This is a genomic window from Sinanaerobacter chloroacetimidivorans (assembly GCF_018128545.1).
GTDB classification, from domain to species: Bacteria; Bacillota; Clostridia; order Peptostreptococcales; family Anaerovoracaceae; genus Sinanaerobacter; species Sinanaerobacter chloroacetimidivorans.
This window is the reverse complement of record NZ_JAGSND010000021.1, coordinates 1-57671: the sequence shown is the minus strand read 5'-3', so window position 1 is coordinate 57671 and position 57671 is coordinate 1. Positions and strand designations below refer to the sequence as shown.

Annotated in this window: 53 protein-coding genes and 1 riboswitch (1 of these 54 running past the window's edge); of the genes, 42 read left to right on the top strand and 11 right to left on the bottom strand. The window is 42.2% G+C overall.

What is annotated here, in order from left to right; all coding sequences use genetic code 11:
* The 5 genes from KCX82_RS20145 to KCX82_RS20125 form a co-directional block, all read left to right on the top strand.
* Nucleotides 1-71, top strand: the 3' portion of a protein-coding gene (locus tag KCX82_RS20145; protein WP_227020274.1) for an ABC transporter permease. It extends 988 nt beyond the left edge of the window; the window shows 71 of its 1059 coding nt (coding positions 989-1059); the start codon falls outside the window, past its left edge; the stop codon is at nucleotides 69-71.
* Between the two features lie 13 nt (nucleotides 72-84).
* Nucleotides 85-1104, top strand: a complete 1020-nt coding sequence (locus KCX82_RS20140) for an ABC transporter ATP-binding protein (protein ID WP_227020273.1) — start codon at nucleotides 85-87, stop codon at nucleotides 1102-1104.
* Nucleotides 1097-2059: an ABC transporter ATP-binding protein gene (locus KCX82_RS20135; protein WP_227020272.1), complete on the top strand. Its 963-nt coding sequence runs from the start codon at nucleotides 1097-1099 to the stop codon at nucleotides 2057-2059. The genes KCX82_RS20140 and KCX82_RS20135 overlap by 8 nt, the downstream gene beginning before the upstream one ends.
* Nucleotides 2060-2216: 157 nt before the next feature.
* Nucleotides 2217-3869: a peptide ABC transporter substrate-binding protein gene (locus KCX82_RS20130; RefSeq protein ID WP_227020271.1), complete on the top strand. Its 1653-nt coding sequence runs from the start codon at nucleotides 2217-2219 to the stop codon at nucleotides 3867-3869.
* Nucleotides 3870-4072: 203 nt separating this feature from the next.
* On the top strand, nucleotides 4073-5656 hold the full coding sequence (locus tag KCX82_RS20125) for an acyl CoA:acetate/3-ketoacid CoA transferase (protein ID WP_465250692.1): 1584 nt from the start codon (nucleotides 4073-4075) through the stop codon (nucleotides 5654-5656).
* Nucleotides 5657-5894: 238 nt separating this feature from the next.
* On the opposite strand, the gene KCX82_RS20120 is transcribed toward KCX82_RS20125, so the two are convergent.
* Entirely contained in the window at nucleotides 5895-6671 is a 777-nt protein-coding gene (locus tag KCX82_RS20120; protein ID WP_227020270.1) for an enoyl-CoA hydratase-related protein, read from the bottom strand.
* 260 nt (nucleotides 6672-6931) lie between these two features.
* Here KCX82_RS20120 and KCX82_RS20115 point away from each other — a divergent pair, with 260 nt between their 5' ends.
* A complete protein-coding gene (locus KCX82_RS20115; protein ID WP_227020269.1) occupies nucleotides 6932-8089 on the top strand; it encodes an iron-containing alcohol dehydrogenase in 1158 nt (385 codons plus the stop codon).
* Between the two features lie 179 nt (nucleotides 8090-8268).
* Here KCX82_RS20115 and thiT read toward each other — a convergent pair whose 3' ends face one another.
* From thiT to KCX82_RS20100, 3 genes are all read right to left on the bottom strand, one after another.
* Complete coding sequence (thiT, locus tag KCX82_RS20110; RefSeq protein WP_227020268.1) at nucleotides 8269-8913, bottom strand: energy-coupled thiamine transporter ThiT; 645 nt, start codon at nucleotides 8911-8913, stop codon at nucleotides 8269-8271.
* A gap of 111 nt (nucleotides 8914-9024) precedes the next feature.
* Nucleotides 9025-9118: riboswitch (TPP riboswitch) on the bottom strand.
* A 145-nt stretch (nucleotides 9119-9263) separates the two neighbouring features.
* Complete coding sequence (locus tag KCX82_RS20105; RefSeq protein WP_227020267.1) at nucleotides 9264-9902, bottom strand: thiamine diphosphokinase; 639 nt, start codon at nucleotides 9900-9902, stop codon at nucleotides 9264-9266.
* A 16-nt stretch (nucleotides 9903-9918) separates the two neighbouring features.
* Nucleotides 9919-11193, bottom strand: coding sequence for an O-acetylhomoserine aminocarboxypropyltransferase/cysteine synthase family protein (locus tag KCX82_RS20100; protein WP_227020266.1), 1275 nt, complete (start codon nucleotides 11191-11193; stop codon nucleotides 9919-9921).
* 354 nt (nucleotides 11194-11547) lie between these two features.
* On the opposite strand from KCX82_RS20100, the gene KCX82_RS20095 reads away from it, so the two are divergent.
* The 5 genes from KCX82_RS20095 (at nucleotide 11548) to KCX82_RS20075 (ending at nucleotide 16255) form a co-directional block, all read left to right on the top strand.
* Nucleotides 11548-11826 (top strand): NifU family protein, encoded by a 279-nt coding sequence (locus KCX82_RS20095; RefSeq protein WP_227020265.1) that lies wholly within the window; start codon nucleotides 11548-11550, stop codon nucleotides 11824-11826.
* Nucleotides 11827-11965: 139 nt separating this feature from the next.
* Nucleotides 11966-13444, top strand: coding sequence for a 4-hydroxyphenylacetate 3-hydroxylase family protein (locus KCX82_RS20090; RefSeq protein ID WP_227020264.1), 1479 nt, complete (start codon nucleotides 11966-11968; stop codon nucleotides 13442-13444).
* Nucleotides 13445-13525: 81 nt separating this feature from the next.
* Nucleotides 13526-13819 (top strand): hypothetical protein, encoded by a 294-nt coding sequence (locus KCX82_RS20085; RefSeq protein ID WP_227020263.1) that lies wholly within the window; start codon nucleotides 13526-13528, stop codon nucleotides 13817-13819.
* Nucleotides 13797-15113, top strand: a complete 1317-nt coding sequence (locus tag KCX82_RS20080; protein WP_227020262.1) for an acetyl-CoA hydrolase/transferase family protein — start codon at nucleotides 13797-13799, stop codon at nucleotides 15111-15113. Before KCX82_RS20085 ends, KCX82_RS20080 begins: the two co-directional genes overlap by 23 nt.
* Before the next feature lie 23 nt (nucleotides 15114-15136).
* Nucleotides 15137-16255 carry a 4-hydroxybutyrate dehydrogenase gene (locus KCX82_RS20075; RefSeq protein WP_227020261.1) on the top strand — a complete coding sequence of 373 codons (1119 nt, stop codon included), beginning with the start codon at nucleotides 15137-15139 and terminating at the stop codon, nucleotides 16253-16255.
* Between the two features lie 222 nt (nucleotides 16256-16477).
* Here KCX82_RS20075 and aroE read toward each other — a convergent pair whose 3' ends face one another.
* Together aroE and aroB are read right to left on the bottom strand one after the other, a co-directional pair.
* On the bottom strand, nucleotides 16478-17239 hold the full coding sequence (gene aroE, locus KCX82_RS20070; RefSeq protein WP_227020260.1) for a shikimate dehydrogenase: 762 nt from the start codon (nucleotides 17237-17239) through the stop codon (nucleotides 16478-16480).
* A 51-nt stretch (nucleotides 17240-17290) separates the two neighbouring features.
* Nucleotides 17291-18355 carry a 3-dehydroquinate synthase gene (aroB, locus tag KCX82_RS20065; RefSeq protein WP_227020259.1) on the bottom strand — a complete coding sequence of 355 codons (1065 nt, stop codon included), beginning with the start codon at nucleotides 18353-18355 and terminating at the stop codon, nucleotides 17291-17293.
* 195 nt (nucleotides 18356-18550) lie between these two features.
* Here aroB and KCX82_RS20060 point away from each other — a divergent pair, with 195 nt between their 5' ends.
* A complete protein-coding gene (locus KCX82_RS20060) occupies nucleotides 18551-19348 on the top strand; it encodes a DUF975 family protein (protein ID WP_227020258.1) in 798 nt (265 codons plus the stop codon).
* Between the two features lie 150 nt (nucleotides 19349-19498).
* On the opposite strand, the gene KCX82_RS20055 is transcribed toward KCX82_RS20060, so the two are convergent.
* Nucleotides 19499-20290 (bottom strand): hypothetical protein, encoded by a 792-nt coding sequence (locus tag KCX82_RS20055; RefSeq protein ID WP_227020257.1) that lies wholly within the window; start codon nucleotides 20288-20290, stop codon nucleotides 19499-19501.
* Nucleotides 20291-20409: 119 nt separating this feature from the next.
* Nucleotides 20410-20592 (bottom strand): hypothetical protein, encoded by a 183-nt coding sequence (locus KCX82_RS20050; protein WP_227020256.1) that lies wholly within the window; start codon nucleotides 20590-20592, stop codon nucleotides 20410-20412.
* 285 nt (nucleotides 20593-20877) lie between these two features.
* Between KCX82_RS20050 and KCX82_RS20045 the strand changes: the two genes are divergently transcribed.
* From KCX82_RS20045 to KCX82_RS20030, 5 genes are all read left to right on the top strand, one after another.
* The gene (locus KCX82_RS20045; RefSeq protein ID WP_227020255.1) at nucleotides 20878-21198 is read left to right on the top strand and encodes a DUF6385 domain-containing protein; all 321 of its coding nucleotides are present in this window, start codon (nucleotides 20878-20880) and stop codon (nucleotides 21196-21198) included.
* A gap of 86 nt (nucleotides 21199-21284) precedes the next feature.
* Complete coding sequence (locus KCX82_RS20040; RefSeq protein WP_227020254.1) at nucleotides 21285-22136, top strand: DUF6385 domain-containing protein; 852 nt, start codon at nucleotides 21285-21287, stop codon at nucleotides 22134-22136.
* A gap of 86 nt (nucleotides 22137-22222) precedes the next feature.
* Nucleotides 22223-24043 carry a glycosyltransferase gene (locus tag KCX82_RS20035; RefSeq protein WP_227020253.1) on the top strand — a complete coding sequence of 607 codons (1821 nt, stop codon included), beginning with the start codon at nucleotides 22223-22225 and terminating at the stop codon, nucleotides 24041-24043.
* Nucleotides 24044-24100: 57 nt separating this feature from the next.
* Entirely contained in the window at nucleotides 24101-24223 is a 123-nt protein-coding gene (locus KCX82_RS23055; RefSeq protein ID WP_264373341.1) for a hypothetical protein, read from the top strand.
* A 72-nt stretch (nucleotides 24224-24295) separates the two neighbouring features.
* Nucleotides 24296-25867 carry a recombinase family protein gene (locus tag KCX82_RS20030; protein ID WP_227020252.1) on the top strand — a complete coding sequence of 524 codons (1572 nt, stop codon included), beginning with the start codon at nucleotides 24296-24298 and terminating at the stop codon, nucleotides 25865-25867.
* Here the strand turns inward: KCX82_RS20030 and KCX82_RS20025 are convergent.
* Nucleotides 25851-26171 (bottom strand): P-loop domain-containing protein, encoded by a 321-nt coding sequence (locus KCX82_RS20025; protein WP_227020251.1) that lies wholly within the window; start codon nucleotides 26169-26171, stop codon nucleotides 25851-25853. The two genes, KCX82_RS20030 and KCX82_RS20025, sit on opposite strands and share 17 nt — an antisense overlap.
* A gap of 224 nt (nucleotides 26172-26395) precedes the next feature.
* On the opposite strand from KCX82_RS20025, the gene KCX82_RS20020 reads away from it, so the two are divergent.
* The 3 genes from KCX82_RS20020 to KCX82_RS20010 are packed head-to-tail and all read left to right on the top strand — an operon-like array spanning nucleotide 26396 to nucleotide 29885.
* A complete protein-coding gene (locus tag KCX82_RS20020) occupies nucleotides 26396-27607 on the top strand; it encodes a carboxylate--amine ligase (RefSeq protein ID WP_227020250.1) in 1212 nt (403 codons plus the stop codon).
* Nucleotides 27608-27627: 20 nt separating this feature from the next.
* Nucleotides 27628-28356 carry a cysteate racemase gene (gene cuyB / locus KCX82_RS20015; protein ID WP_227020249.1) on the top strand — a complete coding sequence of 243 codons (729 nt, stop codon included), beginning with the start codon at nucleotides 27628-27630 and terminating at the stop codon, nucleotides 28354-28356.
* A 2-nt stretch (nucleotides 28357-28358) separates the two neighbouring features.
* Nucleotides 28359-29885, top strand: a complete 1527-nt coding sequence (locus KCX82_RS20010; RefSeq protein ID WP_227020248.1) for a Mur ligase family protein — start codon at nucleotides 28359-28361, stop codon at nucleotides 29883-29885.
* A gap of 82 nt (nucleotides 29886-29967) precedes the next feature.
* On the opposite strand, the gene KCX82_RS20005 is transcribed toward KCX82_RS20010, so the two are convergent.
* On the bottom strand, nucleotides 29968-30612 hold the full coding sequence (locus tag KCX82_RS20005; RefSeq protein WP_227020247.1) for a hypothetical protein: 645 nt from the start codon (nucleotides 30610-30612) through the stop codon (nucleotides 29968-29970).
* Between the two features lie 13 nt (nucleotides 30613-30625).
* Entirely contained in the window at nucleotides 30626-31444 is an 819-nt protein-coding gene (murI, locus tag KCX82_RS20000) for a glutamate racemase (RefSeq protein WP_227020246.1), read from the bottom strand.
* Between the two features lie 271 nt (nucleotides 31445-31715).
* Here murI and pepF point away from each other — a divergent pair, with 271 nt between their 5' ends.
* From pepF to KCX82_RS19890, 22 genes are all read left to right on the top strand, one after another.
* Entirely contained in the window at nucleotides 31716-33512 is a 1797-nt protein-coding gene (gene pepF, locus KCX82_RS19995; protein ID WP_227020245.1) for an oligoendopeptidase F, read from the top strand.
* Nucleotides 33513-33563: 51 nt separating this feature from the next.
* Nucleotides 33564-34361 (top strand): NAD(+)/NADH kinase, encoded by a 798-nt coding sequence (locus KCX82_RS19990; RefSeq protein WP_227020244.1) that lies wholly within the window; start codon nucleotides 33564-33566, stop codon nucleotides 34359-34361.
* 43 nt (nucleotides 34362-34404) lie between these two features.
* A complete protein-coding gene (locus KCX82_RS19985) occupies nucleotides 34405-35301 on the top strand; it encodes an RluA family pseudouridine synthase (protein WP_227020243.1) in 897 nt (298 codons plus the stop codon).
* 174 nt (nucleotides 35302-35475) lie between these two features.
* On the top strand, nucleotides 35476-35805 hold the full coding sequence (locus KCX82_RS19980) for a hypothetical protein (RefSeq protein WP_227020242.1): 330 nt from the start codon (nucleotides 35476-35478) through the stop codon (nucleotides 35803-35805).
* Between the two features lie 311 nt (nucleotides 35806-36116).
* The gene (ilvC, locus tag KCX82_RS19975; protein WP_227020241.1) at nucleotides 36117-37112 is read left to right on the top strand and encodes a ketol-acid reductoisomerase; all 996 of its coding nucleotides are present in this window, start codon (nucleotides 36117-36119) and stop codon (nucleotides 37110-37112) included.
* A 30-nt stretch (nucleotides 37113-37142) separates the two neighbouring features.
* Entirely contained in the window at nucleotides 37143-38810 is a 1668-nt protein-coding gene (gene ilvB / locus KCX82_RS19970) for a biosynthetic-type acetolactate synthase large subunit (RefSeq protein ID WP_227020240.1), read from the top strand.
* 2 nt (nucleotides 38811-38812) lie between these two features.
* The gene (gene rarD, locus KCX82_RS19965; RefSeq protein WP_227020239.1) at nucleotides 38813-39778 is read left to right on the top strand and encodes an EamA family transporter RarD; all 966 of its coding nucleotides are present in this window, start codon (nucleotides 38813-38815) and stop codon (nucleotides 39776-39778) included.
* On the top strand, nucleotides 39765-40868 hold the full coding sequence (locus KCX82_RS19960) for a YkvI family membrane protein (RefSeq protein WP_227020238.1): 1104 nt from the start codon (nucleotides 39765-39767) through the stop codon (nucleotides 40866-40868). The genes rarD and KCX82_RS19960 overlap by 14 nt, the downstream gene beginning before the upstream one ends.
* Nucleotides 40861-41793: an MBL fold metallo-hydrolase gene (locus KCX82_RS19955; protein ID WP_227020237.1), complete on the top strand. Its 933-nt coding sequence runs from the start codon at nucleotides 40861-40863 to the stop codon at nucleotides 41791-41793. Before KCX82_RS19960 ends, KCX82_RS19955 begins: the two co-directional genes overlap by 8 nt.
* 218 nt (nucleotides 41794-42011) lie before the next feature.
* The gene (locus KCX82_RS19950; protein WP_227020236.1) at nucleotides 42012-43454 is read left to right on the top strand and encodes a sigma-54 interaction domain-containing protein; all 1443 of its coding nucleotides are present in this window, start codon (nucleotides 42012-42014) and stop codon (nucleotides 43452-43454) included.
* A 306-nt stretch (nucleotides 43455-43760) separates the two neighbouring features.
* A complete protein-coding gene (locus KCX82_RS19945) occupies nucleotides 43761-44900 on the top strand; it encodes an acyl-CoA dehydrogenase family protein (protein ID WP_227020235.1) in 1140 nt (379 codons plus the stop codon).
* Between the two features lie 25 nt (nucleotides 44901-44925).
* Entirely contained in the window at nucleotides 44926-46050 is a 1125-nt protein-coding gene (locus KCX82_RS19940; protein WP_227020234.1) for an acyl-CoA dehydrogenase family protein, read from the top strand.
* A 31-nt stretch (nucleotides 46051-46081) separates the two neighbouring features.
* Nucleotides 46082-46966 carry an FAD binding domain-containing protein gene (locus tag KCX82_RS19935; protein WP_227020233.1) on the top strand — a complete coding sequence of 295 codons (885 nt, stop codon included), beginning with the start codon at nucleotides 46082-46084 and terminating at the stop codon, nucleotides 46964-46966.
* A 3-nt stretch (nucleotides 46967-46969) separates the two neighbouring features.
* Entirely contained in the window at nucleotides 46970-47461 is a 492-nt protein-coding gene (locus tag KCX82_RS19930) for a (2Fe-2S)-binding protein (protein ID WP_227020232.1), read from the top strand.
* Nucleotides 47462-49801, top strand: coding sequence for a xanthine dehydrogenase family protein molybdopterin-binding subunit (locus KCX82_RS19925; protein WP_227020231.1), 2340 nt, complete (start codon nucleotides 47462-47464; stop codon nucleotides 49799-49801).
* A gap of 140 nt (nucleotides 49802-49941) precedes the next feature.
* Nucleotides 49942-50346: a YopX family protein gene (locus KCX82_RS19920; protein WP_227020230.1), complete on the top strand. Its 405-nt coding sequence runs from the start codon at nucleotides 49942-49944 to the stop codon at nucleotides 50344-50346.
* 15 nt (nucleotides 50347-50361) lie between these two features.
* The gene (locus KCX82_RS19915; protein ID WP_227020229.1) at nucleotides 50362-50907 is read left to right on the top strand and encodes a hypothetical protein; all 546 of its coding nucleotides are present in this window, start codon (nucleotides 50362-50364) and stop codon (nucleotides 50905-50907) included.
* Entirely contained in the window at nucleotides 50888-51079 is a 192-nt protein-coding gene (locus KCX82_RS19910; RefSeq protein WP_227020228.1) for a hypothetical protein, read from the top strand. Before KCX82_RS19915 ends, KCX82_RS19910 begins: the two co-directional genes overlap by 20 nt.
* An 83-nt stretch (nucleotides 51080-51162) precedes the next feature.
* The gene (locus KCX82_RS19905) at nucleotides 51163-52410 is read left to right on the top strand and encodes an L-lactate MFS transporter (RefSeq protein WP_227020227.1); all 1248 of its coding nucleotides are present in this window, start codon (nucleotides 51163-51165) and stop codon (nucleotides 52408-52410) included.
* A 30-nt stretch (nucleotides 52411-52440) separates the two neighbouring features.
* Nucleotides 52441-54381, top strand: coding sequence for an AMP-binding protein (locus tag KCX82_RS19900; RefSeq protein WP_227020226.1), 1941 nt, complete (start codon nucleotides 52441-52443; stop codon nucleotides 54379-54381).
* A 136-nt stretch (nucleotides 54382-54517) separates the two neighbouring features.
* On the top strand, nucleotides 54518-56101 hold the full coding sequence (locus KCX82_RS19895; protein ID WP_227020225.1) for an acyl CoA:acetate/3-ketoacid CoA transferase: 1584 nt from the start codon (nucleotides 54518-54520) through the stop codon (nucleotides 56099-56101).
* Nucleotides 56102-56254: 153 nt separating this feature from the next.
* Nucleotides 56255-57016, top strand: coding sequence for an electron transfer flavoprotein subunit beta/FixA family protein (locus KCX82_RS19890; RefSeq protein WP_227020224.1), 762 nt, complete (start codon nucleotides 56255-56257; stop codon nucleotides 57014-57016).
* The last annotated feature ends 655 nt before the right edge of the window (nucleotides 57017-57671 follow it).

Below are 57671 nucleotides of genomic sequence, written 5' to 3'. Positions count from 1 at the left end.
TCATGATCCTTTCTTTAAACTTGTTTGGTGATGGGCTTCGGGATGCATTAGACCCGAGACTGAAGAAGTAGGAGGAAAAGAAAGATGGAAAACGTTAAAAACGAAGAAAAAGTATTACTGGAAGTAAATGATTTAAGAGTTTCCTTTTTTACTCCTGCCGGAGAGGTCAAAGCGGTGGGAGGTATCTCATACAATATTAACTATGGAGAAGTCATGGGAATCGTAGGAGAATCAGGCAGCGGCAAAAGCGTTGAAGCCTATTCCATCATGGGTCTCCTCCAGAGTCCGGGAAAGGTTGTGGGAGGAACCATCACTTTTGAAGGAGAGGATGTTCTTTCCTACAACAAAAAGCAGTTGCAGGATTTCAGAGGAAATCGCGTCAGCATGATTTTCCAAAATCCAATGACCTGTTTAAACCCGGTTTATACCATTGGTGATCAGCTGATTGAGGCAGTTCGTGTCCATCATAAAATACCCAAAAATCAAGCTTGGGCGAAAGCAATTGAAATGCTTGAACTGGTTGGAATCAATAACCCTGATAAGCGCATGAAACAATTTCCTCATGAATTTTCAGGGGGTATGCGACAAAGAGTCATGATTGCAATGGGATTGATCTGTGATCCGAAGCTGCTGATTGCGGATGAACCGACCACGGCGTTGGATGTTACGATACAGGCTCAGATTCTGGAACTCATGAAAGAGATTCAAAAAAAGACCGGGATGGCTATCATTTTCATTACGCACAATCTGGGTGTTGTGGCAGAAATCTGTGATAAGGTAGCCGTCATGTATGCCGGGCATATTGTCGAGAAGGGTTTGGTAGACGATATCTTCTACCAGCCGAAGCATCCTTATACCATTGGGCTTTTGGAATCTATGCCAAGAATCGATGCGGATGAATATGAAAGACTGATCCCGATCTCAGGAACACCGGTTGATATGCTGAATCCGCCTGCTGGGTGTCCCTTTGGCCCAAGGTGCAGCCATTGTATGAAATTATGCTTAAGAGAGACACCGCCGCTGTTTGAGGTAGGTGACGGACATTATTCCGCCTGCTGGCTGCTGGCAAAAGAAGAAGCAAAGGAGGGTGCTGTAAATGAATAATAATGTACTCGTCCGAATTGAACATTTAAGGAAGTATTTCCCCATCAAAGAAGGCTTTATGCAAGTCAAGAATGTTCAGGCAGTAGAGGATGTCAGCTTTTCGATTCGGGAAGGAGAAACCCTTGGTCTCGTCGGCGAATCGGGATGCGGAAAAACTACCCTTGGACGTACCATCTTGCGGCTGCATGAACCGACAGCCGGTAAAATATATTATAGAGACAAAGATATTACAAAAGAAAAAATGCTTCCTTACAGAAGAAAGATGCAAATCATCTTTCAAGACCCTTCCGCTTCCTTGGATCCGAGAAAGACGGTCTGTGAAATTGTGGGAGAAGCAATTGATATCCATAAACTTGCATCCGGCAAGACTGAGCGAATTGAAAAAATTCAAGACTTGCTGACCCAAGTAGGATTGAACAGCGAGCATTGCAACCGCTATCCCCATGAATTTTCCGGGGGACAGCAGCAGCGTATCGGCATCGCTCGAGCTTTGGCGGTGCAGCCGGAATTCATCGTATGCGATGAGCCGATTTCCGCACTGGATGTTTCGATCCAGTCCCAGATCGTCAACATGCTGGAGGATATGCAGCAGGAACGGAACCTCACATACCTGTTTATCGCCCACGATTTATCGGTGGTAAGACATATTTCCAACAGGATCGGAGTCATGTATCTTGGAAATCTTGTTGAACTGGCAGAAAGCAATGAATTGAATAGACATCCGCTGCATCCCTATACGAAAACACTTTTATCAGCGGTGCCGATTCCTGACCCTGTGAGGAGCAGGGAAAGAAAAAGAATTATCCTGGAGGGAGATATCCCAAGTCCCATGAATCCGCCTTCCGGCTGTAGATTCCATACCCGCTGCCCATACGCAACAGGAAGATGTAAAGAAGAGGTTCCTGAATTAAGAGAATTGTCCCCAGACCATTTTGCAGCTTGTCATATTTTATAACATAGGAAATATCACTTTCAAAGCTAATAAACGAAAACACAGTAATAGCTGCAATTTTATTTTCTCAAATAGAAAGTTTGGTTGCAGAATATTATAAAATGATCAAGTGCATTAAGTACTTGCCCAAAGGCAGGCAAAAAGGAGGAGAATGAGTTATATGAAAATGAAAAGATTCCTGGTATTAACTCTCGCATTCTGCATGGTATTTACACTGGCAGCATGCGGCGGAGGAGGCGGAAAGGAAGCTGACGCAGGCTTTGAAATGTCAATCTGTATCGCTTCAGAACCGATGACGATCGACCCGCAACTGAACAGCTCGGTAGACGGGGCGAATATGATCCAGCACATGTTTGAAGGCTTGATGAAGTGGAAGGATGACGGAAACGGCAATGCTGTTCTTACCGAAGGTCAGGCGGCAAGCTATGAGATCAGCGATGACGGTTTGGTTTATACCTTCAAGTTAAGAGATGACCTCGCCTGGTCCGACGGTCAGCCGGTTAAAGCCAGCGACTTTGTCTACGGGTGGCAGAGACTTGTGGATCCGGCTACAGCGGCAGACTATAACTACATGATCGATGGTATTGTTGTAAATGCTACTGAAATCATCGCAGGTGAGAAAGAACCGTCTGAACTGGGGGTCAAAGCCCTTGATGATTCCACTGTACAGATAACAATTACCAATGCTCTCCCTTTCTTTATTGAAATTTGCGCATTTCCTGCAACGTACCCCGTACGTCAGGACATGATCGAAAAGGGCGGGGATCAATGGACATTTGATCCTGCAACCTACATCGGAAACGGTCCTTACAAGATGAGTGAGTGGAAACACAACTCCTACATAAAAATGGTTAAAAATGATAAATATTATGACTATGCAAACCTTGGCCCGGATTCCATCAAATTTGCATTGATGGACGATGATAATGCTAAGCTTGCAGCCTTCAAGAGCGGTGAGCTGCTTCACATCTGGAATCCGCCGCTGGACGAAACCCAGGCGCTTCTGGCTTCAGGAGAACTGATCGCTGCCGACTATATCGGTACTTATTATGTATGTTTCAACGTAGAAGCAGATCCTTTTGATGATCCCCGTGTAAGAGAAGCATTCTCTCTGGTTATCGACAGAAATTATATCGTGGAGCAGGTCACCGGTACGGGTGAAGTTCCTGCTACCGGATTTGTACCAAGCGGTGTAAGTGATGCTGCAGGTCCCGGAGCCGATGACTTCAGAACCGTAGGCGGCGACTATTACAGCGTGGATCCTGCCGATTACAAAGCAAACTGCGACAAAGCCCGCGCGCTGCTGGCTGAAGCCGGATATCCCAACGGAGAGGGCTTCCCGATCGTGGATTACCTGTATAATACAATGGATTTGCATCAGTCAATTGCTGAAGCACTGCAAAATATGTGGCAGACAGAGCTGGGTGTTACCGTTACTCTGACCAATCAGGATTGGGGCGTATTTATGGAAACCAGAAAGAACCACGACTTCGTGATTGCCCGTAACGGCTGGATCGCTGACTACAATGACCCGATCCAATTCCTGGATCAGTTTGTTACTGGCGGAGGAAACAATGATTCAAATTATAATAACTCAAAATATGATGCCGAGATCGCTAAGGTTAAGAGTGGAAAAACTCCGGAAGAGAGATTTAAAGCGATGCATGAGGCAGAAGACGTCCTCTTTGCAGACAGAGTTATAGCACCGGTCTTCTTCTATACACAGCCTTATATGCAGTCGGAGAAGGTGAAGGGCATGTACTATACGCCTCTCGGATACTTCTTCTTCATGTACTGCACATTAGAAGAATAATCAGTGAAATAGAGGTTTGATTCAAAGATAACAAACAAATATAACAAACAAATTGAAGGATACTGAGCAATCGGTATCCTTCTTTTATGTTTTCAGTTCAGTTTATTCTCCGATTGTATACATGGTTTCCGATATTGACAAATATATAACGAAATGCTACCATAGAAGCAATGAGTAAATTTTAGTGATATTACTTATAATATATGAAACATATGTTGGAGGAAGGAAGTAGAATGAAGAACATGATGGTAATCACCGCAGAACAGGCAGCCAGTCTGGTAGAAGATGGACAAACAGTAGCATCCAGTGGATTTGTTGGAAGCGCCTGTCCGGAATCCTTAACAAAAGCACTTGAAAAACGATTTTTAGAAACAGGTTCTCCGAAAAATCTAACCTATTTCTATGCGGCAGCCCAGGGAAATCGAGACGGCCGAGGAGCAGATCATTTTGCACATAAAGGTATGACCAAAAGAGTAATAGCAGGTCATTATAATACAGCTCCATCTTTAGGGAAATGTATTTTGAATAATGAAATTGAAGGTTACAATCTCCCTCAGGGAACCTTATCTCAGCTTTGCAGAGATATTGCCGCTCATAAGGTAGGAACCATCACCCATGTAGGACTGAATACTTTTGTGGATCCCAGAAAACAGGGAGGCAAGCTGAATGAAATCACTACGGAAGATATCGTTGAAGTAGTGGATATCCTGGGCGAAGAACGTCTTCTTTACAAATCATTTCCGATTCATATCGTTTTCCTGAGAGGATCCTATGCAGATGAACTCGGCAATGTTACCGTAGAACGCGAAGTCGGTACCCACGAAGTGACAGCTCTTGCACAGGCTGCAAAGAACAGCGGGGGTAAGGTTATCGTTCAGGTAGAGCGTATTGTAAAGGCTGGAACCCTTGACCCGAGATTAGTGAAAATTCCTAGAATCTATGTAGATGCTCTTGTGATTTCAGAGCCATATGATCACCAGCAATGTTTCGACCATGAATTCGATCCTTCCCTGACTGGGGAGATTAAAGTTCCTGTTGACAGCCTGGAGATTCCTCCTCTCAGTGCTAAGAAAGTAATCGGACGCAGAGCTGCTATGGAACTGACTGAAAACACCGTGGTAAATTTGGGCATCGGTATTCCGGAATATATATCATGTGTAGCCAACGAAGAGGGAATCGGCGATTACATGACTCTTACCGTTGAAGCCGGTCCTATTGGCGGAGTTCCTTGCGGAGGTTCTCAATTCGGAGCCTCTGTAAATCCGGAATGCATCCTGTGCCAGCATGAACAATTCGACTTCTATGACGGAGGCGGAGTGGATCTTGCGTTCCTTGGTCTAGCACAGGCCGATAAAGAAGGAAACATCAATGTAAGCAAATTTGGTCCCAGAATTGCCGGCTGCGGCGGATTTATCAATATTACCCAGAACGCCAAGAGGGTATTTTACTGCGGTACCTTTACTGCAGGCGGATTGATTACCGACATTCGGGATGGCAAAATCACGATCATCGAAGAAGGAAGAGAAAAGAAGTTTATTGAAGAAGTAGAACAGATCACCTTCAGCGGTGAATATGCTGCGAAAATTGGGCAGCCTGTTATGTATATTACGGAACGAGCTGTGTTTGAATTGAGAAAGGATGGCGTATATCTGACAGAAATCGCTCCTGGAATCGACCTTCAGACGCAAATTCTTGATCTCATGGACTTTACACCGAAAATGGACGGTGCGCCAAAGCTTATGGATGCTCGAATTTTCTGTGACGAACTAATGGGATTGAAAAAATAACGAGACGAAAAGATGTCACCTGCCTTGTGGCCTTTTTGCCACAGCTTAAAACAGCAAGTCACATGATATATTTATCATAAATATCCTCCGAGAGCCCGCAGTCCAAAAACCGGATCTGCGGGTTTTCATTAATCAAAAATAAAGGAAAGCGGTGCTTGTGCACCGCTTTGTCTTAGTCACTCATTCTATTCGTTTATCAGTTTTTTAGAAACACAACGCTTCCATTTTCTTTTATTTCTTATTTATTGTTGAATTTCGCAGGTCTCTTTTCAAGGAAGGCTTTCATACCTTCAGCTCTGTCTTCGGAGCTGAATGGAGCTACAAGCGCTTCACCCTCAAAGGCAACACCAGTTAGAATATCCAGACCGATTCCGTTATTAATTACTAATTTAGCTGCTTGAATTGCGATTGGAGCTTTTGACATAATGGTTTTCGCAACTTTTTCAGCAGCTCCGATTAACTCTTCTGCAGGAACAACTTTTTCTACCAGTCCGATTCTGTAGGCTTCCTGAGCATCGATCATCTCAGCTGTCATGATCAGGTATTTTCCCATACCTTTTCCGACCAGTCTTGGAAGTCTTTGAGTACCGCCGAATCCGGGAATGATTCCGAGATTTACTTCCGGTTGTCCAAACTTTGCTTTTTCAGATGCGATTCTCATGTCGCAGGCCATGGCTAATTCGCATCCTCCGCCTAGAGCAAAACCGTTGATGGCACCGATAACCGGCTTGTCGATGGTTTCGATAAGGTTCATTACATTCTGGCCCTTGATCATCATGGCTCTGCCTTCCAAAGTTGTAAGGTTTACCATCTCGGAAATATCAGCGCCGGCAACGAAGGCCTTGCCTTCACCGGTCAGAATGGCAATTTGAACCTCCGGATCGTTATTGACAGCGGTAAAGGCTGCATAAAGCTCATCCAAAACTTCATTGCTAAGTGCGTTCATTGCTTTTGGTCTGTTTACAGTTACGTAAGCAATTCCATCTTTTACTTCATAGATTAAGTTCTGATACATGAAATTAGTTCCTTTCTATTTAGTTATAATTATTCATCTTTACATAAGATTGCCATCAATTTGTCTTGCAAATTGGGCAAGCTAATAAATGAATAGAATTTTATATATTAATCTTAGCACTTTAAAAATAATTAATCAATGGGTTAATTAATTGTCAGACAATTTTGTTAAAATATTATCAAAAACTTATTGAAATTAGTATTTTGATATGCTATTATGTGCCTAATAAGATATCCTATACTAATACGGAGGTAAAAAACATGGCAAATTTATTCTTTATTCCACAATACATTATATCCGGCGAAAACGCTATGAAAATGAGTACAGAATACATGAAGTCATTCGGAGAAAAAGCATTGATCGTTACGGATGACGTAATGGTTAAGTTAGGAAATGTTAAAAAATTGACAGATGCGTTGGATGAAATTAGTGTTTCCTATGTCATATATTCCGGTATTAACAGCGAACCTACGCATACAATGATTGATGAAGGTGTGGAAATTTACAAGAAGGAAGGTTGTGACTTCCTGATCGGAATCGGTGGGGGCAGCCCGCTGGATTCTATGAAAGCTATCGGTGCTGTAGTAACAAACGGCGGCAGTATTACTGAGTACATGGGTAAAAAGATTGAGCATAAGCTTCCGCCTACCTGTGCAATTCCTACAACAGCAGGAACGGGTTCAGAAGCTACGAAGGTATCTATCATTACCAATACCAACACAGGTGTTAAAATGCTATTAAATGATCCTAAGCTTATGGCAAACTTAGCAGTTGTTGACCCTACATTTACCGTAACGGTTCCGCCTGGAGTAACGGCTGCAACCGGTGTGGATGCATTAACACATGCCATTGAAGCGTATACTTCATTAAAAGCATTCTCTATGAGTGATATTTATGCATTATCAGCAGTAAAGAGAATCTTTGACAACATTTATGAAGTGTACACCAATGGTTCCAATGTAGAGGCCAGAAGAGAAATGGCAATCGCCGCGTTAGAGGCCGGTATCGCATTCAGTAATGCATCCGTAACTATCGTACACGGAATGAGCCGTCCAATCGGTGCATTGTTCCACGTTCCTCACGGTTTGTCAAATGCAATGCTGCTGGACGTTTGTCTTGACTACCTAAAGCCAGGTGCTGTAGCAAGATTGAATCAATTGGCCAAGACGATCGGCGTATATCGTCCGGGCATGACTCCGGATGAAGGTGCAGATGCATTCGTTGTTGCCACAAAAGCGCTGCTCAGAACTTTAAATATCAAAACTCCTGAAGAGTTTGGAATTGATAAGGAAGAATTTTTTAATCAGATTCCGAAGATGGCAGAAGATGCATTGATCAGCGGAAGCCCTCTGAATACAAGACGTACCCCGAATAAAGACGATATCATGAATCTTTATAAGAAGCTCTGGGATAAATAAGCTGCAGAAAATATGCAGAAAAAACTTAATTACTAACTCCTACAAGATATAATATAAAAAATGCACCTCGTGTATAAATCCTTTCTGTGGTCGGGTTTCATACATAGAGGTGCATTTTACATTCTCGGCTTCGAAGTCATTTGACTCATACCTATCTCAGTCTTGTTATTATATGTTTATTACGTTAGGCTTAATTGTGATTTCAGCCCTTCGATAACCTTTCTGACTGCCGGTATAAATAATACGATCAGCGTGATAGCTGCTTCGACTCCTAAGTAGGTCATATTGTAGTAGATCGACCAGGAGAAGGCATTGAATCCTTCCGGTGCGTATTCGCCAAAGAAGATGACTCCTGATAGCACGGCACAGACGTAACGGGAAAGCACACCGATAATAAAACCCAGGATTAATCCATTTTTTTTATTTTTCATAAGCCCGGCAAAGGCGAGAGCACCAAAGGCCAAAGGATAATCCAGCAGCATCTGGATGGGGTGAATAACATAGGGATTAAAAATAAGATCGATGAGACCCACGCACATTCCGGCCATCATTCCTCTGCGAACTCCAAAAAAATAGGCACAGGTAACAATGGGCAGCATGCTGAAAGCAGTAATGGAACCGCCTTGAGGCATGCGGAAAAGAATGATCTGATTTAATGCGATGGCCAAGGCTACCATGATAGCAGATACAACCATAGCCTTCGTATCAGGCTTGCTGTTGCGTCCTGATATGAGTATACCGAGAAATAACAGGATAATCACGATTAACGTTGAAATCTGGCCTGCTGTGGATTCAAAGAACCCCTGTAATTGTTCTGATGACATAAAAAAACCTCCTTTTATTTCGCAGGTACTTCGCGGATAATTATGCGGGTACTTTGCGATGATTTTGCAGGAGGGGATAATTGATGCATGCATAAATCTGATGCATATGTGCATACAACTTGACTGCTTCCCTACGCCGGTATTATCCGGATCAGGTAATGAGGGTCGAAAAAACTCTCAGCATATAGCTCCCCTAGCAAAAATATTTAATTGATGTAGAACATTGTACACGGCCGGTTATTTTTTGTCAATTTATTTTTGGCTATTTTTCATGTGCAAATTTGAAATTTATTTCTCTGTTGCAGAAATTTTTTTCTCAATTGGTGAAAGCCGAGAGACCTATTTCTGTATCAATCCTGAGATAAAATAATTAATAATTTCCCTTTTTTATTTTCTATTCGGGCATATTCTTCTTCAAATTCATTGCTGACTCCCAAAGGAAAACTATTGTTCAATATTGTTTCGTGCAAGGGGTATTTTACACCATGAATAGACACGCCGGAACAAGTTTCCGTGAAAGAAAAAAGGGAGATCTTTGTGTTCTCCTGCTTGGCTATCTCTATAGCCCCGGATTCGATCATTGTTGCCTTGTTTTTTCCGTCCAGAATCCATAATTTTTTTTTACAGTCAATGGCATAGGAAAGGGTCTGAAGATTGGCGATGGTGTGATCTAAACGGCCACCCAGCCCGCCGATGATCAGGAATTGATCAAAACCTTGATCAATCCCGTATTTCAGGCAAATCATCGTGTCCGTATCATCTTTTTCAACGGCCAGCCGGATAATTTTGCAGTGAGCACCGCATTCTTCGGACAGCTTGTTTTCCGGGTAGGAATCAAAGTCCCCGATCACTATGTGCGGAGATATTCCCCCGGAAATAGCATGAGCATAGCCGCCGTCTGCACAGATAACAAAGTCATCCTCGCAGACATTCTGATAATCCAGTCGGCCTGCGGAATGATAAGATGTTATGATTACACATCTGCTCAATGGTTAGCCATCCTTTCTATATTGCATTTAAAGCTTTGTCAAAGTCTTTGATAATATCTTCTATATCCTCAATTCCAACGGAAACACGGATCATTTCAGGATAGATTCCTGCCTCGATCTGCTGCTGCTCATTGAGCTGCCTGTGCGTTGTGCTGGCAGGATGCAGTATGCTGGTTCTCAGATCTCCGAGATGTACGACAAGATGCACCATATCCAGATGCTTGATCAAATCTTTTCCGGCCTTTGCGCCGCCTTTGATTCCGAAGGAAAGTATGCCGCTGGCACCCTTAGGCATATATTTTTGACCTAAGTCATAATAAGGGTCGCCTTTCAATCCCGGATATTTCACCCATTGCACCTTTGGGTGACCAGATAAAAACTCAGCCAGTTTTCTGGCGTTATCACTGTGCCGCTCCATTCTGAGATGCAATGTTTCCAGCCCGAGATGGAACATAAAGGCGTTAAAAGGGCTGACAGTACAACCGTAATCCCGCAGAAGCTGTACTCTGGCTTTTACAATGTAGGCTGCAGGTCCGAAGGCTTCAACATATTTCAGCCCATGGTAACTTTCGTCCGGTTCCACAAGGCCAGGGAATTTTCCGTTATCCCAGTTAAAAGTTCCTCCGTCGACGACGATTCCGCCTACGCTGGTGGCATGGCCGTCCGTGTATTTTGTGGAGGAATGCACAATAATATTGGCTCCGTGTTCAAAAGGTCGGCATAAATAAGGAGTTGCCAACGTATTATCTACTATAAAAGGGATGTCCAGTTTCTTCGCAGCTGCGGCAAACTTCTCAAAGTCAAGTACATTCATGCTTGGATTTGCTATAGTTTCTCCGAAAATAGCCTTTGTATTCGGTTTCGCGCAGGACAAGATCTCATCCAGATCCGCATCTGGGTCAACAAAGGTAAAGTCAATGCCCAGCTTTCTCAAGGATACATCAAAAAGATTAAAGGTACCGCCATAGATACTGGAGGAAGAAATCACATGATCTCCGGCATTACAGATATTGATAATAGAAAACATGCTGGCACTTTGACCGGAAGAAAGGGCCAAAGCTCCGACGCCGCCCTCAAGGAGATTCATTTTCCCTTCAAATCCGTCGGTAGTAGGGTTTCCGATTCTTGTATAAAAGGAACCCCCAACCTTTAGATCAAACAGGTCCGCTACATAATCAGAATCATCATAGGAAAAGGTGGTACTTTGAACAATCGGAAGTACTCTTGGTTCTCCTGGTTTTGGACGATAGGTTCCCTGAACGCATTTTGTATTAAACTGGTAGTCACTCATAATTTTTTCCTCCTCGGTAAGAAATATTCGTCTTATAAAGATAGCATAAATAAAAAACATTTGCAAAGCTGTCACAGAAACGCACACCAAATTGTGACAAAATCGCACACAATTTTGTCACAGAATCGCACACTATCAATCTCTGTAAATTTTTCAGAATATTTTTAAGTAAATATTATCTGCAAATTTTGAATTTTTCAAAAAAAATTATAACATAATTTTTAGCAAATTACAGCAGAATTTACTAAAATTCTACGGCAAAAACCATTGAATTTACTTGCTATTCAACAATTGTTTCGGTATACTGAGTGTGGGTAATAAATTAGTAAACGAATAAAAAAGGGGGGTAGATTTATGGAAGAAAAAATTAAAAAAGTGCTGGAGGAAAAGGTAAATCCAGTGCTTGCATCACATTTCGGAGGAGCTGTTCTCGTGAGTTTTGAGAATGGTGTCGCATTTGTGAGATTAACCGGTGCCTGCAGTTCCTGCCCATCCGCACAGTACACCATCGAGGACGTAGTTAAGAGCATTGTAACGGAGGAAATACCGGAAGTCAAGGACGTTGTACTTGACACATCCGTCAGTCCTGAGCTGATGGATATGGCAAGAAAAATTTTGAAGAAGCAGATTTAGAAAAACTTGGCCGTTTTTGGCATGAGTCTTGCACCTTTTTTTCTTAGTTATAATTGGCACCGTGACGGGGGGTAAGCAATAGGGCATTCCTTTTCGTCATAGAGCCCAAAAATATTTTCATGTAAGGAGTGGTTGTATTATGGCATTAATGACTGGAGCTCAATATATCGAGAGCTTAAAAAAGTTAAACACGAAAGTGTATTTATTTGGTGAAGAGGTTAAGGATTGGGTGGATCATCCAATGATCAGACCTTCTATTAATTGTCTGGCTATGACATTTGAATTGGCACATGACCCTGAATATGCTGACTTGATGACTGCAAAGTCAAACCTGACAGGAAAAACTGTAAACCGTTTCACACATTTACATCAGAGTTCTGGTGATTTAGTGAAAAAAGTTAAAATGCAGAGATTACTTGGTCAGAAAACTGCTTCCTGCTTCCAAAGATGCGTAGGTATGGATGCTTTCAATGCTGTTTATTCCACTACCTTTGAAATTGATAAAAAGTATGGTACTGAGTATCATGAACGTTTTAAGAAGTATGTTGAATATGTTCAGGAAAATGACCTGGTAGTTGACGGTGCAATGACTGACCCGAAGGGTGACAGAGGAGCTGCTCCAAGCCAGCAGACTGATCCTGATATGTTCCTTCGTATTGTTGAAAAGAGACCTGACGGTATCGTGGTAAGAGGAGCAAAATGTCATCAGACCGGTTCCATCAACTCACACGAACACCTGATCATGCCTACCATCGCTATGACAGAAGCTGACAAAGAGTATGCAGTATCCTTCGCAATTCAGTCTGATGTTCCCGGCATCTTCATGGTATATGGAAGACAGTCCTGTGACACAAGAAAATTAGAAGAGAATGCTGATATCGATCTTGGAAACAAGACTTTCGGCGGACAGGAAGCTTTAGTCGTATTTGATGACGTATTTATCCCAAATGACAGAATTTTTATGTGTGAAGAATATGACTTCGCCGGAATGCTGGTAGAAAGATTTGCCGGATACCATAGACAGTCCTACGGCGGATGTAAGGTTGGCGTAGGCGATGTTATCATCGGTGCTGCTGCTCTTGCTGCTGATTACAATGGCGCACATAAGGCTTCCCATATTAAGGATAAGCTCATTGAAATGACTCATTTAAATGAAACTTTATACTGCTGCGGTATCGCATGTTCTGCAGAAGGTTACCCAACTCAAGCAGGAAACTATCAGATCGATCTTCTTCTTGCCAATGTATGTAAGCAGAATGTAACCAGATTCCCATATGAGATCGTAAGATTAGCAGAAGACATCGCTGGCGGATTGATGGTAACCATGCCTTCACAGAAGGACTTCGAATCCGATCTGAAGGTAGGACAGACAGGAAAGACAATCGGAGAATGGTGCAACAAACTTTATGCAGCTGCTCCTGGCGTATCCACTGAAAATAGAATGAGAATCTTAAGATTCCTTGAAAATATCTGTCTCGGATCTTCTGCAGTTGGTTATAGAACAGAATCACTTCACGGCGCAGGATCACCACAGGCTCAGAGAATCATGATTGCTCGTCAGGGTAACATCAACCAGAAGAAAGAACTTGCAAAAGTTATCGCAGGCATCAAAGAATAATCGAAACGAATGATTGAATATTGAAAAAAGAACCGTCGGAGTATCTTCGGCGGTTCTATGATATCACAAAGGAGAGCGTAGATGATTGGCGGCGTTAAATTTTGCGGTGGCTGCAATCCCAGATATGAAAGAGGAAAGGCACTGGAGACGATCAAAAATCATTTTAAAGGTAGAGTTGAATTCGTCAATGTCCAGGAAGATGCGGAGTATGATTTCGTACTTGTCATTGGAGGCTGCACAAATTGTTGTGCCTCCTATCAGCAATACAAGGCTAAAGAATATATTTTGATGTGGAATTTCGATCACATAGAAGAAACCATTAAAAAAATTGAAGAAATGGGAGGAATGAGACTTGAACTGGAAGGAAATTTATAACAGCAGATTATGTACAGCAGAGGAAGCAGTGAAAAGCATTCAATCAGGCAACAGGGTGGCATTTGCACATGCAGTAGCAGAACCGACAGTGTTGGTAGAGGCTATGATAGCAAATGCAGAAGCATACCATGATGTTGAGGTGTGCCATATGGTTACTCTGGGAAAAGGCCTGTATTCCAAACCGGAATACAAAGATCATTTTAGATTTAATGGTTGGTTTACCAGTCCTTCAACAAGAGACAGCATTGCTCAGGGACATGGCGACTTCACACCTGTATTTTTTCATGAAGTTCCCAACTATATCAGAAAAGGCATATTCGAATTAGATGTATTTATGGTCATGGTATCACCACCGGATGAACATGGTTACTGCTGTGTGGGAGTCTCTTCTGATTACACCATGCAGGGCATTGAATCAGCTAAAATTGTACTGGCTGAGGTCAATGATCAGGTTCCGGTAGTATTCGGCGATACCTTTGTACATGTAAGCAAGATTGATAAATTTGTTGAAACTTCACATCCGCTTCCAGAGCTTGCTCTTCCGAAAATTGGAGAAGTTGAACTGGCTATCGGCAAAAATTGTGCTGAACTTGTTGAGGATGGTGCAACCCTTCAGTTAGGCATTGGTGCAATCCCTGATGCAGTTTTGCAGTCATTAAAGGATAAAAAGGATCTTGGTATCCATTCCGAAATGATTTCCGACGGCGTAGTCGATCTATATGAGGCTGGAGTAATCAATAATTCCAAAAAAGGCTTACATAAAGGGAAGATGATAGTTACTTTCCTGATGGGATCAAAAAGACTCTATGATTTTGCAGCAAAGAATCCTGCAGTAGAGCTTCGTACTGTAGATTATGTAAATAATCCTTGTGTTGTTGCCCAGAATACCAATTTGGTATGCATCAACTCTTGTCTGGCCGTAGATTTTATGGGCCAGGTAGTTTCCGACAGTATTGGAACCAAACAGTTCAGCGGCGTAGGCGGACAGGTTGACTTCGTAAGAGGTGCGGCCATGAGCTTGGATGGGGAAGGAATTGCCATTATCGCTATGCCATCTGTAGCAAATAAGAAAGATGGAACCATGGTTTCAAAGATTACGCCTTACATTGATCATGGTGCTGCCGTTACTACATCAAGACAGGATGTGGATTATATCGTTACGGAATACGGCATTGCTCCTTTAAAGGGCAAAACGTTAAAAGACAGAGCAAGAAATCTGATCAATATTGCTCATCCAGATTTCAGAGAAGAATTAAAAGCAGAATTTGAGAAGAGATTTAACGCCAAATTTTAACTATTATAAGGAGGATTTTAAAAATGCAAGCACTGAGAGTAGTTCCAAAGGTATTCTATTTTGAAACATTTAAGGAGTTCAACGATGAATTCAAAGTTGGAAAAGACGATTTCGTTCTGACAAACGAATGGCTGTATACCCCTTATATGAAACCGCTGGGAATTGAAACCAACGTTATTTTCCAGGAAAAGTACGGAGCCGGAGAACCTTCCGACGAAATGATCGACGCCATTGCCAAAGATATGAAGAAATTTGACTTTAAGAGAATTATCGCATTCGGCGGCGGAACCATCGTTGATATTTGTAAAGTTCTGGCATTGGATTTGCCCGAAAAGTCGGTAGATCTCTTTACAGGAGCCGTTGCTCCGGTTAAGGTAAAGGAATTGATAGTTGTTCCTACTACCTGCGGAACCGGAAGCGAAGTAACCAATGTTGCCATCGCTGAATTAAAATCGCTCCATACCAAGAAAGGTATCGCTGTTGAAGAAACCTATGCGGATGTTGCCGTTCTTGTACCTGAAACCATTAAAGGACTTCCATACAAGTTCTTTGTAACAAGCTCGGTTGATGCTCTGATTCACGCAATTGAGTCTTTCTTGTCACCGAAGGCTTCTCCTTTTACAGAAATGTATTCCCTGAAAGCCATTGAAATGATTATGGCAGGCTATAAAGAAATCGTGGAAAAGGGAGAAGAAGAAAGATTCAAGTATCTGAAAGAATTTGTACTGGCATCCAACTATGCCGGTATTGCTTTCGGAAACGCAGGCTGTGCTGCAGTTCATGCGCTTTCTTACTCCATTGGCGGTGCTTTCCACGTACCTCACGGCGAAGCCAATTACCAGTTCTTTACTGAAGTATTCAAAATGTATACCAGAAAAAATCCGACCGGCAAGATCGTAGAAGCTACCAAGATTTTTGCAGATGCCCTTGGCGTAGATCCAAACGGCGATGTTTATGGAGAACTGGAAACCTTCTTGAATAAGCTTATCGTGAAAAAGCCTTTAAGAGAGTACGGAATGGTGGAAGCTCAGATTGATGAATTCACAAAATCAACAGTTGCAAATCAGCAGAGATTGCTTGCAAACAACTATGTATTCCTGACTGACGAAGAAATCAGAGAGATCTTTGCAAATCTTTATTAATTCAGGCTTACTCGAATAACAGGTTCAACCTTGTTCGGTTCGTTTAGAATCCTGAGATGAAAGGTTTGTTGGATAAAGAAACCAATTGGTCAATTGCAGTTTCCAAACAATGGTCAATTGTATGTTTCCAAACAAAAGTCATTAATATTAAAAAGCCAAAAAACTGCCGGCTCAAAGCCGGCAGTTTTCATTCATTCTCTGATTCATTGATCGTTTTTTCGGTTATGACGAAAGGGAAACGGGCTGCTGATTCCATATCTGCTGGGCTTTTACGGCCTGTTCCTTCAACATAATACTGCCGTTGATTGTCTTACAGCCCATTTCTTCGGCATACTTTAATAATAATGTTTTTTCAGGGTTGTAGATGAGATCAATCACTGTCTCAGCACGAATGTATTCTTTAGGAATGGGTGTTTGATCAACATTCGGATACATGCCTACCGGGGTACAGTTAACCAGTATATCGATTTGATGACTATCCTCTTTAAAAAATTCATAGGATACCGTATAATTTCCATGGAAATTCTGCTTACTTCTGCTTACTATGGTGATATCATAGATTCCGCTGTCTAAAAGGGCTTTGACAACGGCTTTTGAAGCTCCGCCTGAGCCCAGGATTACAGCTTCTTTTCCCTTGGTCTCTACCTGATAGTGTTTCAGCATTGCCATAAATCCTTCATAATCCGTATTAAAGCCTTTTGCCTTTCCATCTTGAAAAAGTACCGTATTGACGGCCCCTATATACTTCGCTTGAGGTGAGATTTCGTCCAACAGGGGAAGTACTGTTTCTTTGTAGGGAATTGTTATATTGACGCCTCTATAATCACTTTGCTTCAAGGCGATGAATTTCTCGGTAAAGGAATCCTTTGAAAACTCCAGAATCTCATAGCTGCCTTCCACACCGTTTTCCTTCATAATTTCATTATGTAACTTCGGAGAAAGGCTATGAGATAGTTTTTCTCCTATCAGACCAAACTTTAACATTTTTATCCTCCACTTTTAGCGTGTGATAACCCCGCAGATATCCACTGCTGCTTAAATAAAATTTTTGATTTCCGTTTTTTCAATTGGATGAATATATCCTATCCCAATCTTCTCAAGCAGAACGAGGTTTATTTTGTTTCCTCTTCTTTTTTTATCCCGTAATGCGCTTTGAATCAAGAGTTCCTTATCAATTCCTTCGGGTAGCGCAGAAGGAAGATTGTATTCCGATAAAATTTCCTTGAGCATGGCAGAAGTATTGATGGCCGTAAGTCCCATGGCTTCACTTTTCTCAGTAATAATCTGCATTCCCATGGCTACGGCCTGCCCGTGCCCATAGGTTCCGTCCGGATACAGATACTCAATGGCATGGCCAAAGGTATGCCCGAAATTGGAAAGCATTCGAATGCCATTATCTTTCTCATCCTGTTCGATGATTTGCTTTTTGATCAGGCAGCATCTGTAAATGATGGATTCGATAAGATCGGTATCGCGATAGCTGCTCATTCGGAAGAGATCGGAAAAGAGCTCGGCATCAGCCACGCATGCGTACTTAATAATTTCAGCCATACCGTCTGCCATATGGAAATCAGACAGCGTTTTCACAAAATCAGGATCGATGAAAACATAATCAGGCTGATAGAAGGTGCCCACCATATTCTTGCCTTCAGGAAGGTTGATTGCATTTTTGCCGCCGATACTGCTGTCCACCTGGCCGATTAATGTGGTTGGAATCTGAACAAAATAGACACCTCGAAGGAAGGTGGCTGCTGCAAAGCCGGAAACATCACCAATAATGCCTCCGCCCAGGGAAATAATCACATCATCTCTTGTGATCTGAAAAGACAACAGCTTTTTATATATTTGCGCCAATGCATCAAAAGATTTACTGGACTCTCCAGGTGGCAGTATTAGAACATCCCACTGACAATGTGATGCATTTAATTGTTTCCCCAAAAAATCCCCGTATGTCTTCCAAATATGTTCATCGGTAATAACGGCAAGCTTTTTTCCCGGGAAATGCTGGCCCAGTAAATTTCCGATGGAACTGAATAGTCCGCTTTCAATAAGGACGGGATATTTTCCGGTTTTCATATTTATTGTCAGATTGTATTTCATAACTAAAACCTCCTGGAAAGAAAAATATGGTAATGATATGTATAAATAAATGATAATAATAATAGTAATAAATAGTATACACTAAAAAAGAAGAACAATCAAAGACTTCGTAAATTTCAACAATATCTTGCATGGATCTTCTTTTTACCATATAATAGTAATGTGTATATAATAATAGGAAAGAAGGAGTTTTAGATGGACAATAATATTATTGTAAACGAAAGCTGTAAAACATTGAGAGCATTAGGAAGAGAATCTCTGCAGAATAGATGGGGGTTTGCCGCATTAGGTACGCTATTATATATGATTTTAATTTTAGTACCTGTTTTGGTTTTGGATCTGCTCTTCGGACCTGAAGACGGATCGGGATCCGGAATTTCAGCTATATACAGTTTATTGGTAACCGGGCCTATGAGCCTGGGCTACGCCATGTTTGGCATTTCTCTTTTCAGAAAGAGAGAAACTTCAGTGGCAGAGGTATTTTACGGATTTGAAAAGTTTGGGAAAGCCCTGGGCCTTTATATCGTGATGTCGATATTTATTTTCTTGTGGACACTGCTATTGATTATACCTGGAATCATTGCTGCTTATCGCTACAGCCTTTGTTTCTTTATTCTTGCCGATAACCCCAATATTGGAATTATGGATGCAATCAGAGAAAGCAAAAGGATGATGCGCGGCAACAAATGGAAAATGTTCTGCTTGATGCTTTCCTTTATTGGATGGGGCATTTTATGTATTTTCACACTAGGGATCGGAACCTTATGGCTGAGTCCATACATGCAGGTTTCAGTCGTTGCATTTTACGACATTGCAAGAGGAAGTCTGAGAGCCCGCAGAATTGATGACGGATTCTATAAAGCTCCGGAGATCCAACCGACGGAAGATCCCATCACTGTCTATAAAGAGGAAGCAGAGGGAGAAAATAAGGAAGATAACAACGAATTTAAAAAAGATGACAACGAATTTAAGGAAGACAATAATGAATCTTAAGGAAGATAATCATGAGTTTCGACAAATAAAATAGATCTTGAAATTAGGGTTGATTGGTGCATCTGGACGACATGTTCCCGCACGTCATTAGAAATGACGGCAGGAACATGCGCTCAGGTGCATTTTTGATTGATTTACAGGAGGAGTATGTTAGCGTTTGCTGATTTTTTCAGTAAGGTCCTGACGGAGGGCTTCAATTTTAATAAAGTCCATATTCGGAATATAATAACTTTCCAGAGAATCATGCTCTTTTTTTGCCTGGCTCAGGCAGCTGATTGCTTTTGCAAGCAATTCCTCCATTTTATTTTGACTATCGGTTAGAATTTCTTCCTGGAACTTGATATCTTCATACCGGATAGCGTCCTGAAGATTGATGGTGATGGTATCGGTATGGTGGATGGGTTCGTGTAACGTATGATATTGATTTGAAGTCACAAAAGCGACATCCAGTTCAGGGATCAGCAGATGTTCTACTTTGACTGCCGGTTTCATGGGGCAGTAATAAGCTTCAACGGAAAAGCCTCTGTATAAGGCGCTTTCCATAAATAGATTCAGTATTTTTTCACTGCTTACACCGACCGGTGCTTTTATTAAGTAAACTCTTTTATACCCATCAATTAAGGTGTCTAAGTAATTTTCAAAGCCCTTCGGCGTTATGGCACTGGCAAAGTATTTCTTGATATCGCCTTGCTGAGGACTGATTTCTTTATGTGCAAGTTCCGTCCCGATAATTCTGGCTGAGACCTTGTAAATTTCTTCGTTCTTAATTGCCGAATCGTATATGCTGCTGAGATTGTCATACATTTTTCCGGCTGCTGCCAAATAGTTATAAGCCCTGCTGAAAATGCTTTTTATTCGTTCGTTGTTTCGGATTAATGCATCTCTGTTTCTTCTGATTCCTTCTTCATCCCAGTAATCTCCCAAATGAATAATGGAATCCACAGCCCCAGGATTTATAGGGTCAACAACATGTGATGCGGTGCCTTAACGTATAAAATTTATTTAACGGAAAGTTGGACAGGTTGCTCCGGGTCAATTTTATCGATATTATTTCTCCGCCCTTATGCCCTGCCGTTATAATAGGCCACAACACTGACATTACCAGGAGCCTGAACTCGAAGTCTGGCATATTTTATGGAAACGGTAACGGCTCCGATATAATTCCCAGAAGGGGATACACTTTGAGGTGTCGTATGGTCTATATAGTAATCAGTTGAATCCAATGGTGCAACCTGTACTGCCACCGTGATGGAAGAACCGCCGTTATTCCTTATACATTAGCGGTTAGCAATGCGGAAACCCTTTTCCTGGCAAACTTCATCAATATATGTTTTTTGACTTTCGTCGTTCCAATTGTTCATCAATTGTCAGAGGCTTTTCACATATTGTAAAAGTTAGAATATATTAAAATAGGATATTCTATTGGAATATCATTTCCGGCCTTTTGTAAGGCTTATTGAGCTGAGGTGTAAACAATGAACGCAACAAGCCGGTATCCATGCAGCCACCAATGCCTTCCAGATACTTTGATGAGAAATCCTTTTAAAGAATATATTTTTAAATATATCATTGATGATAATGTTAGTTATTCCCACACAATTTGTACAGCCTCAGCAACTATGGTAACCGTTTTTCTCAAAATCTATGGTGAAGGCAGTTTAGAAGCAAGCATACAAAACAGCCCCGACGGTATTAATTTTATAAACGATATTCAGAATTTAAAGCTAGAAGATGATGAGATGGGAACCCTGGTTCCCTACCTTTATTCCAAATATATGCGTATTGCAATGAAATGCACAAAGCCTTCCACAAAAGTGAAAATCTGGTTTCAAATACAAAATATTATGTAATTCTACATCTGAAAAATCTGCTTATTCGCCCACGGTAAGATAGATTTCAGATGATATACTATTGTGGGCCAAAAGGATGAAAAAGTATGAATAATTTGATGTTTAATACTGTTGCAGAAGAACTGAAAACCAGTTTATATGCGCAGGCCCCAGATAGCAGTTTTAAAGCTCTGCAGCTGAACGGAGACGATAGCTTAATAATGGCAGGTACAGTGACCGTATCGGAGATCACGGCACCGGTAACCATAGCCAATGACAGCTTAACCGTAGCAGGTTCGGTGACGGTGGCAGGTACAGTGACCGTATCGGAGATCACAGCACCGGTAACCATAGCCAATGACAGCTTAACCGTAGCGGGTTCGGTGACGGTGGCAGGTACAGTGACCGTATCGGAGATCACGGCACCGGTAACCATAGCCAACGACAGCTTAACCGTAGCAGGTTCGGTGACGGTAGCAGGTACGGTAACCGTGTCGGAGATCACGGCGCCGGTGACCATAGCCAACGACAGCTTAACCGTAGCAGGTTCGGTGACGGTAGCAGGTACGGTAACCGTGTCGGAGATCACAGCACCGGTAACCATAGCCAACGATACCTTAACAACTGTTGTCGCAGGATATAGCTTTGTTACAGATACAGTTGATTTACCAGGTGAAACGGGAACCGGTGTGGCCTTTGACAATACGGACATTTCACAGATCAAAACCGGTACCTTCTTTGTCTACAATTCTGGTACTTCTACCCTGACCGTATCACTGCAAATCAGCCCTACCACCGCAACCGCCTTTTATATCGATGATCCTTCCTATACAGATGTTGCTATATCAAACGGTGAAAATAAAATCATCGTTATCGGTAAATTTGCCAATTATGCAAGGCTGAGCTATGATGCAGGGGCCGCAGCAACCTTTTCCGTCTATTACAATGCACAGTCGTAATCATTTTTGGTTACAGACTTAATAAAAGGGGGCCGCAGCATGATGCTGGAGCCCCTGATCTTTTGGGATACAATGGAGATTTCAATATGGAAAAAAAACAAACACTTGGTTTATGCATGATTGTAAAAAATGAGGAAAAAAATTTGAGGCGCTGCCTCTCAAGTGTTGCGCACATAGTAGACGAGATCATAATCGTCGACACAGGCTCAGAAGACCAAACGGTAGAAATAGCCGAGGAATTTGGTGCAGCAGTTTATTCCTATCAGTGGAACAACGATTTTAGCGCAGCAAGAAATTTCTCAATCCGGCAGTGTACCGCAGATTGGGTACTCCTTTTGGACGCGGATGAAGAACTGGGGCAGGAGGCCGGAAACATCCTGATCCCATTTCTGTCCAATCAGGATTTTGACGGAGCACATTTTACGATCCACAATTATATGGGAACAAATTTATCGGATAATATTAACATTCATATTGGTTTGCGCCTGATCAGAAACAATGGCAAGTATCATTTCACAGGAGAAATTCATGAACAGATTTCCTGTATAACCGGTGAAACCTGCATCAATAAATTTACGATATTAGATATGAAACTTCATCACTACGGTTATATGGATGACGAAGTAAATGCAAAACAAAAAAGATGCAGGAATATTCCAATATTGGAAAGTCTGCTGGAGAAAGATCCGGAGAATTCTTTTACCCTGTTTAACATGGGGAATGAGTATCTTGCTATGGAAGATTTTAAAAAAGCATTGGAATATTATGACAAGGCGTATTCGAAAATACATGTGCAAGAAGCTTATGCTCCGCACCTTTTTTTTCGTATGGCAAACTGTCATGATCATCTGAAAGAATACGAAAAAGCATTATCTTACCTAAACGAGGGGCTGGAATATTATCCGAAATGCACAGACTTCGAATATGTAAAAGGCTGTGTTTTGAAAAGACTGAAACGATACAGTTTGGCTATCGAATCACTCAAAAAATGCATGGAAATGGGGGAAGCACCTTTAACTACGCGATTTGTCAATGACTGCGGCACCTATCGGCCTGCTGCCGCTCTCGGTGAACTTTATGAAGATCTATCCGACTATGATAAAGCACTGGAGTATTATCACAAGGCGCTTTTTTATCGTTCTGGAGAATATGTTCTTTTATATCGTATCGGTGCAGTATTGAATAAAATTTATCAGGATAAGAATACAGTCTTGGAGAAATTAATGGAGTATTTTGCTGATCCTGATTATGAGCCGAATTTGATCTTGACCTGGGATATTTTATTGAACGAAAAATTATATGATTTGGCACTTGCCAAGCTGGAAGCCGAAGACCGAAGTTCCATGCAAAATGGGAAATACCGACTGGAGCTTGAATTTCTGAAAGGCAAGGCGTATTTCTATACGAAGAAGTACTCTCAGGCGAGAACATTGTTTCTGAGGCTTTCAATGGAAGACGAAAGAGAAACCATCATCCCAAGAATTCCTGAAGACAGCATAAAATATCTATTTCTGATCAATCTGATAAATAAGACCGATCAAATGCCGGCGGTATTCAAGCGTATGGAAGAATTAAACGGTGAAGGGTGGTATTACACCTGCAAGCTTCTCTATGAGATCCATGCACAGCATGTAGATTCCATCAGCAAACCTTGCAATGGCGAAATGATCGCAGGTGCCATCGTTTTGCTCAACATACTGCTGAAAACAGGTGAGTATGAGGTATTCCAGTCCTTGCTGCCGATTTTCAATAAAGTGAATGATCGCCGTGTGCTGCTGTATCTATCAAAAATATATTATGCCAACGGATTTTCCGATATGGCAGTCAAATCAATCCTGAGATCCATAAAGGAAATGGATGTTATCGACGAAGAAAGTATCAGGATTTTATGGAAAGAAATTCGCTGAAATACAGGTATAAAGAGAACCTTCTTATCGTAAACATTTATCAGAGGAGGTTCCGTTATGAATACAAAGTTTATGGTTGAAGAGACCTATCGAATTCCAAATGAAGGGGAGCGAATTATAAATATTTCCAAGAAACTTGCTGACATTATAAGAAGCGATGAAGGAAAAAGAAATGTATGAGGTCTTTCTTGCAAGACCTCATACTTTATAGTTGGAATCATCCGATTGGGTAATAGAGGGAGGATGGCAGAGATGAAACAAGTGGCGATCTATTGCCGGCTTTCCGAAGAAGATAAGGGAAAAAGCGAAAAAGAGGATTCGGAAAGCATTCAAAATCAAAAGAAAATCCTGACCGGCTATGCTCTGGAAAAAGGCTGGGAGATCTTTAAAGTTTACGCAGATGATGACTGGTCCGGGCTTGATCAGGACCGCCCGGCGTGGAAGGAATTAATCAATGATGCGAAAGGAAGAAAATTTGACATTGTCTTATGCAAAAGTCAGGCAAGGTTTACCCGGGAAATGGAAACCGTGGAAAAGTACCTTCACAAGTTATTTCCTCTATGGAATATTCGATTTGTAGGCCTTGCCGATGCTGCTGACACCGATAATCTCGGTAATAAAAAACAAAGGCAGATCAACGGGCTTGTAAATGAATGGTACTGTGAAGATCTATCTGAAAATATCAAATTGGTTTTTGATAAAAAAAGAAAAGACGGTGTTTTTATCGGAAGTCATGCCTCCTATGGCTATCAAAAAGACCCGAGGAATAAAGGTAAATTAATGATCGACGAAGAAGCTGCAAGGGTGGTAAGATTGATTTTCGACCTGTTTCTGGATGGCATGGGAAGCGGTAAGATTACCAGATATCTCAATGATAAAGAAATCCCAAATCCCTCAAGGTATAAAGAATTACATAACGGCGGCAAACCCAGGAATAATGAAATTGAAGACTGTGAAGGGCTTTGGAACCGAACTACGGTAAAAAGGATTCTAAAAAACGAAATGTATCTGGGAAATATGGTTCAGGGAATCCGGAAAAAGCCTAGCTATAAGTCGAAAGAAGTCGTGAGTGTACCCAAAAATCAGTGGATCATTGTGAATAACACCCATGAACCGATTATTGAGGAAGAGACCTTCAGTCAAGTGCAACGGCTGCTGAAAGAAAAAAAGAGAAGTGATGGCCATGGGAATTGCCACGTTTTATCAGGAAAAGTTAAGTGCATGGTTTGTGGGAGCACCATGTACAGAGTGACGCTGCAGAACCGGAATGGAAATATCCGATATCACTATCTCAGATGCAGCCGGGCAAATAAAAAAACGGGCCTCTGCAATGGCCCTACCATCCGGTTGGATTTGTTGGAATCCCTTGTGCAAAATAAAATGAAACTTTATTTACAGACAGTAAATGAAAAAATAATCGAGGATGAACTTAAAAAATATAAATTGGATAAAATAAGTACAAATCAATCCAGGGAAGTGAAAGTCCTTGATCGGAAGATAAAGGAAAATAACAGGATGATAGAAGCCTTGTATCGGGATAATACGTCAGGAGCTTTTTCGCCGGCCCAATTTGACGAACTTGTGAGCCCCTTGCTGAAAAATAATGAAAGACTGCGAAACAAAAAAGAGAATCTGATGAAGTCGGCTGTAAATGAACCCGATTCTTTGAATGATACGGATTTTACAAAGAAATTCATCCATCAATATAAGGAAATGAAGGGCCTGACCGCCCGTTACGTAAATGAGTTTATAGACAGTATAGAAATAGGAGAAAAGGACAGAGATAATCTTACTCAAAAGATTCGAATCAATTGGAAATACTGATGATGAATAAGGGCACGACAGCATGGGGTGCCGTTCCGTCTATCATGGCTATCTTTTTATCTCTCAGTACAATGCCGTCCAGAGATCCATTATCAGAGGAACAATGCATAAAGTCCACGTCGTGTCCTTCCTTTAGTAATGTTTCGCCTATTTTTCTCATAAATGTTGATTTTCCAACTCCGGGGCCACCTTTGATACAAATAATTTTATCTGCTTCTTTTTGACTTAATATATACTGATAATAAGAGAAGAATCCCTCAGGTGTATTATTACCCGGATACATATGACGTTCGGTTCCTGCCATACACATCATCCTTTCCAGACTATTCTCATTTATGATATGCTGAAAAAAGCTCGCTCGTGATAACGAGATATGGTTTTGCTGTCCCTTTTTTCAGCAGCCGGTTCAACGATACTGAACGGATTTTTTTAAGGACGCAGGTTGTCCTGCAACCCCTAATTATTCATTGATAATAAACCAAAATGGTATTATAATAATGAACAAGAAACAATCTAAGGAGAAACAGAATGAGCCAGAATTTTATACCGTTGCTATTTGCGGGTGATATTAATGTTTACAGCGTAGCCAGAGCTTTTCATGAGCAATACAACATAAAAGCAGAGGTTTTTGGGAAATATAACACAGGTCCTTGTCAGGACAGCAGAATTATGAATTATACAGCCAATCCGAAAGCAGATCAACAAGATACATTCCTGGATATCGTAGTTCAATTCTCAGAAAAAAACAAAGATAAAAAAATTATCCTGTTAGGCTGTGGCGACAGCTATGTGCAGCTTATCAGCCAAAATAAAGACAAGCTCCCTGAAAATATTATTGCGCCCTATATCCATATTGACATGATGAATGATTTAATTCATAAGGAAAAGTTCTATGCCATGTGTGAAAAAAACGGCGTAGACTACCCGGATACCTTTGTTCATCGCAGGGAAATAGGACATGATTTTGAGCTGCCCTTTGCATCCCCATATATTATCAAACCATCCAATGGGATCGAGTATTGGAGACATCCCTTTACATCCCAGAAAAAGGTATATAAAGCCGACACCCGATCGGAGCTTGAAACCATTCTCGATGATATTTATCAATCGGGCTATCATGACAGTATTATCATCCAGAATTTTATCCCTGGAGATGATACCTATATGAGAGTACTGACCAATTATTCGGACCAATACGGAAAAGTCAAATTAATGGCGCTGGGTCATGTGCTCCTTGAGGAGCATACCCCTCATGGGATTGGCAATCATGCTGTTATCATGATGGAGCATAATCAGGAATTGGAAGAGAAATTCAAAAAACTCCTCGAAGATATGAATTATATCGGTTTTTCAAATTTTGATATCAAATATGACCAGAGGGATGGTAAATTTAAGGCATTTGAAATTAACACCAGGCAGGGAAGAAGTAATTTCTATGTTACCGGAGCCGGCGAAAATATTGCCAAATATGTCGTTGAAGATTATATAGAACAAAAACCCCTGGAATTTAAGACCATAACAAATAAATCCCTTTGGCTTGTAGTCCCAAAGGGAGTTGCTTTTCAATATATCAAGCCGGAGGAATACCGAAAGGAAATGAGAGCGCTCTTTCAGTCCGGCAATTATGTGAACCCGCTTTTTTATCAAAAGGATAAGGGCATTATCAGGAGGCTGCGTTTATTAAAATCACAATTTGGCCATTATGTAAAATATAAAAAATACCTGGGTAAAAAACGATAATGGGAAGGAAGTACACAAAGATGGGAAAAGATCATGCAAAGGTTTTAGGGGTGATGGGAGGTATGGGCCCGTTAGCCACACAATTATTCTATAAAATGATAATTGATAAAACAGATGCAAAATGTGATCAAGAACATGTGGATATGATAATTTTAAACCATGCCACCATGCCGGACAGAACAAAAGCCATTAAAGAAAACCGTGTTGAAGAACTGTTCCAGCTCCTGTTGAAGGACGCAAAACTTTTAGAGCAGGAGGGAGCTACCAGTATTGCCATTCCCTGTAATACTTCCCATGTGCTGGCGGACAGGCTGCAGGAAAATTTGAAAGTTCCTTTGATTCATATGGTAAGGGAGACAGCCGGCTATATTTCTAAAAAATTCGATGGAAAAGAACTAAAAATCGGTATCCTTGCCACAGATGGCACCATACAGATGGAACTTTACCAAAAAGAACTTGAAAAGGCCGGAATCACTCCGGTCATTCCTTCCGAAGAAATGCAGAAACTGGTCATGAAAATTATATATGACGGCGTTAAAAATGGAGGAGAAATAGATTTTACGGATTTCTTAAAAATACAGGAGGAAATTGTATCCCAGAATTGTCAGGGAGCAATTTTGGCATGCACAGAGTTATCCTGCTTTAAAGATGTCTATAAACTTCCTTCTTATTACATAGATGCCATGGGATTACTGGCTGAGAAGTCCATTTTATCCTGCGGCAGAAAACTGAAGAAAACAGGAGTATAGATATGGAAAACAGACTTCATTCATTAGAAGAGTATTACAGTTTGCTGGAACAGGACGGACTTGTAGCAGAGGCTCAGATTCCCTTAGAAAATAAGGACAGAAACGTAACTTTCCTGACTTTCAACTCAAAAGAGGTAAGGAAGGAAACTCTTTTTGTCTGCAAAGGAAATCATTTTTCACCAGAATACCTGAAAGATGCGGTAAAGAAGGGTGCAATATGTTATATCAGTCAGGAAAAATATGAACTGGATGAATTCCTTCCGGATGGCAGTGGGCTCTCTTATATTATCGTAAATGATATTCGAAGAGCAATGGCGAAATTAGCGAACTATTACTATAACGAAGCATGGAAGTCTTTGAAGCTCATAGGGATCACAGGTACAAAAGGAAAATCCACTACAGCCTATTTTATGAAGTTTATTTTGGACGAGTATTTGAAGGATCAAAAAAAACCGAAAAGTGCCATCGTCTCCGGAATTGACAATTATGACGGTGTCATCAATGAAGAATCTCATCTGACTACTCCGGAGGCCATTGAACTCCATATGCATTTTCATAATGCTGTAAAAAGCGATATTGAGTACCTGAGTATGGAAGTCTCCAGCCAGGCCTTGAAATATGACAGAACCTTAGGGGTCACATTTGATGTAGGCTGTTTTCTGAACGTAGGGGAAGATCATATCAGCGATATTGAGCACAACAGCTTTGAGGATTATTTCCAGTCGAAGCTTCGTCTCTTCAGTCAGTGCAAAGTAGCCTGCGTCAATATCGATACGGACCATGCAGACCGTGTATTGGAAGCGGCAAAAGCAGCTCCCCAAATCATCACCTTCGGTTTAAATGAAAAAGCCGACGTCTATGGTTATGATATCGTAAAATCAGGGAAAACCATCAGTTTTACCGTCAGGACGGACAGCTTTGTGAAGGAATTTAAATTAACGATGGCAGGACTGTTTAACGTACAGAATGCGCTGGCGGCCATCGCCATTTCCACCAGCCTGTCCATACCCGTGCAATATATTTATGCAGGTCTGAAAAAGGCAAGGGTCAGCGGAAGAATGGAAGTCTACACAGGAAAAGGAAGCAAAGTCTATGTGATTGTAGATTATGCCCATAATAAAATGAGCTTTGAAACCTTGTTCCAATCTACAAAGAAAGAGTATCCAAACAGAAAAATCACCATCGTATTTGGATGCCCGGGAAAGAAGGCTTTCTCCAGACGAAGAGAACTTGGAGAAATTGCGGGAAAATATTCGGATCAAATCTATATAACAGAAGAGGATGCAGGGGAAGAACCGGTTATTAATATCTGCGAGGAAATCGCTCAGCATGTTGAAAAACACACCAAAAAATATGCCATAATTCCGGACAGGGAAGAGGCAATACGGGAAGCCATTACCAATGCCGACGACAATACAGTGGTTCTGATTACCGGAAAGGGAAGAGAGACGAGGCAAAAGAGAGGCACGTTGTATATTGATACGCCTTCGGATGTTGAATACGTCAAAAAATATTTAAAAATTAATTAATGTATAAAAATCAAAAACACACTCGGGTTGAGTGTGTTTTTTTGTAAGTGTTTTAACAGCTTTTCATCCAAAAGAACTTCTATCAATAATCCTCGTAGTCGTCCTCTTCCTCTTCATAGTCTTCTCCGTCTATTACCGGAAAATCTCTGTCAATAAGGCCGTCTTCGTACAGGTCTTCGTCTTCTTCCAGGATATCATCATATTCCTCGTCAATTGCGGCATCGATAGGAATGGTATATTCATCGAGATCATAGTCCAGGCACTCGGAAAAATCATAACTGTACTGATCTTCGTTTAATTTTTCCGATCGATATAAGGATAGCGCTTCGCTGAGTGTAACCTCTTTTTTAACATCATCCTTTAATCTCTTACAGGTGACGACACTGTCAAAGATGTACCAGGTTCTGAATTTAAACAATTCATCCACATAAAGAACCCTGTCCTCCCGGGAGGAAGAAGCTTTTAAATGTCCCATCAAGGCCTGCTTGATGGTGCTGAAAAGGGTGTAGATTTCCACACCGTCATCCGGCATACCCTGGAGGATATCTTCAAAATAGTTGTCAGTCAGATCCAAAAGGGTTTCGGTGTCTACATCGGAAAGCACTTTATAAAACATTTCATAAGAAATTTCTTCATCGCATTCAACCAATGCAGCAAAGTGCTCAAAGTAGCCGAATTCATCCAGATTTTCAATTTCCAGTAATTCCAAAAGTTCGTTAAATCTCATAATTCCATCCACCTCATTTGTAAGTATCCAATTCAAAACTTTTAAATGCAACCTTAAATTCAGAGTTCTCGAAAATTCGATTGATCATGTTGATAAAATTCTCAGATAAGTCGCTGGCATAAAAAGTGTTTTCAAATACTGCCTGATCTGCAAATAAATCATTTTCAGAAAGACGGGCAGTAATGCTTTGTAGTATTTCCTCAGATGGATTAATAATTCGTAAATCAGGATATAATTTTTCAATATTTTTACGAATAAGAGGATAGTGGGTACAGCCTAGAACCAGAGTGTCGATCTTATTATAGGATATGAAATGATCCAGATAGTACTGAATAGATAAATCCATGATTTCGTTTTGAATGATGCCTTCTTCGATAAGAGGTACGAAAGTGGGGCATGGGGTGGAATATAAGTCGAGATCAGGATTTAAATTGTGAATCAGAGACTCATATGCCTGGCTTTTGATTGTAACCTTTGTACCGATGATGCCTATTTTATTATCCTTTGTGCAGGTACCGGCTATCACTTTTGCAGCCGGACTGATGATTCCTACAATGGGAATCTGCGGATATTTCTGCTGCAAATCCTCCAGGCAGGTTGAACTTACAGTATTACATGCTATCACAATCATCTTTACATTTTCTTTTACCAAAAAATCAGCGATTTGCATAGAGAAAAGCCGTATGGTGGAGGGAGCTTTGGAGCCGTAGGGCGTACGGGCCGTATCTCCAAAATATATGATTCGTTCCTTTGGCAGAGCCTTCATCAGATGAGGTATGCAGGTAAGTCCGCCTAATCCCGAATCGAAAAAACCGATCGGTCTGTTATCCATAGAAAATTAATGTCCTTTCCATATTGATGTAGTAAACAGTAGGAATCAACACAAATAAGATTTGTGACTTCTTCGCATAAGTTCATCATCAATTTGCCGTATAAATTGGGTGAATTGACAGGTGAACCGATATATGTGACAGAACAAAGAAAATTGGAAAAATTATCAATAAAATTTTTTTCTTTATTCAGTTAGGCTGCCGTTACTGTTATAATAATATTAATGAATTAAGGATAAAATGTAAATAGAAAAATAAAAAAAGGAGTTCGCCATGGGAAAAGAAACAAAAAACAGAGATCAGATCGATAAAAAATATAAATGGAATATTGAAGCCATGTATGCTGATGAGGAGCAATGGAAAAAGGATTATCAGATTGTAGAAGAAAAAGCGAAAGATTTCAAGAGCTATGCGGGAAGGCTGGGGGAAAGTCCGCAGGTTCTTTTGGAAGCTTTTCAAAAGAAAGATACCATCTGGCTCATTCTTGAGCGAGTTTATGTTTATGCAAGAATGAAAAAGGATGAGGACAATCAGGTAAATAAATACCAGGCCATGAGTGACAAAGCAAGCTCTCTGATTGCCAAAACATCTTCCTACCTGTCCTTTTTTACACCGGAACTTCTGGATATCCCGGAGGATAAATTAAAAGGGTTCATAGCAGCGGAAGAGGGGCTCAAGCTTTATGAACATGCCATCAATGAGTTTCTGAGAGAAAAAGCCCATGTTTTATCTCAAACAGAGGAAAATCTACTCGCTCAGATCAGTGAAATCGCTTCTTCGACAAACGATATTTTCACCATGATCAATAATGCGGACATCAAATTCGGAACCATTACAGACGAAGATGGTGATGAGGTTGAGGTCACACACGGAAGATATATTGGATTTATGGAGTCTCACGATCAGAGAGTGAGAAAGGATGCCTATGAGCATGTATATCAAGCATACGGGCAGCTGAAAAATACCCTTGCCACTACCTATAATTACAATACGAAGACAGACGTTATCACTGCCAGAATCAGAAAATACGAATCTGCGCTGCATGCAGCATTATCCGGTGACAATATTCCTATTTCCGTCTATGATAATCTCATTGAGACGGTAAACAGCAGATTGGATCTTCTGCATAGATATGTTGAGGTCAGAAGGAAGCTTCTGGGAGTACAGGATGTACACATGTATGATATGTATGTTCCTCTTGTGGAACTGCCAAAAGAGGAAATTCCTTATCAGAAATCACTGGATATGATGCGTGAAGGCTTAGCTCCATTGGGAGACGACTATTTGCAGAAGATGAACCGGGGAATTGAAGCCGGCTGGATTGACGTATATGAAAATCAGGGCAAAACAAGCGGCGCCTACTCCTTTGGCAGCTACGACAGCATGCCTTATATCCTTTTAAACTACAATGGGAAGCTGAAAGATGTCTTTACCCTTGTGCATGAGATGGGACACTCCATGCATTCCTATTACACCAGACATAATCAGCCTTTCATTTATGGCGGGCACTCTATTTTTACCGCTGAAGTGGCTTCTACGGTTAATGAATCTCTCTTGATTCATCATTTGTTAGAGAATACGAAAGATCCGGAGAAAAAGAAATATCTTCTGAATCTCTATATAGAAGAATTCAGAACCACATTGTTCAGACAAACCATGTTTGCCGAATTTGAAAGGCTGACTCACTATGCGGTAGAAAACGGAGAAGTCCTTACCGCAGAATGGCTCAGCGATGAGTATGGAAAACTCAATAAAAAATATTTCGGACCAAAGGTATCCTATGATCCTTTGATTGAAATGGAATGGTCAAGAATTCCACATTTCTATAAGGCATTTTATGTGTATAAATATGCTACCGGTTTTTCGGCGGCTTCGGCTATCTCGGAAGAGATTCTGAAAAAAGGACAGCCGGCCAGAGATGCTTATATTGAGTTTTTAAAATCGGGAGACAGTGATGACCCTATCGAACTGCTGAAAATTGCAGGTGTCGATATGAGCAGGCCTGAACCAATCGAAAAAGCCATGAACGCGTTCGAAACACTTATTGTAGAAATCGAAAAACTAGTGTAAAATAGAAAAGCATCCGTTACTGTACAAAGAATTGGGATAAAAGGTGTCGATGTGAGAATTATCAATGTTTTTGCAAATGATACGGTATTGTCTAAGGATACGAAAAGACTCTTGAAGCGTAAACTTGAAAAGAGTGATTTTGTGGTGCCGAGAGAATTTGATCCAAATGCGGAACTGATCATCTGCATTGGCGGTGACGGTTCTTTTCTGCAAACGCTTCATAAATATCATTTTCCCGAAATCCCATTCATCGGTATTAACACAGGCCATCTGGGTTTTTTTCAGGAATTGCATCCTGATGGCCTTGATGAATTTATCTTTAAATATAAGCATGAAAAATATGAAATTCAACATTTGAAAACAGTGAAAGCCGTTGCAACAGACGGTGCGGAACGGCACATATATAATGGATTGAATGAAATTATTTTCAAGGGGGAGCGCTCCAGAACGATTCACTTGAATCTTTCTATCGGAGAAAGCTTTATCGAAAGATTCAGCGGTGACGGGTTACTGGTTTCCACACCTGCAGGCAGTACCGCCTACAATTACTCCCTGGGGGGCAGTATTGTAGATCCAAGATTGAATCTGCTTCAGGTAACACCTATCGCTCCAATGAATACCACAGCTTATCGCTCCTTCACTTCAAGCATCATTCTCCCCCCGGATTTATCTATCAGGATTTATCCGGAATATTCAAGGGATGAGGAGATTCTTATTGTCACTGACGGAATGGAATATAAACATAGTGGAATCGAAGAAATTTACATAGAATTTTCCGAGTCTATTGTAAAGCTGCTCAGATTTGAAAACTATGATTTCTGGAGCAAGGTAAAAAGTAAATTCCTGTAGAAAGAAAGTTCTTGCAGAGGAAAGCTAGATAAAGGATACAAAAATGGAAAAAGAAAAATTTGAATATATTATAAAAAAAAGTGACGCAGAGCTCCCGGTAAAGGAGCTTTTAAAACGTAATTTTGGATTTTCTTCCAGACTGATGGCCAAGTTAAAAGTACACGGCGGCGTTGAACGAAACGGAAGCCCGGTGAAAATGTATGAAAAGTCCCTGCCCGGGGATCGGATTACTGTTATGCTCCCAAAAGAGAGAAGTGCATTTATACCGGAGAATATCCCTATATCCGTGGTATATGAAGATGATGACCTGCTGATTATCAATAAACAGCCCGGCTATGTAGTGCACCCGACCAAAGGTCATCCATGTCACACCATTGCCAACGGTGTTATGAATTATATGATAAAGCAGGATAAACATTTTAAAATCCGATTCATTAATCGTCTCGATATGGACACCTCCGGACTGCTGGTGGTTGCAAAAAATTCTCACAGCCAGGATGATTTCTCAAAACAGATGAGCGAGAACGCTGTGATTAAAAAATATATCGCCATCGTGAAAGGCGTCATGGAAGAAGATGAAGGCACCATCGATCTGCCTATTGACAAAGAACAGGAAGATCAATTAAAAAGAGCAGTGCGAGAAGGGGGCTATCCTTCAGTTACGCATTATAAAGTACTGAATCGATTCTCGAAAGGATACACCATGGTGGAGCTGGTGCTGGAAACGGGAAGAACTCATCAAATCAGAGTTCATCTTTCACATCTGGGCTACCCTGTAGTAGGTGATGTACTCTATGGTCAGGCCGCAGTATGGCTCATTGAACGCCAGGCCCTCCATGCGGAATCTCTGTCTTTTCTTCATCCGGTAACGAAGAAAAGGATGGAAGTGACGGCACCCTTGCCGGAAGATATGCTGAAACTCCTAGAGAAAATCGGGTAAAATAAAGAAAAACAGGTTCCTAAGTAATTTTCGCGATGAAATTTCATTTGACGGAACGATTGTCGGAATGATCCGGATCAGAAAATTGAAATGAGTATCAGGACCTTGGAACCAATCACCGGCCTTCTTCATATTATGTACGAATTATGTTATCAGTACATGGAGGTGTTTTAGGTGGGTGATGACTTGAGACAATGTTTCGAAAGAGATCGCTGCGATAGAGATTGCAAGCCGGATTGTGATTGTCATGATCATCATGATGATCACTGTGGTTCGGATTGGGACTTTGGAGGTTGGATTTGGATTATTGTCATAATCTTCTTGCTTTGCGGCGGTACAAACTTTTTCGGCGGTGGCTTCGGCGGTAGTGGCTGTAAAGATGATTGCTGTGATAGCGGCTTTGGTGGATTTGGTTTCTGGATACTTATCATTATTGTTATCTTTTGGATTTTTGGTAGTCAAAAAGATGATAAATGCGGCGGCGGATTCTTAGGATTATTCTAAGAGGTAACGTCAGAAGCTGTTAAAACGAACATAGAACTGTTTTGTAAATGATCTTAAAAATAGTGAGAAAAGCGGGCTGCTTTCTGTGCGGCTCGTTTTTCTTTTAAAAGAATGAATAAAAGGATAAAAATGCCGGATAGCCGGATATAAATATAAGTAAATATCAGTATAAAATCGCCTAATAACCTTGACTTGTAAATTTGGTAGTAGTAGAATATATTAATATTTAATAATAAGCAAAAATATTTGTGTCTCAAGACAAAGATTATTGTTATTAATTATCTTAATTATACAAAGGAGTGAATGAACAAATGGCAAAAATTTTCTATCAGAGTGATTGTAACCTAGCATTATTAGACGGTAAAACCGTTGCTATTATTGGTTATGGAAGTCAGGGACATGCACACGCATTGAATTTAAAGGAAAGTGGAGTCGACGTTGTTGTAGGACTTTATGAAGGAAGCAAATCCTGGGCACAGGCTCAAGCTGCCGGACTTCAGGTAGCAACTGTTGCTGATGCAGCAAAAAAAGCCGATGTCATTATGATATTGGTACCGGATGAAAAACAGGCTGATATTTATACAAACAGCATCAAACCTCATTTAACAGAAGGCAAGGTTCTTGCATTCGCTCATGGTTTTAATATTCATTTCCAGCAGATCGTTCCACCTGCTGATGTAGATGTCATTATGATCGCTCCTAAAGGACCTGGACATACGGTAAGAAGTGAATATCTTGCTGGAAAAGGAGTACCTTGCTTAATTGCAATTGCACAGGACGCTTCCGGAAAAGCCCAGGATATCGGTCTTGCTTATGCAGCAGGAATTGGCGGATCCAGAGCCGGAGTGCTGCAGACAACCTTCAGACAGGAAACGGAAACAGACTTGTTTGGTGAACAGGCAGTTCTCTGCGGCGGCGTAACCGCTCTTATGCAGGCAGGTTTTGAAGTACTGGTTGAAGCAGGATATGATCCTGAAAATGCTTACTTTGAATGTATCCATGAAATGAAGCTTATCGTAGACCTGATTTATCAGGGAGGTTTCGGAAGAATGAGATATTCCATTTCCGATACTGCTGAATACGGAGATTATGAAACAGGTAAGAGAATCATTACCGAAGAGACGAAGAAAGAAATGAAGAAAGTGCTCTCAGAAATTCAGGACGGTACTTTTGCCAGAAACTGGATCACAGAAAACAAAGTAGGACGTCCGCATTTCCTTTCTACCAGAAGAATCAAGACAGAACATCAGCTGGAAAGCGTTGGAAAAGAACTGAGAAAGATGTATTCCTGGAACGAGGAAGAATAAACTTAAAATAAATAAATTAGGGTGATAATTATGCAATTAAAGGGATCGCAAATAATCATGGAATGTCTGTTAGAGCAGAAGGTGGATACCATTTTCGGTTATCCGGGGGGACAAATTATGCCCCTTTACGATGCTTTATATGACTATCGGGACAGAATCAATCATATACTGACCAGTCACGAGCAGGGGGCAACCCATGCTGCAGATGGTTATGCCCGTTCCACCGGAAAGGTTGGGGTTTGCTTTGCCACCAGCGGACCAGGTGCCACAAATACGGTGACAGGAATTGCAACAGCCTATATGGATTCCAGCCCTATGGTGGTTATCACGGGTCAGGTTCCTGTCAATCTGTTGGGAAAAGATTCCTTTCAGGAAGTGGATATCGTAGGAATTACACTGCCAATCACCAAGCACAGCTTTTTCTGCAGAACCGTAGAAGAACTTGCTCCGAGTATTCGTAATGCTTTCCGGATTGCCAAAAGCGGCAGGCCGGGACCTGTCATTATAGATGTCCCTAAAAACCTTATGGTAGAAATGGGATTCTTTGAACTATATCAACCGGAATATGATGATTGCCCTCCAGTGCCAGTCGATATGGAACAGGCGGCCTGTATTGCAGAAGAAATCAATCGAGCTGAAAAACCGGTAATCTATGCCGGAGGCGGAGTTATTATCTCAGAAGCCTCCGGGGAGCTGACCGCATTGGCGGAAAAGTCCAATATTCCGGTGGTAACAACGTTAATGAGCATGGGATCCTTTGACCGAAGACATCCCTTATCCCTTGGGATGGCAGGAATGCATGGAGAAAAAGAAGCAAACATGGCGGTTCATAACAGCGATCTTATTATCGCTGTCGGGGCCAGGTTCAGCGACCGGGTAACCGGTGATACCTCCAGATTTGCAAAGAGTGCAAGGATCATACATATCGATATCGATCCATCTGAATTTGGTAAGAATATGAGATATGACTACTGCGTAAACTGTGATGTAAAGGGTGTGCTCTCCGCTGTTCTGCCTATGGTGGAAGAAAATAAAAGAGAAGATTGGAATAAAAGAATTCAGGCTTGGAAGAAGGCCAAACGGAAAACCCATGATAAACTAAACTCCGATAACATATTTGAAATCATTAACGATGTCATGGGCGATGATGTAATTGTAGCCACCGACGTGGGACAGCACCAGATGTGGACTGCACAGAAATGGCCCTTCAGAAAACCTCGAACCTTTATTACTTCCGGCGGTTTAGGCACCATGGGATTTGGTTTGGGAGCTGCAATCGGCGCTCAGATTGCAAATCCGGATAAGCAGGTGATTCACATAAGCGGAGACGGAAGTTTTCGAATGAATCTGAATGAACTGGCTACCGTTTCTTCCCAGAAGCTGCCCATCATCACCATCGTCATTAAAAACCATACTCTGGGTATGGTCAGACAGTGGCAAAAGTTGTTTTTTAATCAAAGATATTCGTCAACGGATTTGCCGGATGTTGTAGACTATGAAAAACTGGCTTCCGCTTTTGGACTTAACGGGTACTTTGTTCAGAACGAAGAAGGACTACGGAAGGCCCTGACAGAAGCAAAATCCGGAAAAACAGGTGCCGTTGTTGCCTGTGAAATCTATATCGACGAGAATGTTGCGCCTATCGTACCTCCGGGGGAAGCCATCAATAATCAATTACTCACAGAAACGCTGGTGTAAACTTGAATCAAACAAATAGTAAAAAAGAATATACGCAAGGGATTGCATGTGCAATCCTTTGCGCTGTGTTATGGGGCTTATTGCCTGTATATTGGAAAACCTTGGATGATGTCAATCCTCTGCTGATCATGCTTTACCGGATTGTACTGGCTTTTCTGTTTGCCTTGGTATTGGCCTTAAAGGTATATAAGTGGGAAGGGATCAAGAAACCATTAAAAGAGAAGGGGATCCTAAAGACTTTTTTTCTTACGGGAGTGTTAATTTCTACCAATTGGGGGATTTATATCTGGGCGGTAAGTACGGATCATATCATCCAAACCTGCATTGGATATTACATAGAACCTCTCATTGTCTGCATCTTCGGAATTCTGCTTTTTCATGAAAAACTGAATCTTTATAAATTGACAGCACTTCTCCTGGCTGGCCTGGGGGTTCTGGTCATGCTGATTTATTATGGTGAAATTCCGATCATTGCATTGTCTTTAGCCATAAGCTTTGCTTCCTATGCAGCAATCAAGAAAAAATACAAATTAGATGCCGTTCTAGCTTTGCTTTACGAAACGATGTTGCTTGTTCCTGTGGCTTTGGTTATTATATTGTATATAGAGCTTTCCGGAAAGGGTGCTTTTTCAACAGCAGAACCCTACCAGCTCACTTTGCTGGCACTGGCAGGAATTGTTACCGGCACTCCATTGATGCTGTTTGCCATGGCAGCAAACCGTATCAATCTGGTTACCTTGGGCATCACGGAATATGTATCTCCGTCTTTAACCCTTTTGCTTGGGATCTTTGTCTATAGAGAGCCATTTGATACTATACAGCTGATAACCTTTTCCATTATCTGGGCAGGTCTGATTATTTTCACCGTGGGAGAATGGAAAGAAGGCACTGAAAATAAAGCAAACACAGAATTGAAAGAAAACCGAGAAATGAAAGAGCGTAAGGAGAGAGCAGATGAACAGGCATAGCATTTCCTCACTGAATATTGCTTTGTTATATGTCGGCACCTTGATGGGTGCCGGTTTTGCGTCCGGCAGAGAAATCTGGCAATTCTTCAGTGTTTTCGGCAAATACAGCTATCCGGCGGTTTTGATGGTTACCATGCTGTTTATACTTTTTGGACTGATGACGGTAAAGATCAGCATTGCACTGGATACAACGGAGATTGGAAAGGTGATCATGCCTTTTGCGCATAAAGGGATGGAAAAGCTGTTAGGATCTATAACCGCTGTGATTTTATTCCTGGTCTATATCGTTATGGCGGCAGCCGGAGGAGCGTTGTTTCAGGAACAGTTCGGCTTTCACAGAATCATCGGGGGGTCCCTGTTGATGGTTCTGGTGCTTGCAACTGTATTGGGAGGATTTGAAAGAATTTCAAAATACTTCCGACTGATCATTCCCATATTATTATTGATTGTCTTTTTCGTATGCTTCAACATTATCTTTCGGGATCTGCCGGTATCGCATTTACCTGTAAAGTTGAAGATCAGTCCTATGGCACCAAGCTGGTACACCGCTGCAGTCATCTATATCTCCTATAATATGCTGGCAGGGATACCCATTCTGGCCAACAGCACTCAAAGGGCCAGAACACATCCTGGAGCGTTTCTTGGTGCGGCGGCAGGCGGAATTCTGCTGGGTTTTTCCGCCTTTATCATGAACCGGGCTATGCTCAGTGATCCGGGAATTTCCTCCGGCAGTCTTTTGCCTATTTTGTCATTGGCAGGGAAACTAAATCCGGTACTTCTATGGACTTATGCCGCTCTGCTGCTTTTTGCGGTTTATGCTTCAGCTTCCAGTAATTTCTATGGATTTACAACCATGCTCAAGGATGATACGTCGAAAAAATATAAAATTATCGGGACTGCGTTTATCGGCTTTCTTCTCAGCCTGCTGGGTTTTGGCAATATCATCGCCTTTATTCTTCCGTTGGAGGGGTATTGCGGTATTTTATTTCTGCTGCTCATGACAGTAAACTATATCAGAATTGCAACGGGACATCGATCCGTCAATATGGAGTTAACCCAATATAGCGAGGAAAACAATAAACATGAATAAAGAAAGATTTGAATTTGCTGAACATATAAAAAGAGTGACAGCAGGACCCGGCGGGGAAGTATTGCTTATCGTCGGAGATAAAAAAACCGCCGTCATGGAATGCGGCATGGCTTTCTGCGGGAAAAAGCTGGTTGAAAACGTAAAGAAAGAGCTGCCAGCGGGTCGAAGTCTGGATTATATTATTATCTCCCATTCCCATTATGATCATATAGGGGGCCTGCCTTACCTGAAACAGGCCTGGCCAGCGGCAAAAGTGCTTGGTGCTTCTTATGCAAAAGAAGTTTTTACAAAGAAAAATGCTCTGAAAACCATTCATGAGCTTTCCTGCACAGCTTTAGAATCCTATCAAAAAATGGAGCCTTTTTGGGATGTGGATTTTGACTTCAATGATGCAGACCTGAATTATATGGATAAAGATATCCATGTTGATGATGTGATCAAAGAGGGTGACCTGATTGATTTAGGAAGTGCAGCTCTTCGGGTATTGGAAACTCCCGGCCACACAAACTGTTCTCTGAGCTTCTACATGGAACCGGATGATATCCTATTTCCGGCGGAGACTATGGGGTGTCTCAGTCCACGGGGAGAAATGATGATGTCCATGCTGAAGGGATATCGGGATACCATGAAATCCATTGAAAAGGGAGAAAAGGTAGGCGCGAAAAGGATCATTGCTCCTCATTATGGAATGGTTGCAAAAGATATAGCGGAGAACTATTGGAACCTGTCAAAGTCGGCTGCTGAAACCTGCAGAAATTTAATCACGGACTTATCCGAAAAAGGCGCTTCGGAAGAGGAAATCTATCGCGCTTATAAAGAAAGGTATTGGCATGGAATCCGCTTGAATCAACAGCCGGAAGAAGCTTTTGAAGTGAATGGCAAAAATGTAATCCGTGCAATTTTAAAGGAAAAGGAATCATATTAATAATATTTAAGGGTCTTATAACCAGTCTCCCCGATTTGTTCGACAAAAACTTCACATTGACATTCTAAATTACTTCGTAGTAAGATTAAAAAAACTAGAAGATTGTGGGTATTTTACAACTGTATGTAATTCTGGCATATGATTATAGATGTAATTACATGCAAAATTATAAACGTTCGTTTTTGCTGTTGGTTGTAATGTGGGTAGAGGAGCAAGTTATGTTTGGGTTACCTGACAAATGTGTGGAACTGATATTTGAACAAGCCGGAATCATTGCTATAACTGATAAACAGGCCAAGTATGTCTATGTAAATAAACGCTGGGAAGAGGATACCGGAATCCCCCGTGAAGTTGCCGTCGGCAGTTACAACCATGATCTCATTGAAGGTTCCCGGGCAATTACGGCAATTCGGACAGGCAAAGCGGTAACGGGGGATATGTTGATCAGAACCAAAAATGGCAGAGACCTGCCCGGTGTTATGACTTATATGCCCATTTTTAACGGGGATGAAGTAGTAGGCTGCTTTATTTCTTCTTCTTTTCTTAGTGTTGATCAGGCCTATGCTTTTCTGGAAAGAATTGAGTCCATCACTTTGGAATATGAATTTCTGAAAGGAGAAATGAGAAAAAGAAGCGGAACAAGGTATTCGGTAGAGGACATCATCGGAGAAAGTGATGCTATCAAATTTCTGAAAGAACAGATCTATTTTGCCGGAGCATCCAATTCCACTGTGCTGATAGAAGGTGAGACGGGTACCGGCAAGGAGCTGGTAGCGCATTCCATACATAGCTGCAGTCTAAGAAATGTTTTTCCCTTTGTAAAGGTGAACTGCTCAGCCATCCCTGATAATTTAATGGAATCGGAATTTTTCGGTTATGATGAAGGAACCTTTACCGGTGCAAAAAAGGGCGGCAAAAGAGGAAAATTTGAGAAAGCCCATCTTGGAAGTATTTTTTTGGATGAAGTAAACCATCTGAATCTGACGATGCAGCCAAAGCTGCTTCGAGTTCTTCAGGAAAAAGAAATTGAACGTTTGGGAACCAGTGAAAGTATTCCTATCGATGTTCGGGTAATCGCCGCGTCCAATGTTTCCTTGAGAAAATTGGTAAACTGTGATCAATTCCGCGAAGATCTCTATTATCGCCTTAATATACTAACGATCGTCATGCCCCCCCTCCGAAAAAGACGCGAGGATATCCCCTTACTGGCCAATCATATCCTTCAGAAGCTCAGCAAGCAAATGGGCCGAAATATGCAAGGAATCTCAAAAGATGCCCTTGATTATCTGAAAGAAAGGGAATGGCACGGCAATGTCAGAGAACTGCAGAACATTATTGAACGAGGAATGAATGCTGCCAGAAAAGATTTTCTCACTTTAGAATGCCTGAGAAATCAGGATGGCATGGAGGACACCATAACCGTCAGAAAAGAGGGTAGTTTCTTATCGGATTACGAGGATAGCAGCAAGCCTCTCAGTAAGAGAAAGGAATGTTTGGAAAAGGAAGCCATTCTGGAGACGCTGAAATCCTGTAATCATAACAAGACACAGGCTGCAAAAATGTTAAACATATCACGTACTCTGCTCTATAAAAAACTTGAAAAATATCAAATCAATGAATCTGATATTTTGATTCACAAAGGAAATCATGAAATGAAATAAATTGTAAATCTAAGTGTACACGTTGTGTACACTAGAGTTTACGGTGTACACAATGTGTACACCGTTTTTTTTTGTTCAATTATAAATTTCACCTTAAGAATTACTGAAGAATATTTATTTATTTGTTTGGTTTCGTTTGTTTTTGTTCTTTCTTATTTGACTTTGTACCTTTTTAAAAGAGATGCAATTTGCTTTGGCATGGCTGTTGCTCTATATAGGGGCGGCTTGATTGTTTATTAATTATCAATTAAACCGGAAAGAGATACCATAAGGTACAAAATTAGAAAGAAAGAAGGTAGCAGAAGAATGTTTGATTACACACCAGGCCAGTTAGAACTCCAGCAAAAGGTGCGTGATTATGTGGCTGAATACGTAAAGCCCAATTTAAAGGTGATCGATTCAGGCAACGTACCGGAAACCCTTTTTCAAGCTTGGTATAAGACAGGGCTCGTCTGTCTGGTGGCACCAAAAGCAGTGGGTGGAATTGAGCTGGATACCAAGAGCTGCGCAATTATTATGGAAGAGCTGGCATTAGGAGATGTTGGCCTTGCTACTGCATTTGGCGCCAATAATCTTGGCTCCTACCCCTTATTGATAGCGGGAACTTTAGAGCAGCAAAAACAACATTTTGGACCGATTTTAGAGGGAAAATATGGATCATTCGCATTGACAGAGCCGGGAGCAGGTTCTGATGCAGGGGCTGTGGCTACCACGGCGGTGAAAAAGGGTGATGAATATATTCTAAACGGAACCAAATGTTACATTACTCAGGGCGGCTTTGCCATTGATATGGAATCCTCTCTTGTGATATTTGCTTCTACAGACAGAACTCTGGGCAGTAAAGGACTCAGTGCATTTCTTGTAAAAGGCGGAACACCGGGACTACGCGTAGGAAAGATTGAAGATAAAATGGGGATCCGGGGATCACAGACGGTGGAACTGGTCATTGAAGATCTGAAAATCCCGGCTTCTGCATTACTGGGCGCGGAAGGGGACGGCATGAAAATCGCCATGAAAACCCTTGATTCCGGACGTCTTATGGTGGCTGCCCAATCAGTAGGCTGTGGTCAGGCTGCTTTAAATGCGGCAGTGGATTACGTGAAAAATCGAATGGACGGAGGCAGACCTCTGGCAAAACAGCAAGCCGTCGCCTTTAAGCTTGCAGATATGGAGGCGCATGTGGAAGCGGCAAGGCAGCTGGTACATAGAGGAGCGGTTCTGAAGGATCATAAGCAGCCCTATTCGCATCATTCTGCTATTACAAAGCTATTCGCAACGGACATGGCAATGCAGGTTGCAAAAGATGCCATGGATCTCATGGGAACCTACGGCTATTCAAAAGAGTCTGAGATAGAAAAAATTTGGAGAGATGCCAGAATTCTTTCCATCTACGAAGGAACAAATCAGATTCAGAGATTGGTTATTGCCGGTGGTTTGCTGAAATAGCAAAGTGGTTAGGAGGATGTGAAAGATGAACTTTGAATTGACAAAAGAACAGCAAATGATAAAAAAAAGTGCGTCTGACTTTGCAAAATCAAAATTGGAACCGATTGCTTACGATGATGACAGAAGTGGGGCATACCCTGATTCCGCCGTGTCGGAGATGGCAAAAAATGATTTTCTAGGCATGCGGATCTCTTCGGAATGGAATGGAGTAGGTGCGGATTTTACAAGTATGGTTTTGATGGCAGAAGCTTTTGGAAAAGCCAATGCTGCAGCTGCTGCCATTGCCATTACGCATAATGTTATGGCTGCGGATCCGATTCAGAAATATGGTACGCAGGATCAAAAAAGCAGATATCTTCCCTTGCTGCAAAGCGGACAAAAACTAGGCGGATTTGCTGTTGCAGAACCCGGAGCAGCTCTGGCATCAGGACCCGATAAGGTTACGGCAAAAAAGGAAGGAGACAGCTATGTCCTAACAGGAAAAAAGACCTTTGTCTATAATGGCGGAGTTGCAGATCTTTATCTGGTAATTGCCCAGACAAAAGAAGAAGCAGGACAGAAAGGAATTTCCGTTTTCCTGGTAGATGGGGCACAAGTAAAGACCGTCAATAAGATCGATAAATTAGGGTTAAGAGCATTCCCCACTGCTGAACTGGAATTTGATCACGCAAAGGCGGAGCTTCTGGGAAAAGAAGAGGATGGACCTGAAATTACAGCAGATATACAGGCAAAAGCAGATATTGCATTTGCAGCGATGGCTGCAGGAATCGGTGATGCCATGCTGGAAGACTCTGCCATGCACTGCAAAACCAGAATTCAATTTGGCGCTCCCATTGGCAGACTCCAGGCTGTACAGTGGCTTTTGGCAGAAATCGCATCCCAGGTACATCTGCTTAGATTGATGGCCTATCAAGGAGCTGCTTGCGCAGATACCGGCGGAAACTATGTGGAAGAGGCCGCCTATGTCAAGATGCACGCCATGAAGGCAGGGGTTGACGCCGGAATGAATGCAGTACAGATCCATGGCGGTATGGGTTACAGCAGAGAAGGGAAAATTGAGCGTTATTTCCGTGACATCAGAGGAGCTTTTCTGATAGAAAATGCTGTCGACTATCCGCAAAGAACCATAGCAGGCTCGTTATTAAAGTAATCATTTCTAAATTTAAAGGAGGTGGCTTGATTTGAATATTTTAAATCAATTCGATTATTATGCGCCAAAAACGAAAAAGGAAGCAATGGAGCTGGTAAAAAGCCTGGGCGACAAGGCAAAAGTACTGGCAGGAGGTACTGACCTGATCATCATGATGAAGGAAAAGATGATCAAACCGGAAGCAATTATTGATATCAGTGAACTTTCCGAACTGAAAGGAATTGTTTGCGAAGGCGGGAAAGGTGCCCGCATCGGTGCCTGCACCACCATATCGGAAATTGAGTTTTCAAAGGAACTGGCGGCAAAATACGGTGCGCTTACCTATGCTGCCGGGGAACTTGGATCCAATCAGGTCAGAGTTATGGCCACCATCGGCGGCAACTGCTGTCACTCATCTCCGGCCGCAGAAACTCCCACTTCTCTCTCGGCGCTGGGTGCATCGGTAGTACTGGGAAGCCTGGAGGGGGAAAGAGAGCTTCCTATTGAAGAATTTATTTTAGGCAATCGAAAGAACGCGCTGGAACTCGGGGAAATCCTGGTTGAGTTCATACTTCCGGAGCCTGAGAAAAAATCTGCTTGCCGTTATGGATATATCGGGCTGAGAGATGCCATGGAAATTGATGCTGTAAACATGGCGGTGAATCTTGTTTTGGAGCAGGATGGGGAAACCATTAAAGACGTAAAGCTGGTGATGGGCTCCGTTTCACCGAGACCCTTGATTTCGGAGAAGACTCCTGCTTTGCTGAAAGGCAGGAAATTAACGGAAGAACTGATCCTTCAAGTAGGAGAAGCAGCTCAGAACGAGGCAAAGCCTATTTCTGATGTCAGAGCTTCTGCAGAATACAGAAGAGATGTAGTTGGAGCATTGGCCAGAAGATTGGTAAAAGAAGCCTATGAAGCGGCAAAGGAGGCGTAAAGGATGAACAAGCAATTAATTTCATTGGATATCAATGATCAGATTTATCAGGTGGCAGTCACTCCCATGGATCTGCTTGTAGATGTCATCAGAAAAGAGATCGGTTTAACCGGTACGAAAAAAGGCTGCGGACAGGGAGACTGCGGTGCCTGTACCGTTCTGATCGACGGAAAGCCTCAGCTGGGCTGCCTCAAACTGGCCATTGCCTGCCAAGGTAAAAAAATTACGACCATTGAGGGTATCGCAAATCCTGAAACCGGAGAATTGCACCCATTACAGAAATCATTCCTGGATCATGGTGCAGTGCAGTGCGGATTCTGTACTCCCGGTATGATTTTATCTTCTAAAGCGTTGGTTGACACCAATCCGACTCCGACAAAGGACGAAATTAAGCGCGCCCTGGCGGGGAATACGTGCCGCTGTACGGGATATATCCTGATCTTTGAGGCAGTGGAGGCCTATGTAAAGGCTTTGGCAGAAGGCGAGGTGAAATAAATGGGAAAGATGTATGAAGTATCAAACAAATATCATGAATACAAGGACTATACGAGAGAATTTACCGAAGTCGGAAGAAGCATTCCGCGTCTTGACGGTGCAGCAAAGGTCACAGGAAAGGTTCAGTATACGGATGACCTTGTACTGCCCAGAATGACCTATGGCAAAATCCTTCGAAGTCCCCATGCCCATGCGGTAATTAAAAGTATCGATTATAGTGAAGCATTGAAGTTGGATGGGGTTTTGGGAGTCATCACCGGTGAGGACTGCCCCATTGCTTATGGAATCGTTCCTCATAATGCCAATGAACATGCTTTGGCAGTTGGAAAGGTGAGAAACTGGGGGGAAGGCATTGCGGCTGTCGCAGCAGTGGATGAAGTAACGGCGGAAAAGGCTTTGGAGCTGATTAAGGTAGAATATGAGATTCTGGAAGCCGTCACTGATCCCAGAGAGGCTCTGAAGAGGGACGATCTTCGAATCCATGAAAACTGTCCCAACAACATTGCCCATGAAGGCGTTCAGGTATATGGAGATCCGGAAAAGGCCCTGTCAGAATCCGATTTTGTTCTGGAGCAGGAATACTATTCCTCCTATGTAAACCATGCCTTTGTAGAACCGCAATCAGCCATTGCAGATTTTGATAATAATACGGGAACTCTTCATCTTTATGCAACCTGTCAGGTTCCGCATTATACACATCAACAGCTATCCAAAGTTTTGGAGCTGCCAATGAATAAAATCAGAATAACCGTTCCACTCATCGGCGGAGGATTCGGAGGAAAGGGAGTCGCATCACAAGCTGATTTCTGCTCAGCCATATTATCCAGAAAGATCGGCAGACCTGTCAAGATTACATACGAACGCAGTGAAATCTTTGCAACCAATAACGCAAGGCATCCCTGCTACATGAAATTTAAAATGGGCTTTGACAAAGAAGGCAGAATTACGGCAGTCGATTTCAACAACATTATGGATGGCGGAGCTTATGCAGGCTGGGGTATCGTAGTACTTTTCTATACGGCTTCCATGGTGCATATTCCCTACATGGTACCAAATGTGAGATTTGAAGGCAAGAGGGTGTATACCAATAAGCCTACCTGCGGTGCTCATCGAGGACTGGGCGGCGTACAGCCAAGGTTTGCCATGGAACAAATGCTGGATGAAGCTGCGGCCCACTTTGGCATGAGCCCTTATGAAATTAGAAAACTAAACGCTGCTGAATCCGGATATACTGCGAAAAGCATGATGTATATTCCTCATACGGAGTATAAAAAGTGTCTGGATAAGGTGGTTGAAAGATCCGGATATCTGGAAAAACATGGAAAGCTTCCTTATGGAAAAGGTATTGGATTATCGGGAGGATATTATATCTCAGGTACCTCCTATACCTTGTATCTCTCCTATAAACCCCATACTGTTGCTACCATTAAGATCGATGAGGAAAATGGCGCCACCGTATTCTGCGGAGCTACGGATATCGGTCAGGGTGTAGATACGGTTATGGCTCAAATGGCCGCAGAAACCCTTGGCATCAAGACGGAGGATGTGAAAGTGGTGCCCAGAGACACTCAAATTTCAACCTTTGATCTTGGAACCTTTGCAAGCCGTCTTACCTTTGCCACTGGTTGGGCTATCAGAAATGCTGCAGAAAAGGTCAATGCGGAGCTTTTCCCTGTTGCTGCTTCCATGATGAAGTGCAGAGGAGAAGAAGTGGCTGTAAAGGACGGCATGTTCTACTCTATCTACGAAAAAAGCAAGAAAAGCGTTCCATGGTCTGATGTGGTTACCATGTATATTGAATCTAACGGACCTCTTACCTGTACCGGACAGTTCACGCCTCCGAGAAGGAAGGGGATCCAGCAGGGAGGAAATATCGGCCATTCTCCAACCTTTGGTTTCAGTGCCCAGATCGCAGAAGTGGATGTTGATACGGAAACTGGTAAAGTCAAGGTTACAAAGATTACGGAAGCGGGAGATTGCGGTCAGCCGATCAATCCTATGAGTGTAGAGGGGCAGGTTCACGGATCCATACAGATGGGGATGGGCCAGGCGTTATATGAGGAGATGAAGATCGCACCGGATGGAAGATTTCTCAATCCTTCTCTGCATGATTACAAACTGCCCACTTCTATGGATATGCCGGAAATCGATGCGACCATAGTGGAATCCTTCGACCCGTCGGCTCCCTATGGAGGAAAGGAGTCGGGAGAAGGCCCAATCCAGCCTACGGCTCCAGCTATCTTTAATGCAGTTTATGATGCTATCGGGGTCAGATTTACTGAAATGCCTTTGACACCGGAAAAGGTACTGAACGCAATCAAGGCAAGTAAAGAGAAATAGAAAGCATCAAACGATTGATCATCAGGGTTCAAGAGGAATGCACCTTTTGAATACTGAGAATGGCGGCAGCGGTTTTTTTAAGACTTCCGCTGCCGCTGTTAAAAAAAGAATGCTGCTTGGAAGAAAGAAGGAGAGACAGAATGCGGGAAATAAAATTTAGAGCCTGGGACCCAGAAGCAAAAAAAATGTATTCGCCGGAAGCTCTGGAACAACCAGAGATAGAGGAGTCTGCAAACAAAACCATCTATTCCTATTTATCTTATGGTGTGCTTTGTATTTATGATTTCCGTGGGAAAGAACCGTTGGAATTTGTGCCTCTGCAATTTACAGGGTGGTATGACAGAAATAAAAATGAAATTTATGAGGGGGATATCGTTCAATGGGAAGAATCTCTGCATCAGATCATTTGGAGCGACGAAATTTCGGCATTTGTCATACTTTCCTGGGATGGCATGGTGTCTATGGGCGGCGAATTTTTAACGGATACCATCGAAGTAGTAGGCAACATCTATGAAGATCCCGGCCTTTTTCAATATCGTTCCTAGAAGGAGGAAAAAGAGATGCTGTTCAAAAATCGAGAGAAATTGATGGAGGAGTTGAAGGGCAGAAATGTAGATTTCTATCTGGAAGACGATATGTTCGAAGTAGAGGGTATGGCCCGGTACGAAGATGGCAGGATCATCATTCAGGTATTGGATGCGGTTGGTCATATGATGGAGCTGGCCGGAGATTTTCTGGAACTTATGATGCAAAATCGAAAACTTCTGGCCCGAAGAACGGATACGGGAAAAGTTTTCGAAATGGAAATCAATCGTATTTATGACCTGGTGGAAATGCCTTCTCCCAAGGAGTTTCTAAACAAAAAGGCATTGGGTGCAGATCAGTTCTTTCATAAGCCTACAGATACGCTGATCTGGTTTGACGATGAAATGAAGCAGTGGACTATCGAGAAAAACAAAATCAATATGTATTTCTGCGGAGAACGTACTGCCTATGAATCTTTGGAACAGTTGTTTCAAAGCAACGAGGAGTATATGAACGGAAAGTGGCAGGCCGTTTTTTTCAACTCTGAAGTGGAGGAAGTCTATGGGCAAAATTATTGTTGAAACCAATTATCGCAGGTTTGAACCTGTAGGTCAGAATGAAATGTGTGCCGATTGCCCATCCAGCTGCAAAACCTCCTGTGCCAGATTATTATCGGAGAAAAAAAAACTTGATATCAAAGAGGATTTTAAAGATTTCAAAGTAGTCTTTCAGAAACCGGAGCAGGAAATCTAGCGAAGGGAGCAAGGGTTAGAAAGAAGAGACAATTTATATCCGTTATTGTTAAAAAATAAACAATGAAAGCTGAGGGAAATAACATGGATCTTAAGAAAAAAAGATGGTTCATTCTTGGTGCCAGCCTGATAATCAATCTGTGTATCGGTTCGGGATATGCTTGGAGCGTTTTCGCCGGACCCTTGATCAAAACCTTCGGATGGACTGCGGCGGCTACCGCTCTAACCTTTACCATTGCCAATGCGGTAAGCCCGATTACGATGATTACGGGCGGGAAAATTCAGGATAAGTACGGCCCTAAATGGGTGATATTCGCAGGGGGTATTTTATTCGGCGGCGGTATCTTCCTGTCAGGCCTTACTACCTCTCTAGCCTGGCTCTATGTCAGCTATGGAATCATCGCCGGTTTTGGCATGGGCTTGGTCTACAGCTGTACCATTGCCAATACCGTTAAATTTTTTCCGGATAAAAGGGGTCTGGTAGGGGGATTGGCCACAGCCGGATACGGTTCCGGGGCCATCATCTTCGCCCCCGTTGCACAGCAGATTATTGCCAGCTCAGGGGTGCTGTTTACCTTTAAGACCTTAGGAATTATCTATCTGATCATCATCCTGGCCGGATCCCAATTCATTATCACTGCACCGGCGGGATATAAACCTGAGGGCTGGGAACCTCCTGCAATCACCGCTTCTTCCGCCAACACCGGAAAAGATAAGACCTGGTCTCAAATGCTTGCAGATCCTCTATTCTATCTGTTGGTTATCATGTTTATCATTGGTGCTATGGCAGGTTTGATGATTATAAGTCAGGCTTCACCCATTGCCCAGGAGGTTATCGGCGTCGAGCCTGCGTTGGCAGCTTTGGCGGTCAGCTGTGTAGCCATTGCAAATACCACAGGAAGAGTAGTCTGGGGGTGGGTTTCAGATAAAATTGGAAGATATAATGCTTTGCCTGTCATGTATATTCTGTCCGGTCTCATGATGTTCGCGCTGTCTACGGTGGGTGCCGGTGATTTTGGCAAGTTTGTTCCCATTGTTATGGCTATCGGCTTCTGCTTCGGGGGATTTATGGGAGTTTTCCCTGCATTGACTGCAGACAGCTTCGGTGCCAAAAATAATGGAGTGAATTATGGATTTATGTTTACCGGTTTTGCAATCGGCGGCTATGTGGGTCCGGTAATGGCGGCAACCGTAAAGGCTGCCAATAACGGAGACTATACCAATGCTTTTCTGATCGCCGCAGCACTGAGTCTCGTGGGAATCCTGCTCACCTTCATCGTTCGGGAAATGAGAAAAAAAGCCGTTCGGAAAGCTTCTTCGGAGGAGGCGTAGATCAACCATTAAAAAGAAGGGAAGGCTGTTATGAGGAAGATCATAGATCACAGCAGAAAAATAGAGATAACCGTAAATTCCGTAGACAGCATACCCTGCAGTCTCGTGGGAAAGAAAATGATTTTTTCGGCAGATGGTTTCCTGGAATCGGAAGCATGGAAGCTTCCCTGGCCCATGCCGTGGATTGAGACAGTTTTCAGAACCTTTGCCATGGAAAACATAGGGGTCTCACAACAAAAAAGTGCCAGATTATTTAATCCCGACGAACCCGACCAGTATTTGGAGATTTCCGCTCACAGTTATATTGATTTAACCGTCGGAAAGCTTGCTGATTTTACCGCGGACCGCTTTCCCGGGAGAGAAGCACTGGTCAGCAGTACAGGCAGCAGGAGATACCTTTATAGAGAGCTGAAGGAAATGACAGATGACCTTGCAAAAGGACTTCTTTCCATTGGGGTTGATAAGGGAGACAAGGTCGGCGTCTGGGCCGTGAATTCTCCGGAATTCGTTGTAGCGCAGATAGGAATCAGCAAAGCAGGCGGAATGATGGTTCCCTTTAATGCCTATGAAAAGGAAAGAAGGATGGAGGAAATTTTAAGACTCTCCGATACCCGGACCCTCATCTTGCAGGTAGGAACAAAAGCTGCGGAAAATATGGAAATTCTCTATCGAATCTGTCCGGAATTATGGGATGCCATTCCAGGTAATTTGAAGTCGCCGAAACTGCCTATGCTGAAAAACGTCATCGTAATCAGTGACGAGGAGTACCCCGGTACTTTGCGATGGACCGATCTTATGGAATCCGGAAGGGTAGTCAAGGAAGAAATGCTTCATAAACGGGAACAGCAGCTTTCCTTTCAGGATGTAGTACATATAATCTATACTTCCGGTACTACGGGAGTTCCCAAAGGCGTCATGCTGAGCCATGAAAACATCATGGAAAATGCCGTAGCCATGGCAGAACGGATGCGGCTGACAGAAAAGGATATCATGTGTGTTCAGGCTCCCATGTTCCATTGCTTCGGCTGTGTAGCCTGTACTCTCACCGCATTGATTTCAGGATGCTCTATGGTTATGGTGGATAAATTCAAACCGGAAATTACCCTGTCCTTAATCGAAAGAGAAAAATGCACTGCAGTTTCCGGTGTCCCTACGATGTTTCTTGGATTTATCAATGAAATCAGCAAAAACAGCTATGATATTTCCTCTATGCGTACCGGCATCATCGCAGGGTCATCCTGTGCTCCCGGCATCATGAAGCAGATTAAAGAAAAGCTGGGCATCAAGGAGCTGATCGTATCCTACGGGCTTACGGAGGCGTCTCCTTGTGTTACTTCTGTTTTGGGGGATGACCCCGATGAACTGAAGGAAACCAGTGTAGGCAAACCCATTCCCGGAGTGGATATCAAAATTATGGATCTAAGAACGAAAGAAGAATTACCGCCCGGGAATCCGGGGGAAATATGGGTGAAGGGTTATAACATCATGCAGGGCTATTATCGCATGAAGGAAGAAACGGAAAAGACAGTGGATGCCAAGGGATGGCTCCGCACAGGTGACATCGGGTATGTTCTGCCAAACGGCTATTTGTGCATTCAGGATCGATGCAAGGATATCATTATTCGAAGCGGAGAAAATATCAGCCCAAAGGAAATTGAGGATTTTCTCTGCAGCCACGAACTGATTGAACAGGCCGGTGTTGTTGGAATCCCGGATGATTTATACGGAGAAGAAGTAGCTGCCTTTCTAAAAGTGAAGGAAGGACATTTCCTGACGGACCAGGAAGTAAAGGCTTTTTGCAAAGGAAAGATTTCAACGAACAAAACCCCTAAATGGATCTTCTTCATCGATTCCTTTCCTTTGTCGGATTCAGGTAAGTGTTTGAAAGCCACTCTTCGTAAATTAGCAGCAGCACAAAAGGAAAAGTTGACTCTTTGTACAGATGCTGAAAACAAAAATAGAAGCAGCTGATCAAATCCCAAAATTAAAATTTATTGAATGAATATCCACTGAACAAATAAAAAAATCCAGCCGCTGTGTGGCTTTGACGGTATTTTTTATTTGTTCAGGTGCAAGGTTTTATTTTAAAATAAGAAGGAGAAAAGATATGGCAAAAGTAATCACCGTAAAAGAAGCCGCGGAGCTCTTTCAGGATCATATGACTGTGGGAACGGCAGTATTCGGCCTGGCAGGATGGCCGGAAGAAATTGCGTTTGCTGTGGAACGGAGGTTTCTGGAAACAGGCCATCCGAACAATATCACCCATGTTCATGCAGCAGGAGCTGGAGATTGGGTAGGCAGAGGAGAAGAAGTATGGGCCCATGACGGTCTGATGACTCGGTTCATAGGCTCCCATGCCGGATCCTCGCCGGGACTCTTTAAAAAGATCAGTGAAAATAAAATAATGGCCTGGAATTTGCCGTTAGGTACCATGCTGCAGGTTTTTCACGAATCGGGAAGAAAAGCACCGGGAATCCTTTCCAAAACAGGTTTGGGAACTTTTATCGACCCCAGATATGACGGCGGCAAGCTGAATCCGCTTACAAAGGAAAAAGGTGAAGATCTGGTGGAATACGTACCGGATTTCTTTGGAGAAGAGTACCTGTTTTATAAAGCCTGGCCCCTTGACATTGGACTGATGAGAGGTACCACAGCAGATGAAAACGGAAATATAACCTGCGAAAAAGAAGCCTTGAACCTGGAAATGCTTTCGGTTGCTCAGGCTGCTAAAGCAAACGGGGGTATTGTCATCGCTCAGGTTGAAACCCTTGCAAAGGCAGGTTCCTTAAATCCAAAGCTGGTAAAGGTACCGGGCATTTACGTTGACTATATCGTCATCGCGGAAAATCCAGAAAATATCATGCAAACCCAAGGAACCAAATTTAACCGTTCCTTCTGCGGACAGGTAAGAGTTCCCCTGGGAAGCAGCATGGCACCCCTTCCGTTGGATGAGAAGAAAATTATGGTAAGAAGGGCAGCTATGGAAGTCAAACCCGGTTTCAAAGCAAATTGCGGAATCGGGACTCCTACCTATATGGGAAATGTTATGGCAGAGGAAGGCTGTGACCATATGATTACCATGATCTCGGAATCCGGGAGTATTGGCGGGATTCCCGGAGGAGGCAGGGACTTTGGCGCTCACTGGAATATTGAGGCATCCTGCGACCAGGGAGATCATTTCAGCTTCTTTGACGGAGGCGGGTTGGACCTTGGCGTCTTCGGACTCAGCGAGGTGGATAAGGACGGAAACGTAAATACCAGTCTTCTCAACGGAAAAATTATGGGAGTCGGAGGATTTGCAAACATTGCGGCTACGGCGAAATATGCCGTGTTCGTGGGAACCTTTACGGCGGGAGGCATTGAGTGCAAGGTTGAAGACGGAAAGATGATCATTGTAACGGAAGGCAAATTTAAGAAGTTTGTAGATCAGTGCCCGCAGCTTACGTTTAATGCGGAGCAGTCATTGAAAAGAGGTAACCATATTCTCTTTATTACGGAACGGTGTGTCATAGAAAGAACCTTGGAAGGTATGGTTCTTAAGGAAATCGCTCCAGGTATTGATCTAAAGACCCAGATTCTTGATCAAATGGGATTTGAGCCGATCATTCCTGAAGGAGGCCCTAAGTTGATGGATCCTGCCATATTCCAGCCACAATGGGGGAAATTGAAGAATCTGATGGAAATGAAATAGCTGCTGAATAAAACTTGTATATAAGAAGAAAGCCGGGAAGGGAAGTTTTCCGGCTTTCTTAATAAAAGTAAAAAGGAAAGCCTGACCTTTTTTAATAAAAGCTAAAATAAAAGTCTAAGAGCTTTCTTAATAAGTAGAAAAAGGACGTAACCGATGAGAATCATTGTTTTGCTAAAAGATCTGTGTTATGATGACGGGAATGCACTGGAAATGGCCCTTCAGTGCAAAGAGAGGGCAGAACCCTCCTGTGATATTGAGATTATAACGCTGTCAATGGGGGCCAGTGAAAAAGAGGCGATGCTGACCGAATCTCTGGCTTTAGGAGCAGACCAGGCGTACCTCTTATGGGACAATGAGCCGGAAAGTCACGATGATCATCTCACGGCCCGCTGTCTGGCTGCCGCTATCCGGAAGCTAGGCCGATATGATTTGATACTTTCAGGATATCAAAGCGTCAAGGGCAGAATCGAAGTGCTGGGGCCAATGGTAGCTGAATTTCTGGGAATACCACATACTTCCTATATAAAGGAGTTTCAACTGGAACATAACAACGTAGAGTCAGTTTCCAATGTAGGTCAATGGGATATCGTTTTGTCATGTCCGCTTCCCAGTATGCTTGTAATAAGCAGAAAAAAATTTATATTAAGAGGGATGACACTGAAAAATATTAAAAGTTTACATACAAAAAACATCATGATCTGGCCTTTTAAAGACTTGAATCATGATATTGCAGAACAATGGACAGAGAAAACAGAAATCCTATCCGTTTTCGAACCTGTGAAATGCAGAAAAAAAATAATATTTGAGCCTGTAGATTGCAGAAAGCACATAATCAAGGAAGGGGCGGCCGAAAGCGGTACCGAATCAGAATCCTTCCGTCACATTGTTAATGACATAAAATCCTTTATTTTGTAAATGTCTGTATTATTTTCAATGAGCCAATCCAATGCTTCCCACCTTCGTGGAAGATGTTATTACCGATTTGGTAATTTTGCCTCTTAAAATAGAAAATTTAATTGGAAATAAATAACAAGTAAGTCCTGGTTCAGTGCAAAAATCAGGATGTTTTATTGTAAAATTGATAAATCATTATCAATTAAAACTGTCGCGGAAAACGGTTCGTCGATGAAAAGATTCTGCGAAAAAAACAGGAAACCTTGCAATTTCAAAAAGATAAGATTTCAGGTATAAAATAAGATAATCTGTAAGAAATTATGGAAAGAACATGTAAGACAAACGGAAGACAAAGGCAGAGTTGTTGAAAAAAAATCCAGCAGAATAAGGAGGGCGTAAAAGTCTGAAAATTCAATGTATTTAGTCAAATATACAAAGGAGGCAGACGTCAAAAGTATACAAAATACACCTGTCATTTTGTAGAAATTTTATTTGACTAATTATTAACAATAAGTTAAAGTGTTATTTGTAGGATAAGATAAGTTGATAAGATTATTGTCATTAATCATTACAAAATAGGAGGAAAATGAAAAATGGATTTTAAATTAACGAAAACACATTTACTTCAGCAGGAATTATTCCGTCGATTTGCGGAAACTGAAATAAAACCCATTGC

Coding starts and splice junctions, on each gene's coding strand:
- KCX82_RS20140 (WP_227020273.1), top strand. CDS start 85: ATGGAAAACGTTAAAAACGAAGAAAAAGTATTACTGGAAGTAAATGAT.
- KCX82_RS20135 (WP_227020272.1), top strand. CDS start 1,097: ATGAATAATAATGTACTCGTCCGAATTGAACATTTAAGGAAGTATTTC.
- KCX82_RS20130 (WP_227020271.1), top strand. CDS start 2,217: ATGAAAATGAAAAGATTCCTGGTATTAACTCTCGCATTCTGCATGGTA.
- KCX82_RS20125 (WP_465250692.1), top strand. CDS start 4,073: ATGAAACATATGTTGGAGGAAGGAAGTAGAATGAAGAACATGATGGTA.
- KCX82_RS20120 (WP_227020270.1), bottom strand. CDS start 6,671: ATGTATCAGAACTTAATCTATGAAGTAAAAGATGGAATTGCTTACGTA.
- KCX82_RS20115 (WP_227020269.1), top strand. CDS start 6,932: ATGGCAAATTTATTCTTTATTCCACAATACATTATATCCGGCGAAAAC.
- thiT (WP_227020268.1), bottom strand. CDS start 8,913: ATGTCATCAGAACAATTACAGGGGTTCTTTGAATCCACAGCAGGCCAG.
- KCX82_RS20100 (WP_227020266.1), bottom strand. CDS start 11,193: ATGAGTGACTACCAGTTTAATACAAAATGCGTTCAGGGAACCTATCGT.
- KCX82_RS20095 (WP_227020265.1), top strand. CDS start 11,548: ATGGAAGAAAAAATTAAAAAAGTGCTGGAGGAAAAGGTAAATCCAGTG.
- KCX82_RS20090 (WP_227020264.1), top strand. CDS start 11,966: ATGGCATTAATGACTGGAGCTCAATATATCGAGAGCTTAAAAAAGTTA.
- KCX82_RS20085 (WP_227020263.1), top strand. CDS start 13,526: ATGATTGGCGGCGTTAAATTTTGCGGTGGCTGCAATCCCAGATATGAA.
- KCX82_RS20075 (WP_227020261.1), top strand. CDS start 15,137: ATGCAAGCACTGAGAGTAGTTCCAAAGGTATTCTATTTTGAAACATTT.
- aroE (WP_227020260.1), bottom strand. CDS start 17,239: ATGTTAAAGTTTGGTCTGATAGGAGAAAAACTATCTCATAGCCTTTCT.
- aroB (WP_227020259.1), bottom strand. CDS start 18,355: ATGAAATACAATCTGACAATAAATATGAAAACCGGAAAATATCCCGTC.
- KCX82_RS20060 (WP_227020258.1), top strand. CDS start 18,551: ATGGACAATAATATTATTGTAAACGAAAGCTGTAAAACATTGAGAGCA.
- KCX82_RS20045 (WP_227020255.1), top strand. CDS start 20,878: ATGAGAAATCCTTTTAAAGAATATATTTTTAAATATATCATTGATGAT.
- KCX82_RS20040 (WP_227020254.1), top strand. CDS start 21,285: ATGAATAATTTGATGTTTAATACTGTTGCAGAAGAACTGAAAACCAGT.
- KCX82_RS20035 (WP_227020253.1), top strand. CDS start 22,223: ATGGAAAAAAAACAAACACTTGGTTTATGCATGATTGTAAAAAATGAG.
- KCX82_RS23055 (WP_264373341.1), top strand. CDS start 24,101: ATGAATACAAAGTTTATGGTTGAAGAGACCTATCGAATTCCAAATGAA.
- KCX82_RS20030 (WP_227020252.1), top strand. CDS start 24,296: ATGAAACAAGTGGCGATCTATTGCCGGCTTTCCGAAGAAGATAAGGGA.
- KCX82_RS20025 (WP_227020251.1), bottom strand. CDS start 26,171: ATGGCAGGAACCGAACGTCATATGTATCCGGGTAATAATACACCTGAG.
- KCX82_RS20020 (WP_227020250.1), top strand. CDS start 26,396: ATGAGCCAGAATTTTATACCGTTGCTATTTGCGGGTGATATTAATGTT.
- cuyB (WP_227020249.1), top strand. CDS start 27,628: ATGGGAAAAGATCATGCAAAGGTTTTAGGGGTGATGGGAGGTATGGGC.
- KCX82_RS20010 (WP_227020248.1), top strand. CDS start 28,359: ATGGAAAACAGACTTCATTCATTAGAAGAGTATTACAGTTTGCTGGAA.
- KCX82_RS20005 (WP_227020247.1), bottom strand. CDS start 30,612: ATGAGATTTAACGAACTTTTGGAATTACTGGAAATTGAAAATCTGGAT.
- murI (WP_227020246.1), bottom strand. CDS start 31,444: ATGGATAACAGACCGATCGGTTTTTTCGATTCGGGATTAGGCGGACTT.
- pepF (WP_227020245.1), top strand. CDS start 31,716: ATGGGAAAAGAAACAAAAAACAGAGATCAGATCGATAAAAAATATAAA.
- KCX82_RS19985 (WP_227020243.1), top strand. CDS start 34,405: ATGGAAAAAGAAAAATTTGAATATATTATAAAAAAAAGTGACGCAGAG.
- ilvC (WP_227020241.1), top strand. CDS start 36,117: ATGGCAAAAATTTTCTATCAGAGTGATTGTAACCTAGCATTATTAGAC.
- ilvB (WP_227020240.1), top strand. CDS start 37,143: ATGCAATTAAAGGGATCGCAAATAATCATGGAATGTCTGTTAGAGCAG.
- KCX82_RS19960 (WP_227020238.1), top strand. CDS start 39,765: ATGAACAGGCATAGCATTTCCTCACTGAATATTGCTTTGTTATATGTC.
- KCX82_RS19955 (WP_227020237.1), top strand. CDS start 40,861: ATGAATAAAGAAAGATTTGAATTTGCTGAACATATAAAAAGAGTGACA.
- KCX82_RS19950 (WP_227020236.1), top strand. CDS start 42,012: ATGTTTGGGTTACCTGACAAATGTGTGGAACTGATATTTGAACAAGCC.
- KCX82_RS19945 (WP_227020235.1), top strand. CDS start 43,761: ATGTTTGATTACACACCAGGCCAGTTAGAACTCCAGCAAAAGGTGCGT.
- KCX82_RS19940 (WP_227020234.1), top strand. CDS start 44,926: ATGAACTTTGAATTGACAAAAGAACAGCAAATGATAAAAAAAAGTGCG.
- KCX82_RS19930 (WP_227020232.1), top strand. CDS start 46,970: ATGAACAAGCAATTAATTTCATTGGATATCAATGATCAGATTTATCAG.
- KCX82_RS19925 (WP_227020231.1), top strand. CDS start 47,462: ATGGGAAAGATGTATGAAGTATCAAACAAATATCATGAATACAAGGAC.
- KCX82_RS19920 (WP_227020230.1), top strand. CDS start 49,942: ATGCGGGAAATAAAATTTAGAGCCTGGGACCCAGAAGCAAAAAAAATG.
- KCX82_RS19915 (WP_227020229.1), top strand. CDS start 50,362: ATGCTGTTCAAAAATCGAGAGAAATTGATGGAGGAGTTGAAGGGCAGA.
- KCX82_RS19910 (WP_227020228.1), top strand. CDS start 50,888: ATGGGCAAAATTATTGTTGAAACCAATTATCGCAGGTTTGAACCTGTA.
- KCX82_RS19905 (WP_227020227.1), top strand. CDS start 51,163: ATGGATCTTAAGAAAAAAAGATGGTTCATTCTTGGTGCCAGCCTGATA.
- KCX82_RS19900 (WP_227020226.1), top strand. CDS start 52,441: ATGAGGAAGATCATAGATCACAGCAGAAAAATAGAGATAACCGTAAAT.
- KCX82_RS19895 (WP_227020225.1), top strand. CDS start 54,518: ATGGCAAAAGTAATCACCGTAAAAGAAGCCGCGGAGCTCTTTCAGGAT.
- KCX82_RS19890 (WP_227020224.1), top strand. CDS start 56,255: ATGAGAATCATTGTTTTGCTAAAAGATCTGTGTTATGATGACGGGAAT.